At 38.1% G+C, this 56,152-nt stretch carries 68 protein-coding genes, 1 tRNA gene, 1 pseudogene and 1 other annotated feature (2 of these 71 only partly in view); of the genes and pseudogenes, 29 read left to right on the forward strand and 41 right to left on the reverse strand.

The features are described from left to right. The 3 genes from K3T81_RS04280 to K3T81_RS04290 form a co-directional block, all read left to right on the forward strand. Positions 1–457 carry the 3' portion of an SDR family NAD(P)-dependent oxidoreductase gene (locus tag K3T81_RS04280; RefSeq protein WP_238018496.1) on the forward strand. The gene continues 281 nt to the left of window position 1, outside the view, so 457 of the gene's 738 nt are visible here — the last part of the coding sequence; the start codon falls outside the window, past its left edge; it ends in the stop codon at positions 455–457. Between the two features lie 415 nt (positions 458–872). Then, on the forward strand, positions 873–1,388 hold the full coding sequence (locus K3T81_RS04285) for a hypothetical protein (protein ID WP_238018497.1): 516 nt from the start codon (positions 873–875) through the stop codon (positions 1,386–1,388). A 105-nt stretch (positions 1,389–1,493) separates the two neighbouring features. Then, a complete protein-coding gene (locus K3T81_RS04290; protein WP_238018498.1) occupies positions 1,494–2,309 on the forward strand; it encodes a TraX family protein in 816 nt (271 codons plus the stop codon). Positions 2,310–2,387: 78 nt separating this feature from the next. Here the strand turns inward: K3T81_RS04290 and K3T81_RS04295 are convergent, their stop codons facing one another. The 3 genes from K3T81_RS04295 to K3T81_RS04305 are packed head-to-tail and all read right to left on the reverse strand — an operon-like array spanning position 2,388 to position 4,490. Then, positions 2,388–2,870 (reverse strand): GNAT family N-acetyltransferase, encoded by a 483-nt coding sequence (locus tag K3T81_RS04295; RefSeq protein WP_238018499.1) that lies wholly within the window; start codon positions 2,868–2,870, stop codon positions 2,388–2,390. A gap of 7 nt (positions 2,871–2,877) precedes the next feature. Then, on the reverse strand, positions 2,878–4,140 hold the full coding sequence (locus K3T81_RS04300) for an NAD(P)-binding domain-containing protein (protein WP_238018501.1): 1,263 nt from the start codon (positions 4,138–4,140) through the stop codon (positions 2,878–2,880). A gap of 17 nt (positions 4,141–4,157) precedes the next feature. Further along, complete coding sequence (locus tag K3T81_RS04305; protein WP_238018503.1) at positions 4,158–4,490, reverse strand: ArsR/SmtB family transcription factor; 333 nt, start codon at positions 4,488–4,490, stop codon at positions 4,158–4,160. A gap of 541 nt (positions 4,491–5,031) precedes the next feature. Here K3T81_RS04305 and K3T81_RS04310 point away from each other — a divergent pair. After that, positions 5,032–5,181 (forward strand): hypothetical protein, encoded by a 150-nt coding sequence (locus K3T81_RS04310; protein ID WP_238018505.1) that lies wholly within the window; start codon positions 5,032–5,034, stop codon positions 5,179–5,181. Positions 5,182–5,243: 62 nt separating this feature from the next. Next, positions 5,244–5,471: pseudogene (locus tag K3T81_RS04315) on the forward strand (GNAT family N-acetyltransferase); the annotation flags it as partial. A gap of 13 nt (positions 5,472–5,484) precedes the next feature. On the opposite strand, the gene K3T81_RS19575 reads toward K3T81_RS04315, so the two are convergent. Next, positions 5,485–5,955: a DnaA N-terminal domain-containing protein gene (locus K3T81_RS19575; RefSeq protein ID WP_238018507.1), complete on the reverse strand. Its 471-nt coding sequence runs from the start codon at positions 5,953–5,955 to the stop codon at positions 5,485–5,487. 86 nt (positions 5,956–6,041) lie between these two features. Continuing rightward, a tRNA-Val gene (locus K3T81_RS04325) sits at positions 6,042–6,114 on the reverse strand. 204 nt (positions 6,115–6,318) lie between these two features. Between K3T81_RS04325 and K3T81_RS04330 the strand changes: the two genes are divergently transcribed. Beyond that, complete coding sequence (locus K3T81_RS04330) at positions 6,319–6,957, forward strand: hypothetical protein (RefSeq protein ID WP_238018509.1); 639 nt, start codon at positions 6,319–6,321, stop codon at positions 6,955–6,957. A 44-nt stretch (positions 6,958–7,001) separates the two neighbouring features. Here K3T81_RS04330 and K3T81_RS04335 read toward each other — a convergent pair whose 3' ends face one another. Beyond that, positions 7,002–7,253 carry a spore coat protein gene (locus tag K3T81_RS04335; RefSeq protein ID WP_036573835.1) on the reverse strand — a complete coding sequence of 84 codons (252 nt, stop codon included), beginning with the start codon at positions 7,251–7,253 and terminating at the stop codon, positions 7,002–7,004. A gap of 13 nt (positions 7,254–7,266) precedes the next feature. After that, a complete protein-coding gene (locus tag K3T81_RS04340; protein ID WP_036573837.1) occupies positions 7,267–7,455 on the reverse strand; it encodes a hypothetical protein in 189 nt (62 codons plus the stop codon). A gap of 188 nt (positions 7,456–7,643) precedes the next feature. Between K3T81_RS04340 and K3T81_RS04345 the strand changes: the two genes are divergently transcribed. The 6 genes from K3T81_RS04345 to K3T81_RS04370 all read left to right on the forward strand — a co-directional run bounded on the left by K3T81_RS04345 (position 7,644) and on the right by K3T81_RS04370 (position 13,929). After that, on the forward strand, positions 7,644–9,374 hold the full coding sequence (locus K3T81_RS04345) for an ABC transporter ATP-binding protein (RefSeq protein WP_238018511.1): 1,731 nt from the start codon (positions 7,644–7,646) through the stop codon (positions 9,372–9,374). Beyond that, complete coding sequence (locus K3T81_RS04350; protein WP_238018513.1) at positions 9,364–11,184, forward strand: ABC transporter ATP-binding protein; 1,821 nt, start codon at positions 9,364–9,366, stop codon at positions 11,182–11,184. The genes K3T81_RS04345 and K3T81_RS04350 overlap by 11 nt, the downstream gene beginning before the upstream one ends. A gap of 124 nt (positions 11,185–11,308) precedes the next feature. Then, the gene (locus tag K3T81_RS04355) at positions 11,309–12,034 is read left to right on the forward strand and encodes an alpha/beta hydrolase (RefSeq protein WP_238018515.1); all 726 of its coding nucleotides are present in this window, start codon (positions 11,309–11,311) and stop codon (positions 12,032–12,034) included. A 128-nt stretch (positions 12,035–12,162) separates the two neighbouring features. Next, positions 12,163–12,681 (forward strand): YjcG family protein, encoded by a 519-nt coding sequence (locus K3T81_RS04360; protein WP_106896332.1) that lies wholly within the window; start codon positions 12,163–12,165, stop codon positions 12,679–12,681. After that, entirely contained in the window at positions 12,678–13,100 is a 423-nt protein-coding gene (locus K3T81_RS04365; protein ID WP_238018516.1) for a GNAT family N-acetyltransferase, read from the forward strand. Before K3T81_RS04360 ends, K3T81_RS04365 begins: the two co-directional genes overlap by 4 nt. A gap of 124 nt (positions 13,101–13,224) precedes the next feature. Continuing rightward, positions 13,225–13,929 carry a YetF domain-containing protein gene (locus K3T81_RS04370; RefSeq protein ID WP_238018517.1) on the forward strand — a complete coding sequence of 235 codons (705 nt, stop codon included), beginning with the start codon at positions 13,225–13,227 and terminating at the stop codon, positions 13,927–13,929. Positions 13,930–14,122: 193 nt separating this feature from the next. Here the strand turns inward: K3T81_RS04370 and K3T81_RS04375 are convergent, their stop codons facing one another. The 3 genes from K3T81_RS04375 to K3T81_RS04385 form a co-directional block, all read right to left on the reverse strand. Continuing rightward, entirely contained in the window at positions 14,123–14,377 is a 255-nt protein-coding gene (locus tag K3T81_RS04375) for a hypothetical protein (RefSeq protein ID WP_238018518.1), read from the reverse strand. A 91-nt stretch (positions 14,378–14,468) separates the two neighbouring features. After that, the gene (locus tag K3T81_RS04380) at positions 14,469–14,675 is read right to left on the reverse strand and encodes a hypothetical protein (RefSeq protein ID WP_238018519.1); all 207 of its coding nucleotides are present in this window, start codon (positions 14,673–14,675) and stop codon (positions 14,469–14,471) included. Between the two features lie 179 nt (positions 14,676–14,854). Next, entirely contained in the window at positions 14,855–15,073 is a 219-nt protein-coding gene (locus tag K3T81_RS04385) for a hypothetical protein (RefSeq protein ID WP_106896327.1), read from the reverse strand. A gap of 192 nt (positions 15,074–15,265) precedes the next feature. Here K3T81_RS04385 and K3T81_RS04390 point away from each other — a divergent pair, with 192 nt between their 5' ends. Beyond that, the gene (locus K3T81_RS04390) at positions 15,266–15,724 is read left to right on the forward strand and encodes a CotY/CotZ family spore coat protein (protein ID WP_106896326.1); all 459 of its coding nucleotides are present in this window, start codon (positions 15,266–15,268) and stop codon (positions 15,722–15,724) included. 41 nt (positions 15,725–15,765) lie between these two features. On the opposite strand, the gene K3T81_RS04395 is transcribed toward K3T81_RS04390, so the two are convergent. Together K3T81_RS04395 and mgtE are read right to left on the reverse strand one after the other, a co-directional pair. After that, on the reverse strand, positions 15,766–16,356 hold the full coding sequence (locus K3T81_RS04395) for a CotO family spore coat protein (protein ID WP_238018520.1): 591 nt from the start codon (positions 16,354–16,356) through the stop codon (positions 15,766–15,768). A gap of 122 nt (positions 16,357–16,478) precedes the next feature. Continuing rightward, on the reverse strand, positions 16,479–17,861 hold the full coding sequence (mgtE, locus tag K3T81_RS04400) for a magnesium transporter (RefSeq protein WP_238018521.1): 1,383 nt from the start codon (positions 17,859–17,861) through the stop codon (positions 16,479–16,481). Positions 17,862–18,282: 421 nt separating this feature from the next. Between mgtE and prpE the strand changes: the two genes are divergently transcribed. Further along, positions 18,283–19,023 carry a bis(5'-nucleosyl)-tetraphosphatase PrpE gene (prpE, locus tag K3T81_RS04405; protein ID WP_238018522.1) on the forward strand — a complete coding sequence of 247 codons (741 nt, stop codon included), beginning with the start codon at positions 18,283–18,285 and terminating at the stop codon, positions 19,021–19,023. Between the two features lie 36 nt (positions 19,024–19,059). On the opposite strand, the gene K3T81_RS04410 is transcribed toward prpE, so the two are convergent. The 3 genes from K3T81_RS04410 to yjbM all read right to left on the reverse strand — a co-directional run bounded on the left by K3T81_RS04410 (position 19,060) and on the right by yjbM (position 21,511). After that, on the reverse strand, positions 19,060–19,932 hold the full coding sequence (locus tag K3T81_RS04410) for an RluA family pseudouridine synthase (protein ID WP_238018523.1): 873 nt from the start codon (positions 19,930–19,932) through the stop codon (positions 19,060–19,062). A gap of 134 nt (positions 19,933–20,066) precedes the next feature. Continuing rightward, positions 20,067–20,870: an NAD kinase gene (locus K3T81_RS04415; protein WP_106896321.1), complete on the reverse strand. Its 804-nt coding sequence runs from the start codon at positions 20,868–20,870 to the stop codon at positions 20,067–20,069. Positions 20,871–20,902: 32 nt separating this feature from the next. Beyond that, positions 20,903–21,511 carry a GTP diphosphokinase gene (yjbM, locus tag K3T81_RS04420; protein WP_106896320.1) on the reverse strand — a complete coding sequence of 203 codons (609 nt, stop codon included), beginning with the start codon at positions 21,509–21,511 and terminating at the stop codon, positions 20,903–20,905. A 183-nt stretch (positions 21,512–21,694) separates the two neighbouring features. On the opposite strand from yjbM, the gene K3T81_RS04425 reads away from it, so the two are divergent. The 3 genes from K3T81_RS04425 to K3T81_RS04435 all read left to right on the forward strand — a co-directional run bounded on the left by K3T81_RS04425 (position 21,695) and on the right by K3T81_RS04435 (position 23,708). Beyond that, entirely contained in the window at positions 21,695–22,273 is a 579-nt protein-coding gene (locus K3T81_RS04425; RefSeq protein WP_238018525.1) for a CYTH domain-containing protein, read from the forward strand. 140 nt (positions 22,274–22,413) lie between these two features. After that, on the forward strand, positions 22,414–22,794 hold the full coding sequence (locus K3T81_RS04430) for a globin domain-containing protein (protein WP_036573874.1): 381 nt from the start codon (positions 22,414–22,416) through the stop codon (positions 22,792–22,794). 17 nt (positions 22,795–22,811) lie between these two features. After that, positions 22,812–23,708, forward strand: coding sequence for a ClpXP adapter SpxH family protein (locus K3T81_RS04435; protein WP_106896318.1), 897 nt, complete (start codon positions 22,812–22,814; stop codon positions 23,706–23,708). Between the two features lie 568 nt (positions 23,709–24,276). Here K3T81_RS04435 and pepF read toward each other — a convergent pair. From pepF to spxA, 4 genes are all read right to left on the reverse strand, one after another. After that, entirely contained in the window at positions 24,277–26,094 is a 1,818-nt protein-coding gene (gene pepF, locus K3T81_RS04440) for an oligoendopeptidase F (RefSeq protein WP_238018526.1), read from the reverse strand. A gap of 135 nt (positions 26,095–26,229) precedes the next feature. Beyond that, positions 26,230–27,405, reverse strand: coding sequence for a competence protein CoiA (locus tag K3T81_RS04445; protein ID WP_238018528.1), 1,176 nt, complete (start codon positions 27,403–27,405; stop codon positions 26,230–26,232). Positions 27,406–27,544: 139 nt separating this feature from the next. After that, a complete protein-coding gene (mecA, locus tag K3T81_RS04450; RefSeq protein ID WP_106896315.1) occupies positions 27,545–28,252 on the reverse strand; it encodes an adaptor protein MecA in 708 nt (235 codons plus the stop codon). Positions 28,253–28,628: 376 nt separating this feature from the next. After that, the gene (gene spxA, locus K3T81_RS04455) at positions 28,629–29,024 is read right to left on the reverse strand and encodes a transcriptional regulator SpxA (RefSeq protein ID WP_036573885.1); all 396 of its coding nucleotides are present in this window, start codon (positions 29,022–29,024) and stop codon (positions 28,629–28,631) included. A gap of 396 nt (positions 29,025–29,420) precedes the next feature. On the opposite strand from spxA, the gene K3T81_RS04460 reads away from it, so the two are divergent. Both K3T81_RS04460 and K3T81_RS04465 read left to right on the forward strand, forming a co-directional pair. Next, a complete protein-coding gene (locus tag K3T81_RS04460; RefSeq protein ID WP_036573887.1) occupies positions 29,421–29,762 on the forward strand; it encodes a P-II family nitrogen regulator in 342 nt (113 codons plus the stop codon). Between the two features lie 28 nt (positions 29,763–29,790). Then, complete coding sequence (locus K3T81_RS04465) at positions 29,791–31,161, forward strand: ammonium transporter (RefSeq protein WP_106896314.1); 1,371 nt, start codon at positions 29,791–29,793, stop codon at positions 31,159–31,161. 166 nt (positions 31,162–31,327) lie between these two features. Here K3T81_RS04465 and K3T81_RS04470 read toward each other — a convergent pair whose 3' ends face one another. The 9 genes from K3T81_RS04470 to K3T81_RS04510 form a co-directional block, all read right to left on the reverse strand. After that, positions 31,328–31,921 carry a GNAT family N-acetyltransferase gene (locus K3T81_RS04470; RefSeq protein ID WP_036573890.1) on the reverse strand — a complete coding sequence of 198 codons (594 nt, stop codon included), beginning with the start codon at positions 31,919–31,921 and terminating at the stop codon, positions 31,328–31,330. Positions 31,922–32,076: 155 nt separating this feature from the next. Next, positions 32,077–33,282: a putative glycoside hydrolase gene (locus K3T81_RS04475; RefSeq protein ID WP_036573893.1), complete on the reverse strand. Its 1,206-nt coding sequence runs from the start codon at positions 33,280–33,282 to the stop codon at positions 32,077–32,079. A 254-nt stretch (positions 33,283–33,536) separates the two neighbouring features. Then, complete coding sequence (locus K3T81_RS04480; protein WP_238018530.1) at positions 33,537–34,322, reverse strand: sulfite exporter TauE/SafE family protein; 786 nt, start codon at positions 34,320–34,322, stop codon at positions 33,537–33,539. A 48-nt stretch (positions 34,323–34,370) separates the two neighbouring features. Beyond that, entirely contained in the window at positions 34,371–34,598 is a 228-nt protein-coding gene (locus K3T81_RS04485; protein ID WP_238018531.1) for a sulfurtransferase TusA family protein, read from the reverse strand. An 18-nt stretch (positions 34,599–34,616) separates the two neighbouring features. Next, on the reverse strand, positions 34,617–35,747 hold the full coding sequence (locus K3T81_RS04490; RefSeq protein WP_238018532.1) for an MBL fold metallo-hydrolase: 1,131 nt from the start codon (positions 35,745–35,747) through the stop codon (positions 34,617–34,619). An 11-nt stretch (positions 35,748–35,758) separates the two neighbouring features. Beyond that, positions 35,759–36,331 carry a sulfurtransferase TusA family protein gene (locus K3T81_RS04495; protein ID WP_238018533.1) on the reverse strand — a complete coding sequence of 191 codons (573 nt, stop codon included), beginning with the start codon at positions 36,329–36,331 and terminating at the stop codon, positions 35,759–35,761. 14 nt (positions 36,332–36,345) lie between these two features. Then, positions 36,346–36,645 (reverse strand): rhodanese-like domain-containing protein, encoded by a 300-nt coding sequence (locus K3T81_RS04500; protein WP_153004850.1) that lies wholly within the window; start codon positions 36,643–36,645, stop codon positions 36,346–36,348. Positions 36,646–36,742: 97 nt separating this feature from the next. Then, positions 36,743–37,222 carry a DsrE/DsrF/DrsH-like family protein gene (locus K3T81_RS04505; protein ID WP_036573905.1) on the reverse strand — a complete coding sequence of 160 codons (480 nt, stop codon included), beginning with the start codon at positions 37,220–37,222 and terminating at the stop codon, positions 36,743–36,745. Between the two features lie 130 nt (positions 37,223–37,352). After that, the gene (locus tag K3T81_RS04510; RefSeq protein WP_036573907.1) at positions 37,353–37,613 is read right to left on the reverse strand and encodes a metal-sensitive transcriptional regulator; all 261 of its coding nucleotides are present in this window, start codon (positions 37,611–37,613) and stop codon (positions 37,353–37,355) included. 401 nt (positions 37,614–38,014) lie between these two features. Here K3T81_RS04510 and K3T81_RS04515 point away from each other — a divergent pair, with 401 nt between their 5' ends. Then, complete coding sequence (locus K3T81_RS04515; RefSeq protein ID WP_238018534.1) at positions 38,015–40,063, forward strand: catalase; 2,049 nt, start codon at positions 38,015–38,017, stop codon at positions 40,061–40,063. A gap of 221 nt (positions 40,064–40,284) precedes the next feature. On the opposite strand, the gene K3T81_RS04520 is transcribed toward K3T81_RS04515, so the two are convergent. Next, entirely contained in the window at positions 40,285–41,094 is an 810-nt protein-coding gene (locus K3T81_RS04520) for a cupin domain-containing protein (protein WP_238018535.1), read from the reverse strand. A 260-nt stretch (positions 41,095–41,354) separates the two neighbouring features. Continuing rightward, positions 41,355–41,529, forward strand: a binding site (T-box leader). Positions 41,530–41,582: 53 nt separating this feature from the next. Between K3T81_RS04520 and trpS the strand changes: the two genes are divergently transcribed. Beyond that, positions 41,583–42,578: a tryptophan--tRNA ligase gene (trpS, locus tag K3T81_RS04525; protein ID WP_106896306.1), complete on the forward strand. Its 996-nt coding sequence runs from the start codon at positions 41,583–41,585 to the stop codon at positions 42,576–42,578. Between the two features lie 47 nt (positions 42,579–42,625). Here trpS and K3T81_RS04530 read toward each other — a convergent pair whose 3' ends face one another. The 6 genes from K3T81_RS04530 to K3T81_RS04555 all read right to left on the reverse strand — a co-directional run bounded on the left by K3T81_RS04530 (position 42,626) and on the right by K3T81_RS04555 (position 48,099). Next, on the reverse strand, positions 42,626–43,387 hold the full coding sequence (locus K3T81_RS04530; protein WP_036573917.1) for a YjbA family protein: 762 nt from the start codon (positions 43,385–43,387) through the stop codon (positions 42,626–42,628). Positions 43,388–43,467: 80 nt separating this feature from the next. Further along, a complete protein-coding gene (locus tag K3T81_RS04535; protein WP_106896305.1) occupies positions 43,468–43,674 on the reverse strand; it encodes a YuzI family membrane protein in 207 nt (68 codons plus the stop codon). A gap of 301 nt (positions 43,675–43,975) precedes the next feature. After that, positions 43,976–45,214, reverse strand: a complete 1,239-nt coding sequence (gene fabF / locus K3T81_RS04540) for a beta-ketoacyl-ACP synthase II (protein WP_238018536.1) — start codon at positions 45,212–45,214, stop codon at positions 43,976–43,978. A gap of 48 nt (positions 45,215–45,262) precedes the next feature. Further along, a complete protein-coding gene (locus tag K3T81_RS04545) occupies positions 45,263–46,201 on the reverse strand; it encodes a beta-ketoacyl-ACP synthase III (protein ID WP_238018537.1) in 939 nt (312 codons plus the stop codon). A gap of 229 nt (positions 46,202–46,430) precedes the next feature. Further along, positions 46,431–47,390 carry a BMP family ABC transporter substrate-binding protein gene (locus tag K3T81_RS04550; RefSeq protein WP_238018538.1) on the reverse strand — a complete coding sequence of 320 codons (960 nt, stop codon included), beginning with the start codon at positions 47,388–47,390 and terminating at the stop codon, positions 46,431–46,433. Positions 47,391–47,475: 85 nt separating this feature from the next. Then, the gene (locus tag K3T81_RS04555) at positions 47,476–48,099 is read right to left on the reverse strand and encodes a hypothetical protein (protein WP_106896301.1); all 624 of its coding nucleotides are present in this window, start codon (positions 48,097–48,099) and stop codon (positions 47,476–47,478) included. 115 nt (positions 48,100–48,214) lie between these two features. On the opposite strand from K3T81_RS04555, the gene K3T81_RS04560 reads away from it, so the two are divergent. Next, positions 48,215–48,391: a YjzD family protein gene (locus K3T81_RS04560; protein WP_081779360.1), complete on the forward strand. Its 177-nt coding sequence runs from the start codon at positions 48,215–48,217 to the stop codon at positions 48,389–48,391. Between the two features lie 66 nt (positions 48,392–48,457). Here K3T81_RS04560 and K3T81_RS04565 read toward each other — a convergent pair whose 3' ends face one another. Beyond that, on the reverse strand, positions 48,458–48,811 hold the full coding sequence (locus tag K3T81_RS04565) for a hypothetical protein (RefSeq protein WP_106896300.1): 354 nt from the start codon (positions 48,809–48,811) through the stop codon (positions 48,458–48,460). Between the two features lie 368 nt (positions 48,812–49,179). On the opposite strand from K3T81_RS04565, the gene K3T81_RS04570 reads away from it, so the two are divergent. After that, complete coding sequence (locus K3T81_RS04570; RefSeq protein ID WP_159033226.1) at positions 49,180–49,992, forward strand: undecaprenyl-diphosphate phosphatase; 813 nt, start codon at positions 49,180–49,182, stop codon at positions 49,990–49,992. Between the two features lie 44 nt (positions 49,993–50,036). Here the strand turns inward: K3T81_RS04570 and K3T81_RS04575 are convergent, their stop codons facing one another. The 3 genes from K3T81_RS04575 to K3T81_RS04585 form a co-directional block, all read right to left on the reverse strand. Continuing rightward, positions 50,037–50,195 (reverse strand): hypothetical protein, encoded by a 159-nt coding sequence (locus K3T81_RS04575; RefSeq protein ID WP_199848532.1) that lies wholly within the window; start codon positions 50,193–50,195, stop codon positions 50,037–50,039. Between the two features lie 128 nt (positions 50,196–50,323). Beyond that, positions 50,324–50,635, reverse strand: coding sequence for a metal-sulfur cluster assembly factor (locus tag K3T81_RS04580; RefSeq protein ID WP_036573941.1), 312 nt, complete (start codon positions 50,633–50,635; stop codon positions 50,324–50,326). 169 nt (positions 50,636–50,804) lie between these two features. Continuing rightward, a complete protein-coding gene (locus tag K3T81_RS04585) occupies positions 50,805–51,566 on the reverse strand; it encodes an alpha/beta fold hydrolase (RefSeq protein WP_238018540.1) in 762 nt (253 codons plus the stop codon). A gap of 136 nt (positions 51,567–51,702) precedes the next feature. Here K3T81_RS04585 and K3T81_RS04590 point away from each other — a divergent pair, with 136 nt between their 5' ends. From K3T81_RS04590 to K3T81_RS04605, 4 genes are all read left to right on the forward strand, one after another. Further along, positions 51,703–52,536, forward strand: coding sequence for a Cof-type HAD-IIB family hydrolase (locus K3T81_RS04590; protein WP_106896297.1), 834 nt, complete (start codon positions 51,703–51,705; stop codon positions 52,534–52,536). A 121-nt stretch (positions 52,537–52,657) separates the two neighbouring features. Beyond that, the gene (locus tag K3T81_RS04595; protein WP_182858816.1) at positions 52,658–52,807 is read left to right on the forward strand and encodes a hypothetical protein; all 150 of its coding nucleotides are present in this window, start codon (positions 52,658–52,660) and stop codon (positions 52,805–52,807) included. Between the two features lies 1 nt (position 52,808). After that, positions 52,809–53,006, forward strand: a complete 198-nt coding sequence (locus tag K3T81_RS04600) for a DUF3813 family protein (protein WP_036573951.1) — start codon at positions 52,809–52,811, stop codon at positions 53,004–53,006. A 204-nt stretch (positions 53,007–53,210) separates the two neighbouring features. Further along, entirely contained in the window at positions 53,211–53,474 is a 264-nt protein-coding gene (locus K3T81_RS04605; protein ID WP_238018542.1) for a NifU N-terminal domain-containing protein, read from the forward strand. Between the two features lie 100 nt (positions 53,475–53,574). On the opposite strand, the gene K3T81_RS04610 is transcribed toward K3T81_RS04605, so the two are convergent. Both K3T81_RS04610 and K3T81_RS04615 read right to left on the reverse strand, forming a co-directional pair. Then, complete coding sequence (locus K3T81_RS04610; RefSeq protein ID WP_238018544.1) at positions 53,575–53,994, reverse strand: putative periplasmic lipoprotein; 420 nt, start codon at positions 53,992–53,994, stop codon at positions 53,575–53,577. Positions 53,995–54,009: 15 nt separating this feature from the next. Further along, complete coding sequence (locus K3T81_RS04615; RefSeq protein ID WP_036573959.1) at positions 54,010–54,852, reverse strand: YitT family protein; 843 nt, start codon at positions 54,850–54,852, stop codon at positions 54,010–54,012. Between the two features lie 125 nt (positions 54,853–54,977). Between K3T81_RS04615 and K3T81_RS04620 the strand changes: the two genes are divergently transcribed. Further along, positions 54,978–55,844 (forward strand): DegV family protein, encoded by an 867-nt coding sequence (locus tag K3T81_RS04620; RefSeq protein WP_106896295.1) that lies wholly within the window; start codon positions 54,978–54,980, stop codon positions 55,842–55,844. A gap of 244 nt (positions 55,845–56,088) precedes the next feature. Next, on the forward strand, positions 56,089–56,152 hold the beginning of the coding sequence (yppF, locus tag K3T81_RS04625) for a YppF family protein (RefSeq protein WP_106896294.1). Its footprint extends 131 nt past the window's final position; the window shows 64 of its 195 coding nt (coding positions 1–64); its start codon is at positions 56,089–56,091; the stop codon falls past the right edge of the window.

Raw genomic sequence — 56,152 nt, forward strand, 5'->3', positions numbered from 1 at the left:
TCGTGTACACTCGTCTCATGATTTAGATTACAGTGAATGGAGAAATACAGTAAACGTTGACTTGGACGGTGTATTTTTAGTAGCGCGTGAAGCAATCCGCGAAATGCTTGAAAGTGGTGGCGGTACCATTGTAAATACTGCTTCTATGTATGGCTGGGTCGGTTCACCAGGAAGTGCAGCATACAACGCTGCAAAAGCTGGGGTTATTAATCTAACACGCTCTCTAGCTCTTGAGTATGCAGAGAAGAATATTCGTATTAATGCCTTGTGCCCAGGCTTTATTGACACACCTATCATTCCAGAAGAAAGCAAAAAAGAACTGTCTGCGATCACACCGATGAAACGACTTGGAAAAGCAGAAGAAATGGCTAAAGCTGTGTTATTCTTGGCAAGTGATGATTCATCATATATGACAGGTAACAGCCTTACTGTTGATGGTGGGTATACAGCACAATAAGTAGGTCCTTATCCTAATAAATTGAAGTTGATAATCAGTGGGGCTCTCTCCGCTGATTTTTTTGTACCAATTAGGCGCATATTTACCCAGTATTTAATAAATAGAACACAAGCTAATAATACAAAAGGTAGTCAGGTTGCGTTTATTGGTAGTCTTGCTCTTGAGGATAACAATCGAAACCCTATTGATATCTCGGACGATAATCTTCTATTTTGACCAGCGACTATAGTAAACTAACTCTGCTCAGCAAAAGAGTGGAGTTTTTAATTAATAGAAATGGTTGACCATGTATGCATGGTTTTAAAACATAACACTTTTACGAAATCTTCACTCCAAATTTACAATAATTTAAAACTACAGAAAAATTTACATGATAAGATTAAGATTATACTGAACTTATTAGGGAGGAAGAAAAATGAAAAAATTATCAGCAGTATTTATAGCAGTATTTATGGTTCTTACTTCATTTAGTACAGTTTCAGCAGATACTAGCTATGAAGTAAAACATGGGGAGAATGAACAAAAATCAACAACCGAGAATATCGGAGTTTCAACCGAAGAACCAGTAAGTGAAGATCCCGAAGCCGGCGGTTTTTCGACATTTGGACTATATGAACCTGGTTCTTCTCACAATGTAGTGAGAAGCGGTAGAATGACTTTTGCTGGTAAGGCAGATGTTTCATATTTATATACCAATAAAAATTTTACTGGATCTAGTTCTTATAAGTTACAGATTAAAAACTTTCATGGTTCCAACCAATTGAAAGTTGACCTTTATAAAAAAGGAACTTTATGGAGTAGTAAAGTAATAACGTATTATGTTAATGCAGGATCAACGAGATACGCTTATCCTAGTGGCTTAGATCATGAAGAAGACTACTTTTTAAGATTCGATTCCCCTAGTAATTTTGAAGGTTATGTGCAAAGATAATAAACCACCCTTTATCTCTGAACAAGGTTAATAATATGATAAAAAAACGCCATCTTATATTGGCGTTTTATTTTATCATTCTATAAGGTATAAAGGAGACTTATAATGACCAATACCAAACTAAAAATTGTTGCACTTATTGCGATGCTTATCGACCATATCGGTTATTTTATCCCGGACACACCTGAATGGTTCCGATGGATAGGAAGAATTGCTGCTCCTGTTTTCATTTACTGTATAGTAATTGGTTACAAAAATACATCGAATAGGAAAAAATATTTTCTTCGATTATATGTTTTTACTGTTGGCATGGCTTTCCTCAACCTGGCAATAAATCAAAAATTATACTCCCTTTTTAAACTAGGTTCTATTCCAAACCATGATTATTACATTATGAATAATTTCTTTGCTCCATTATTTTTCATCGTATTTCTTATTTTTTTAATAGAAAATAGAAGGATAGGGTCTATCTTTTTACTATTTTTGTGGCAATTCTTTTCTACTTTTGCATTTTATTTTATTGTTGAAGAATACAAACTGTTCGTTCCAGCGGACGTAAATCCAACTTATCAATTTCTGGGTTCATTATTTGGAAATGTTTTGTTTATGGAAGGAAGTATACTCTTTATTATATTAGGAGTAATTTTTTACTTATCAGACGGTGATAGAGTAAAGAGTGCAGTTGGTTACACTATGTTCTGTCTAATTATTCTTATTGTTATCCAAAAAGTAAAAGTTGTAAGGATAACAATTCTTTCTGTATTAATCCCATTTGGGGATTACCAATGGATGATGATTTTTGCATTACCACTACTATTACTATATAACGGTAAAAAGGGCATGGGCCTAAAATACTTTTTTTATATTTTCTACCCCGTACATATTATTATACTTTACTTTATTGGACTATGGTTGAGGTAGAAAAAGGCAGGGTAAGTTATGGAAGATTCTTTAATTCTCTTCCATAACTTACTTCCATTAATCCAAGCCTAAAATAATTCATAATTTCTTTTCAAGCAATAGTACATCTTTCCATTCCCCATGTAACTGTGCAATTTCCTCTCTCCTGCCAACTACACGAAAACCAAACTTTTGATGCAGAGCCAAGCTTGCAATGTTTTCAGGGAAAATCCCTGCTTGCATTGTCCATACTCCCTCTTTTTGACAAATTTTTAGTAGAGATTCAATTAATGCAGAACCAATTCCTCTTCCTTGAAAGTCAGGATCTACGTATATACCTAATTCAACCACACCCTTATATACTTGACGTGAAGAGTAAGGGGTTAGTGCTACCCATCCTGCCACATTAGCCTCTATTTCAGCAACTAGCCTACCGTACGTTAATTTACTCTTGTTCCATTCTTCCCAGTTAGGAACCTTGGTTTCAAAGGTGGCTATTCCACCTTCAATCCCCATTTTGTAAATGTCCCTTACACGTCCCCAATCGCTTCTATGCATCTCGCGCACTTGAATGGATGACATAGCCTTATCACCCACAGCAATTTTGCTGCTTGTTAGGAATACTATTCGTCTTACAAACGCCTGTTTCCGGTAATTTTAATCTCACCTGTTTTGCTGCTTGAACATCTCCAGCAATGGAAGCGACGATGGATCTAACCTGTTCGTATCCTGTTGTCATTAAGAATGTTGGTGCCCTACCATAGGATTTTACGCCCGCTATATAGAAATTAGCTTCTGGGTGTCTTAACTGTTCTTCCCCATGAGGACGTACTGTTCCACAACTATGCAGGTTTGGATCAATTAAAGGTGCTAATGCCGGAGTACTTTCAACTACCGAATCAACCGCATATCTTATTTCACGAAGAAAACTAAAATCAGGTCGTGCACCTGAATTAACGATGAGTTCATCAACGGAGACCTCTTCTCCTTCTCTACTGGTAATTGTATAGCGAGAGCCACTATGATTAATTTCCTCTACATGAAAGGGAGCTAATACTTCCACAATTCCTTGTTGTACAAGCTTGCGTACGCTTGTCCCTAAAGCGCCGCGTGCTTCAAGCTTATCTTGAGTCTCTCCTCCAAATGCAGATATAGGAGATTCTCTTCTTAAAATCCAAGATATTTTTGTAGATGAATAAGTTTCTTTCAACTCCGCGAGATTCATTAGGGAGTTTAAAGCGGAATGGCCAGCACCGATTACGACCGTATGCTTATTTTTAAAAATTTCTGGTTCTTGCTGTACTGCTGGAATATTTGTATGGACTAATTCTCTTAGAGCAGAATCAAGCCATAGTCCATCAGCATATGGTGGATTAGGATTCTGCCAAGACCCACTAGCATCTATAATGGCTGATGCTTTTATTTTGTTTAAAGAAGCTCCATTTTTAAAATGAACGACAAAGGGCCTATCGTTTCGTCCATCAGATTTTAATTTATCAGCACCATCTTTTGTAATAGAAATAACTTCTGCATTGTATTGCGTATTATCTTTTATCACTTGTAATTCCGATAATGGTTGAAGATATTCCTCTACTAACTCTTTACCCGTTGGCAACTTATCTTTATTCGGATGTTGCCAGCCAGCTTTTTGCAATAACTGTATTGCTGCTTGATTCGTATTGTACTCCCAAGGAGAAAATAGTTTAACATATCCCCATTCTAGGATGTTACTGCCAACGGTTTCACCTTTTTCCAAAATCTTAAAAGGTATATTATATTCAACTAAGTGGGCAGCGGCTGCTAAACCGACAGGACCGGCACCAATAATTACTACTGGTAATTGTTTACTCATAATACGCACCCCTTTTTTTAATTTGAACAGCTATTTTCACTATTTTTTGCTGGCCCTCTGAATAAGCAACAAAGCTCCTCTGATAGTATATGGTTCAACATTGACGGGTTCAGCCCATAATAATTCCATGTCCCCTTCTTCTCTCTCGTGATCAACTCAGCATCTAGAAGAATTTTCAAATGGTAGGAAAGCTTCGACTGTGCCATATCGAAAGCATCGGTTAAGTCGCAAACACAACTGGATTCATCTGGTGATTCAGCCAGCAATTGAAGCAATTCTAACCGCTTCGTATCAGCTAAAGCTTTAAAGATCGCTTGATAATCCCTTAGCTTAAGATCTTTCGTTTCCATGTTCTCAACTCCTTACATCAAATTATTTTGATTTATATTCATATCATATATCAAAATAATTTGATTTAAAAGTGATATGCTTCCCTTTATAAAGATCGAAAAATGGCAAAAAAAGAAGCCTCCTTTAAGAGGCCAAGAAATTAATATTTTAGTAGTGTCTATTACAAAAACTATGATACTTTTTCTTTTGGCAAGAACAAATAGCTGTGCTGTGAAACCATGGATGATCATAATAACTATTTCTTAGAAAGTTGTCATCATTATTTCCTTGCTTTTTGTGACACCCACATTCATGACTCTGATGCTTTTGACAGGAACTGCAACTACTCATAATAAATCACCCTCCCTTCTTTCTAACACTATATGAAAATAGATAGAAAAAGATTGGACAGGTCTCATAGTTAATAATACATTTTGACACCTACTAAACCATTATTAATTGAAGCTTTAAAAACAAACTATTGTTTCACGGCAACAGCCATTCCAGACATATAAACTTCGAATACAATACCTTATAAATAGTAAGGGAGAGAAATTTATTATGTGGAGAAAAGTAGACAAACGAAGACTTATAAATCAGGATAAGCATGCTTCAAAAGCTAACAGGAATATTGATTCCGAAATTGAAAACTATGTAGAGAATGAAAATGACAACAAGTCAAAAGACAAAAAAGAAAATGATAAAAAATAGAACCCTCGTTAACAAACTTTAAGCCCACACATTCTCGAGTGAGGGCTTTTTATTTTTAATAAGCTATTATTGCACTGATAAACTATTTATTTGAAACTGTAAAAGTTCACCGTATTCAAGCGAGTCTAGATGCACGGAATATAGCCTCAGAAAAATTATGTAAAAGGGTGGGAATGAGAAAAGAAGCTCACTTTATAAAAGACTTTTGGAATAAAGATGAGTGGACCGATAGTATTGTATTTGGAGTGCTAAAATCTGACTATGTAAAACTCAATTCGAGTTATACATAGAGAGTGAGATAATTTATAAATCCTCACTCTCTGTTGTAACAATTATCTCTAAATCTTGCCCTATCACCTCAATCAACGTTGTAGCGATAAGGTTTAGATATTGACTCTTTATCCAATCCCGCTGAAATATATTTACACAGTAAATGGTGAGTGTTTTTTCTGAAAAGCTCGCTTTGGTGTGGGCAAACCAAACCTCAAAGGAATCAGAGGAGATATTACTAGATATCAATTCTAATATTTTTCCCCATCTATGAGCATCTTCCATTTTATTTTCTTCAGTATTGTCAGATGTAGGAGAAACTAAGATGGTAAGGCCTGCTTCACCATAATCCCACATTTTCACCCATGGATACGTCCCTTCAGGTAAAATAAAGGTTCTTTCTTCTAATGGATTTATTGGTTTATTATCAGCAGTAGTATGAGAAAAGGTAGTAGCATGTATTTTTACTAATCTATTCGTATCGTTAAAATACTTAAACTTCACTATCTATCTCCTCCTACTTCATTTGTTTAATATGTATTTTTATATAGAAAAAACGTTAATCTTGGATTAACGTTTTTTTCAAGTAGTGATTCCGATTGGGCTCGAACCAACGACCTCTACCCTGTCAAGGTAGCGCTCTCCCAGCTGAGCTACGGAATCGTGTATTTGCAGTAAATCTACTATATAAAATATCTTTCTATCTGTCAATACTAAGCATAGCGCAGCATGATAGTTTTCGTGCAACCCAATCTAGCCCAATATTTTATGCTTTTTCTAAATAAGAGTTCTGATACATAGAGGACTTCCCTGCCTTCACCCAGAATGGTAATAATATGCCAATTATAAAATGAAGGAGTACTATATATGTCAAATAACAAGAAAGAATCTTTTAAAGAAATAAATGTCGAACGATTAAATATTGTAGATCCTGCTGGCAAGGTCAAAATGTCGCTTTTCAACCAAGATAACATTCCACCAGTTCTTATGGATGGAGAAGATATTCTCCCCGGGCACAGACAAAAAGATCCTATCTCAGGCATAATGTTTTATAATCAAAATGAAGATGAGTGTGGTGGACTTATCTATGGAAATGGTAAGGATGAGAATGATAATGAAACGGTTTCTGCCTCTCTAACCTTTGATCAATTTAAACAAGATCAGGTAGTACAAATGAGGTATGTCGAAGAGAATGAAGAACGACATTATGGTTTTTCTATTTTTGACCGCTCTTCTACTCCACTCCCTGAACTAATTAAGGAATATGAAAATATTCAAACGGGGGATAACAATACAGATGATCAGCAAGAAAAGTTGGCGGAATTATTTAAGGGTAATGCTGAGCGGGCTTTTATGGGAAAAAATAAAAATGGAGATGTTACCGTACATTTAAATGACAAAAGTGGAAAGCAACGTATTCGTATGGTGATTGATGAACATGATGTGCCAAAGTTAGAATTCTTGGATGCACAAGGAGAGGTGACTTACAAACTCCCGCCTGAATAATGAAAAACAGGACAGCATCCCCTGCTGTCCCGCTCCCTTCCCTACTATTGTTGGGTGAGTTGGCTTTTGATTTGCTGTACGACTTGAGGATTTGCTGGTGCTGCTGGTTGGTAGTACCCTTTTTGACTTGCGTAATTATATAGATTGCGTTGGCGCTGCTCGTCCTGATTACGTAATTGAATTAGTGTTTGGCGCAATTGTTCATTGTCTGATTCACTAATATACCCTGCATAGCCTGTAAGACTAGCATTTAATCCTGCCAAATAATCATTTACGATATCTTTTTCTGAAAGCATGTAAAATTCCTCCCTATCCTAAAAATGTCATTAGCTTTTGCTGTGCTGCTTTTGCATCCTGTGCATCTTGTTGCAAGATGGAAACTAGCTGTGGGTCCGTACAATTTTGTGCATAAGCTTCAAGCTTATTTGCGATCATGCCATGCCCACCGATTATGTGACGCAGATTTTCCAATTCGAGTTCTGTTAATTGGTTATTCATTGTGATTGCCCCTTTCTTGGAAATACACATCTATCTTTCCCAGCGTTGAAAAGCCTATGCATAAAAAGTCCCTCTCTTGAGTTGTTCATTTTTATTTCGAAACACGAATTAAATGAGTGGATAAAAACATACTTTCCTATTATAATAGGAAGAATATTGGATTATTTAATGACAGGTGGAGAGTCAACATGAGAACAGTCTTTTCTTTTATTAAACCGTATAAGCTGGCAGCCGTTGCAGCGTTATTGCTAATGCTTATAGAATTGGCTGCTGAATTGCTGCTACCGCTATTTTTAGGAAAAATGATTAATGACGGGGTGGTTAACCAGGATATCGATAATATTGTGATGTGGGGCAGTATTATGATCGGTCTATCCTTAATCGGCTTTGTTAGCGGTATTATTAACTCCTTCTATTCCTCCCATGTCAGTTGGGGATTTGCCCATGACATAAGGGAAAGGTTATTTGCTAAAATACAGGAATTTTCTTTTGCTAATTTAAACAAGTACCCCACTTCTGGACTTGTCACCCGATTTACAAATGATGTGCGTCAGGTACAGAATACGGTGTTTATGATTTTACGCATTATTTCAAAAGCACCACTGATTGTCATTGGGGGTGTGACACTGGCATTTATCGTGGATGCCAAGTTATCCCTTGTTTTCCTTGTTACGGTTCCGCTACTAATTGGATTTATTTTATGGATACTGAAGATTGCGAGTGGTCTTTTCGATAAAGTACAGAAAAGCGTAGACAAAGTAAACCGGGTCATGCAAGAAAATTTAGCTGGCATGCGGTTAATCAAGGCATTTTTTCGGAGAAAACATGAAGAAGAACGTTTCACTACGGCAAACAAAGAACTTGCTGATCGTACTCGTTTTACTTTCCGATTTGTGGAGTCATCCATGCCGGTATTGTTATTTGTAATGAATTTAAGCCTCATATTCATTATTTGGTTTGGAAACGCTCAGGCCATTGCTGGAGATACTTCTGTCGGAAATGTCGTGGCAATTGTTAACTACGCACTCCGTGTTTCTATGGCCATTTCCATGTTTACCTTTATTATCATGGCATTTTCTAGGATGAAGGCATCTGCTGAACGTCTAAGTGAGGTATTAAATTTGGAAGTGGATTTAAAGGATTCCGATACGGTAAACCATGGTGTCCATGTAAGTAAAGGCTCTGTAGCATTTCAGGATGTCTCCTTTGCATACCCTGATACGGAAGAAACAGTTGTAAAACAAATGACATTTGAAGTTTCTGCAGGGGAGAAACTCGCTGTTATTGGTTCCACAGGATCAGGGAAAACCTCTTTATTCCAGCTCATCCCAAGGCTTTATGACCCAACAGGCGGGACCGTCCTTGTGGATGACAAGCAGCTTACCGATTATTCGCTTGATGAACTGCGCGGTAGCATTGGGTATGTGCCGCAAAGTCCACTTCTATTTACTGGTTCGGTGAAAGATAACATTGCTTGGGGAAAAGATCAGGCTACGACCGAAGAAATCGTGCAGGCAGCAAAGGATGCTCAAATTCATGACACTATCCTTGATCTGGATAATCAGTATGAGACCCGCGTTGGGCAAAAGGGTGTCAATCTTTCAGGTGGACAGAAGCAACGGATTTCCATTGCGCGTGCATTGATTCGCAAACCAAAAATTTTAATGCTTGATGACAGTACAAGTGCCCTAGATTTAGCAACAGAATCTCGTTTACTTGATGCAATCGATACGTACCAATGCACCATGCTAATCATTACCCAAAAGATTTCTACTGCTATGCGTGCTGATCGTATTTTGTTAATGGACGAAGGCAAGTTGCTTGCTACTGGAAAACATAAAGAACTGCTCGCAACCTCTGAACTATATCAAAAAATTGTGGAATCCCAGTTTGGAAAGGAGTACGCATATGCGAAATAATTCATTAAAGCAGCCTTTTCAATATGAAAAAATTCCTGTTGATACGATAAAGGAAGATAAAGCACGGAAAGCGAAGGATGCGCGCGGGACGCTTAAACGGATATGGTCTTACCTCGCCAGAGAAAAATTCAAGCTTTTCCTAGTGATATTAATGGTTGTGGCCAGTTCTGGCCTCAGCCTACTTGGCCCTTATATGATTGGAATGGCAGTTGACGACTTTATTGTCACAAAAGAAAGTGCAGGACTTGCCACTTTGCTAATCTGGCTCGTTGTTATATTCCTGTTCCACTCCTTATCCATTTTTCTACAAAACTTTTGGATGGTAGATATCGCACAGAACACCGTTTATTCGTTGCGTTCCGATTTATTTTATCAATTTCATCGCCTGCCAATTTCGTATTTTGATAAAAGGCAGCATGGCGAATTAATGAGTCGTGTTACCAATGATATTGATAATGTGAACAATACCCTGAACCAGTCGGTCATCCAGATTTTTTCCAGTGTATTGACCCTATTTGGAACCGTTGGCGTAATGCTTTATTTAAGCCCATTATTAACGTTCGTGACCATGTCGATTATCCCTGCCATGTTTTTCAGCATTCGCTGGATTACAAGAAGAACAGGGCCGCTCTATAAATTACAACAAAAAAATCTAGGTGAAGTGAATGGCTATGTGGAGGAAATCGTTTCGGGTCAGCATATTGTAAAAAGCTTCTCTCAAGAAGAACGCGTCATCAGAGAATTTGAAGAGCGCAATCAGAAACTAAATCATTCTGGATTTTGGGCATTAACCATTGCCGGCTTTATTCCAAAGGTAATGAATTCACTTAATGCCTTGAGCATGGCTCTTATTGCCCTTGTTGGAGGAATACTTGCAATCAATGGGCTTATAACCGTTGGGATCATCGTTATTTTCACAGAATATGCAAGGCAGTTTACCCGGCCTTTAAATGAACTATCCAATCAGTTTAATATTCTGCTATCCGCCATCGCTGGAGCAGAACGAGTATTTCAAGTTATAGACGAAAAACAAGAGGAAAGTGATGAAAAAAGTGCAATAAAGCTATCAGAGACGGAAGGAAAAATTGTGTTTGATCATGTTTCTTTCGGTTACGAAGACAGTAAAATTCTAAACGATATTAGCTTTGAAGCTGCACCTGGTGAAACAGTTGCCCTCGTTGGGCATACCGGCGCTGGTAAGACGACTATCGTCAATTTAATTTCCCGCTTCTATAATTATGATGAAGGTGAAATTCGGCTTGACGGAAATGCATTAAAAGATATTCAGCGCTCTAGTCTACGCCAGCATATGGGCTTTGTCTTACAAGATTCCTTCCTCTTCCATGCTACCATTAGGGAAAACATCCGCTATGGTCGCCTTGAAGCAACGGATGAGGAAGTAGTGCAAGCCGCAAAAGATGCGAATGCACATGAGTTCATTGAGAAATTGCCTGATGGCTATGATACGATGCTCGACCAGGTGGGTAGTGGAATTAGCCAAGGACAAAAACAATTACTCACCATCGCCCGAGCATTGCTGGCAGAACCATCCATTCTGATATTGGATGAAGCGACAAGTAATATCGACACCATTACAGAATTAAAGATACAAGAGGCCCTTAAACGATTGATGGAAGGCAGAACGAGCTTTGTTATTGCCCACCGCTTGAATACTATTCAGGAAGCAGATAAGATCATAATGCTGGAACACGGGGAAATTCTCGAACAAGGCAGCCATGAATCTTTACTTGAACTTGAAGGAAGTTATTACAATCTTTATAAAGGCCAGTTACTCGAGAAGGCAAACTGAACCTTTTATAATACGAACCCATTGGTTTACAATAAGAAATACTAGGGAATCAGAAACCGAAATGCTCGAGTATGACTTCCTTAAAGAGAAAAGTATCCGACTTTTAAATATTGGGGGGTTCAAATTGGGAAGAAAAGGCTCCATGACAGAAAAGCAAATCGAAAGTAGCTATTTAAATGAAACGATGATTTTAAAACTCTATCAGCCAGAATCATTCTCACCATTATACAAATATAATATCTGTATCATGCAGGATGGAAATGATTATTACCAAATGGGGCGGATTGCTACCCTTAGTGATCGTCTTCATGCTTCTCATGAAATAAGTAATACCATCTTTGTCGGAATCCATTACAAAGACAAATATGATCGCAGAGAAAAATATCATCCAAATGGAGAACAGAACAAGGCATATTTTAAATTTTTGGTACATGAAGTCGTTCCTCTGCTAGATGACTTGCTCCCGACTTACCATATGGGTCAATCACGAGCACTTATAGGAGATTCATTAGCAGGTACACTTGCCCTCATGACCGCATTAAAATATCCACATACATTTGGCAAAGTCGTTATGCAGTCACCCTATGTAGATGAAACGGTCTTGCAGGCAGTTGAGGAAGCCACATCCATTCATGGGATTGATGTCTATCATACGATTGGTACAGCGGAAACGGCAGTTGATACAACAGATGGGCAAACCCTTGACTTTATTGAACCGAATCGAAAGTTACATGAGCTATTAACTGCAAAAGGACTTAGCTATGTGTATCATGAGCTAGAAGATGGAGAGCATACTTGGAAATACTGGCAACAGGATATGAAACGTTTACTTACTACTATGTTCGCATAACCTTAAACGATTTTGCTGAAAAATATAAAAATAATTACCTTGTTCCTTTTAATTTTGTTATAATATAAGGTACACTAAGCTGGTTCTTAAAAAGATACAGTCGTCAAAATATAGAGGAGGTTTTCATAATGAAATATGGAATAGCTATTTTCCCATCAAAAGCTGTACAAGATGAAGCAAATTCATACAGAATGCGTTATGACCCACATTATGCATTAATTCCACCGCATATTACGCTAAAGGAAGCCTTTGATGCTGACGAACAAACTGTCCATGAGTTTGTGACAGAGTTGAAGCATATTGCAAATGATACGGAACCATTTACAGTAAACATTCGAAAAGTAAGTACTTTTGCGCCTGTGACAAATACGATTTATTTAAAAGTAGAACCAAAGCAGGAATTGATCGATTTGTTTGAGAAAATGAACCGCGGTAACCTTCCAGGTAATCAGGAATTTGCCTTTGTTCCCCATATTACGATTGCCCAGAAGCTATCCACTGAAGAATATTCCGATGTATACGGTAGCCTAAAGATGAAAAACTTTGACTTAGAGGATAAAGTAGATCGTTTCCAGCTTCTTTACCAACTGGATAATGGTTCATGGACTGTCCACGACTCCTTTGTATTCGGAAAGGAAAAAGTTTGAATATAAACGTTGTAGAAACAGACGAACAATTAAAAGAAGCTTATCATGTACGTATGACGGTTTTTGTAAAAGAACAAAAGGTGTCACCGGAGGAAGAACTGGATGAACATGATAAAACGGCAACACATCTTGTAGGCTATGAAAATGATCAAGCAATCGCCGCTAGTCGACTGCGCTTCGTAGAGGAATACGGAAAACTAGAACGAATTTGTATACTAAAGGAACACCGTGGTAAAGCATTTGGTTCGCAAATGATTGCTGCCATGGAAGACATCATCTTATCCAAGGGATGTAAAAAGGCTAAACTTAATGCGCAAACCCAAGCACTCCCCTTTTATGAGCGCCTAGGGTACAAAACGATTTCCGGAGAATTTATGGATGCCGGAATCCCACATGTAACAATGGTAAAAGACTTGTAAAACACCTCCCTGTGGGGTGTTTTTTTCTCTTTCTCTATAACCTTTATCTAACAGATTGCTATATGAATAAGACCCCCTTTTTCGGGTAGGCTAAGGCTTAAATGCCTATAAGGGGGCAGCACCTTTGAATGATTATCTCTCTATGTTATTTGAAACACTGTTCGGGTTTGCAGCATTATTTTTACTTACGAAGGTATTGGGTAAAACACAAATTAGCCAATTAACACCTTTTGACTTTATTTCAGCCCTGATCCTTGGCGAACTTGTTGGGAATGCATTGTTTGATAAAGAGGCCGGTATTCCAGAGATTGCGTTTGTTATCATCTTATGGGGCGTGCTGTTGTATCTGACAGAAATTATCACGCAAAAGTGGAAAAGGACCCGTGCTTTCATGGAAGGTAGTCCTGATATTATTATTTATAAGGGTAAGCTTATCCGGGATACAATGAAGAAAAGTAAGCTTGACCTAAATCAACTCCAACATTTGTTACGCGAGAAAGATGTGTTTTCTATACAGGATGTAGAATACGCTATATTAGAAACAAACGGCAAAGTCTCTGTATTAAAAAAGGCTGCCAATCAAACACCAACAAAACATGATTTGAAAGTAGCAACACACGATGTCCACCTTGCCACGACACTTATTAATGATGGTGAAATTATTTTTGATAACCTGAAGGAAAAAAATCTCACAGAGGAATGGTTAATCGAAGAATTGCATAAACAAGACTATTCAAGCCCGAAGGAAGTATTCTACGCAGAATACATAAAGGATAAGCAACTATTCCTACTTCCATTTACAAACCGAGGACATAAGCGATTTAAATGAGAATGCAATAAAAATGCTTTAGTTAAAGAAAAATCCGAACTAGGATGTTTTTTCATCTAGTTCGGATTTTTCTGATGCTTGAAGAAGTGGCATTCTAATTAGCGTAGGAAATATTCTTAATCATTTGCCTTTTGACTGATTACATGTGATATTTCCCGTTCCACGAGACTCTCTTCGTTGAATATATAAAAGATTAAACACCTGCACTAAAATTCTTACCTTTACCGGTAATTTGCTCAAAAAACTTATTAGCATGTATATCTTTTTTTGAAGGAGATTGCTGTACTTGGCCATTTAGACGTTCATATTCTTTTTCGATACGTTGATGCTGTTCTTCTAAAATTACTTTGAAAGGTCTTTCAATATAGTGTGGATTTGGTTTTGTTTCCGTAATCCGGTTTTGGTAATCATTGTATTGGTAATGAGAGATTGGAAGAATATAGCCCATATAAGCGCCTCCTTTATAGATAATAAATTTGAGAAGTAAGCTATCTTAGTGGTTAGTTATTTATATATACCCTTTTATCTAAGAAGTATTCCTACAATTTCTCCATTGTCTTCTCTAATTCTTTTGCAAATTTCTCTACATCACTGATTTTAGATAAATACCCTTTCTCCCAAGCTTCAGCTTCCTTACTAAATTGGTTAAATTTAGACTCTGGTTGCTTTAGCCATTTTTCATTTTTTTCGAGATGTTTTTCAATATCCCGAATGTGTTGAAGCCACCTGGGTTCAGGTCCTTTCATCAAGAGCCCTCCTTTGTCATTAGAAAAACTTGCATTCGCTCACTCATTAGCGAAGGTTTACGTTTTTCTTATACTTGGGACTTCAAAATTCCAACGACGTCGTCATTTCTTCCTAGATAGAATTTCATGCATTCCGAACATAAAATAAAAAGCAGCTACAAAATAGCTGCCAGTTTCATTTAGAACCAACCGAAAGGATCTCTTCTTTCTTCTTTCTTCTCATCTGTTTTATTCTCAACGTCTTCCCTATATTCATGGTGTACATCTTCAGCTGCTTCTTCTTGAGTTCGGCCACCAAAAAATGGGTTACGATGATGCTGTCTCGTTGGTTCTATATAAACGTTATCCGCCTTTATAACAAGGTCTTTCACATGAATGACTTGTTTTCTCTCAGACACTAGCTTCCACTCCTTTTTCATGTATGTTCGTTATTAGTCTATGTTACAAAATTAGGCTGGTGTAGACATTCGCCCGTTTATACGGATAAATATCTAGATTATTTAGGGTGGATGCCCACACCATCTATGCGAAAACACATACTCTAGTAAAGACAAATGAGTCAATTTCATTTTTGAAGGGAGTAATAATTCATGGGTTGTGGAAAAGATTTTGAAACAGGAAACTGTGTTTGCGATATTCTTAGTGAAATAGTTGAGGCACAGAATGACGTCATTGAAAATTGTTGTGACACGAGCTGCGAACAGTCCATCACGGACTTACTGGGGGAAACAGATAACGGCAATGGTTTAGATACAGTTCCGGTAATCCTTTACTGTAAAGGAGACTGCAAACCATTCCAAGGGTACGGTGCACATCCAAGCAATATCGGATACGTTGTAAGCACCTTCTACTTTAGAGTGAAGAAAATCACCGATGATTGCTGTGCGGTTCTTGAGCTGTTAAGAGATCCTGGTGATGAAAATCCTTGTCCGAAGAATCCAGTGGACCAAGAAACAAAACCACTACGCGCGACTGGTATTTGTATGACTGTAGACCTTAACTGCTTCTGTCACGTAACATGTCTTCCTGCAGTTAATGCACTTAACTAAGGAAACGAAAAAGGCTCGAGGATTATATCCTCGAGCTTTTTTTAAAATCCTAATAATTTTATATGTTTGATGTCATCTAGGTTGATCTTTGTACTTTGTTTCCTGTTGCCTACTCTTATATATACATAGTTGTCCTCAGACCCGGTAATGACACCCCGGTAGGATCTTTCTCCTGTTCTAATTTCACAACGCATTTGTGGAGCATAGCTGGGTGTTGACACGAAGTACGCCACCTTCTCATCAATTGTCATATCTTTAAACTTCGGGCGTTCACTTTTTTCTGTTTCTGTTTCTGTTTCTGTTTCTGTTTCAGGATTTTTAGATTCCTCAATTAGCTCAGGAATTTTTTCCTCATGTTTTTGTTCCACACTTTCGTTAACTTCTGACTCAACCTTTTTCCATTTTTCCTGATGTAGTGCCTGTTCTTCTAAAAAACTGCGACGTCTAGCATGCGTATTGATTGGCCCTACAACCTCTTTTTTCTTTTGCTCAACCGGTTCTGGCTCTGCTGCTAGATGCTCCTTCTTTTCTGCATTTGTATAAGAGGTATATTGCATGGGAGCTTTTGGGTTACTTTCTTTTGGTTGGTGAATGTAAAGCAAGGGGTCTTTCGCAAATCGTTTCTTTGCCATTCGTGATCACTCCTTCCTTTCTCATTATATGAACCCATTTTTATAAATGTGTGAAAGAATTTTAATGGAATAATTGCCTAAACATACAAAAAAGCACTCTGTAGAAGAGTACTTTTTGTCTTTTAAGTTAACAATCCCATAAAGGCTGTTGCCATTCCAAAATAAATGAGGATGGAGATGATATCATTAATTGTTGTAATAAATGGACCAGATGCTACGGCTGGATCAATATTAAAGCGATCCATAATAATCGGGACAAGTGAACCAGCTAGTGTTGCCACAATCAAGGTGGCAAGAATAGAAATCCCGACCAGCAATCCGAGGAAAATATCTCCCTTCCAGAGATAGATAACCAATGTGATGACAATTCCGCAGACTGCTCCAGTAATTAATCCCGTTACTGCCTCTCGCAATATCAACTTGGTCTTGCCCTGCTTGCCGTAATCGCCTGTTGCCAGACCACGTACTGCTACAGCCAATGCCTGTGTACCAGTATTTCCAGCCATCCCGGCAATTAACGGAATAAAGATTGCTAGAACAGCAACTTGTTCGAGCGTTTGCTCAAACCTTCCAATGAGACTGGCAGTAAACATCCCTAAGAAGAGCAGAATGACTAGCCAAGGAAGCCTTTTTCGGGCTGTGACAAGGGCACTGTCAGCATGTCTTGTGGCTTCCGTTACACCAGCAAGGCGAGAATAATCCTCACTAGCTTCCTCTTCCATAACGTCCAAGATATCATCGACCGTAATAATTCCTAGTAGGTGTTCTTGAAAATCTACAACCGGAACTGCAAGAAAATCATAGTCACGAATCATTTGAGCAACTTCTTCTTGGTCCTTTGCAACGGAAACAGCAACAATCTTTTCATTCATCATTTCTTCCACTAATGTTTCCTCAGACGCAACTATTAAGTCCCGAAGTGAAAGGACACCGACTAATCGCTTATCTTCATCAACCACATATAAATAATAGATCGTCTCCGCATCAGGGGCTTCTTCTTTCAATAGTTTCATGGTCTGATCAGCAGTATAATGCTTGTATGTGGAGACAAACTCTGTCGTCATAATACTACCAGCGGTTTTTTCTTCATAATGAAGCAACTGTTTGATTTCATCAGCTGCCTCTTTATCCATAATTGTCAGTAGGCTTGCAACCTGGTCTTTGTCCAGTTCATTTAATATATCAACCGCATTATCTGCCGACATTTCAGAAAGCATCATGGATGACATTCTTGGGTCCATTTCGGCCACGATAAAGGTGGTATCTTCTAGATCGACATTTTCCATAACTTCCCCAAGCTCTTCTGGAGACAAATAAGTATAAATTTGCATACGGCATGCTTTTTCCTGCTCCATAAAGAACTTCGCTTGATCATATGGATGCATATCCAGAAATTCATCTCGAAATTCTTCTATTTCTTCATGCTCTAATGCATGCTGTAACTTTTTCCAGTGTGCTTCATACTGTACTTCGTATTCTTCGTCATAGCGATTATTGGATTCCATTGAGAAACATTCCTTCCGCTTGAAAAAGCAAGCTAACCTTTTTCTAAAAGCTTACTTATTCTTGGCAATTCTACATTCAACACTGACTTTCTATTCTATTTTGTGATAATAAAAGTCTAATATTTATTTTCCCTGTAAAGTAGCATTAAAACAATTTGGTTTCTAACTAAATAATGGATATAATAAAGTGAAACTTCAATAGTGGGAGGTTTCATTCTTCCCCACTGATTGTTAGTTGAACGAATCAGGGTATTAGCGTCCGTTTACTCCCACTGTTTCACTTCATGTTTTGAAGTTGGGAGTCTTACGGACGGTTACACCGGTATAAATGACAATTTCATTTTAGATTAGTTAGCAGGGACGCGATTTATGATAATCCAATTTTTACAGGAAAGCAAGAAAAATTATAAGGATGGGTATAATGGAAAAAGTAGATATTATCGGAGACGTGCATGGCTGTTATGAAGAACTACATAACTTGTTTGAAGAGCTTGGCTATCAAAAAGAAAAGGAATATAGCCATCCCGATGAAAGGATTCCTATATTCCTAGGCGATATTACTGACCGTGGTCCTCAATCGTTAAAGGTCATCGAGCTTGTCTACCACCTTGTTATTATACAGAAAAAAGCTCGTTATGTACCAGGAAATCATTGCAATAAGCTCTATCGTTTTTTTCTCGGTAATAAAGTCCAGCAGCGTCATGGTTTGGAGACAACTGTAGAAGAATACAACCAGCTTTCTAGAAAAGAACAAGCAGAAGTTAGACAAAAATTTATGACATTATACGAAAACGCCCCATTATATCTGCAGCTTCCTAAGATGAAAGCTATCGTTGCTCACGCTGGCATAAAAGAGGAATATATTGGTCGCTCGGATAAAAAGGTCAAAACCTTCATACTTTACGGGGATATTACCGGTGACTTTACAGAGGATGGAAGGCCTGTAAGAAAAGACTGGGCAAAAGAATACGAGGGCGCAGACTGGATCGTTTATGGACACACACCTGTCATGTCACCAAGAATCGTCCACCGCACGATTAATATTGATACAGGTTGTGTATTTGGCAATGCATTAAGTGCCTTTCGACTACCTGAAAAAGAAGTTGTGAATGTTCCATCAAAACAGCCTTTAATGAAAGAGAAATTTACTTATTTTGATTAATTAATTTAGCATAGTTCCTCTTAAGTTAGCTTCTCTTTACAAAAGCTGTTTCAAGTCTTGTGGCAGTTCCTGTTGAAAATGTATGTCCTCATTCGTTATAGGATGTTTAAAGCTAAGTGCATAACAGTGCAAAGCCTGTCTCCCGATCCATTTGTCATCTCCCCCATATAAGGTGTCGCCTACTAACGGGTGACCAACATAACTGAAATGAACACGGATCTGATGTGTGCGTCCTGTTTCCAACTGAATTCTTACCAGTGAATAGTGGTCGAATTCCTTATCTATTTCATAGTGAGTAATGGCCTGTTTCCCATCCTCCCGTACTGTTCGTTCAATAATAGAGCCTTCTTTACGTTCAATTGGTGCATTAATTACACCCTTTTTGTCTGAAGGGATTCCTTCAATGACTGCCTGGTATTGCCGTTTCACTTTTCCATCCTTTTGGAAAGCTGATAACCGGGAGTGACTGTAACTATTTTTAGCCACTAGCATTAGCCCTGAGGTATCCCTGTCCAAACGTGTCACAATATGAACCGTGTTCGTGACGTCATGGTTTTTGTAATGGCCAAGTAATGCATTAGCTACTGTTCCTGTAGGCTGTTGTAATGACGGGATAGAGAGCATTCCAGCAGCTTTGTTCAAGACGAGCACAGCATCGTCTTCGTATACGATGGATAACGGTGTATCTTCGGGTTCCATATAAGCTCCAATTTTTTCTTGGGGAAATTCTACTACAAGCTTGTCTCCTTCTTTTAATTCATACCTTACATTCTGGTTTGTACCGTTAACGAGGATGTTTCCTCCATTAAATTTAATAGATTTAATCATTCGCCTCGAAAACCCGTGTTCTCGCTGTAAGTATGTTCGAATAAGTAATCCTTCATGTATTTTTCTAATAATCCATTCCATTTTAATGCTTCTCCTTCATTGCAAGAAATCTTTGTGTAAGATTGTACTTATTTACTTTATAGTTGCTATTAAATATCAAATTAAATCACTATTTATGCGTGAAAGCAAATGTTATGAGCCAAGGTTTCATGACCCTAGCTATTTTCTTCTGCTACAAAGGAGTCGCGTACTCTGTTCCAAAATGGAAATTGACGAAATCTTGCGAAGCGGATACGTTCTTCAGCTACCCGACACTGAATGGATTCTACATTAGTGTAATTTGTTGTAAAATGGTCGATTGCAATTAGAAAACTACGATCAACGGTTGGTCGTAGAATGCATGGATGGTGTTTCGGCAGGATTAACGGTGAACCAATCGTACGGAAAACACGGTTATTAATAGATGCCATTTCTGTTAACTGGATCGCATCGAGTGATGGGTGAATAATAGCACCACCAAGTGCTTTGTTATAAGCCGTACTTCCAGAAGGTGTAGAAATACAAAGGCCATCCCCTCGGAAGGTCTCAAACCGCTCTCCCTTTATTTCTACATCAAATACAACGGATCCGTCTGCTGTTTTAATCGTCGCCTCATTAAGTGCAAGAAAAGTATCTTTGCTTTCGCCTGTCTTCGAGCGTATCGTCACTTCTAATAATGGATATTCCACAATCTGAAAAGGAGTTTTAGCAATCTCGATAATCAATTTTTCCACTTCTTCAGGGACCCAATCTGCGTAAAACCCTAAGTGTCCTGTGTGTATTCCAATAAACGAAGTTTTACTCAATCGATGAATATACCGGTGGAATGCTTCAAGAAACGTGCCATCCCCTCCAATAGAGATAACCAACTCAGGTTCTTCCTTATCATATTCTAAATCAAAATCAGTCAAATACTGTTTCATCGTCGCCTTCAGTTTATTTGAACGATCATCGCCCTTTGATACGATAACAAACTTCATGTATTCATCCTCCTAATTGAAATCAGGCTTTATTATTTCCGGTGGAACATTCTCTGGGCTTCCTGCACTTCACTTTTAATTTTAGACATTTCTTCATCTAGCTTAAACGCCGCTTCTGCTGCACGTTGTAATCTTTCTTTTACCTCAGTTGGTATCCTGCCTTTATACTTATAATTTAGAGAATGCTCATTTGTTGCCCAGAAGTTCATGGCTAATGTTCTAATTTGAATTTCTGCCATAAGAATTTTCCTACCATCAATAGTTTCTACAGGATATTCGATTATTAGATGATAGGATCTGTATCCACTATTCTTTTTCTCTGAGACATAATCCTTCTCTTCTATAATCGAAAGGTCATCGCGGCTTCGGAGCATCTCTACAATGGTATATATGTCATCAACAAACTGACAGACTACTCGTAACCCTGCAATATCCTGTATTTTTTGTTCAATATCAGTCATTTTAATCTGTCTACTTTCAGCTTTTTCCAAGATACTTGGAACAGGTTTAACTCTACCTGTAATAAATTCTATTGGTGAATGCCTTGATTCATATTCAAACTGTTTTCGTATTCCTTTAAGTTTTACTTTTAATTCCTCTACTACCTGTATATAAGGTGCAAGCAACGCTCCCCAATTCACAATTAACACCACCTGATTTTCTTCTAAAACGCGCAATAAAGCCGTTTAGCTCTATGTACGAATCGTCAGGATATAATTCCCATCCTATTGTACCATAATCTAACACAATGGCTAATCTTTGCATATTTGCTTCGCATTAGCCATAATCAATACTAACCAATTTAAAATAATGGAGAGAATAATGTGACACAGGAAATTGAGATTGAATATAAAAATATACTAACAAAAAAAGAATTCGAGTTACTATTAAATATGCTTCCTTTTTCAATAGAAGGTAAAACACAAACAAATTACTATTTTGAAACAAAGGATTTTCGTTTAAAAGAGAATGGAGCAGCACTGCGAATTAGAGAGAAGCAAGGAGCTTACCAACTTACTTTAAAGGAACCAAATGAGAAGGGATTACTAGAGACGCATGACACCTTGTCCGAAGAGGAAGTGGATAAGTGGTTGAGTGGAAAGCCAATAGAAAAAGAGCATACGCAAAAACAGCTAGATAAATGGAATATTACACCATCTACGCTAACGTACTTTGGTGCCTTGACAACAGTTCGACGAGAAATTCCGTATCGAGATGTTTTACTCGTACTTGATTATAGTACGTATAACGGGCAGGCCGATTATGAACTAGAGCTTGAAGCACCGTCAGAGGAAGTTGGCAGATCCGTGTTTCAGTCGCTACTTAAACAATTTGCTATACCTGAGCGTAAAACACCTAATAAAATACAGAGATTCTTTCAATCCTTGGATACAAAAGAATAGCTTAAAGGCTTCATACAATCAGATTATTTGCCCGCAATCCCTTCCGTTGCTACAATATATACAAACTTTAAATCAAAAGCACTAACACATCTTTTATAGGGATGGTCTAGAAGCTTTTATAATAGCAAGGGGAATTTTCGATGAGAGAGACTGGAACAATGTTTGAGGCAATTGGTGGTTATGAGACCATTGAACGACTCGTCAATGCGTTTTATAAGCGTGTCGCCGTTAATACGGAACTTATCCCTATATTCCCGGAAGATCTGACAGAAACAGCAAGAAAACAAACATTATTTTTAACTCAGTTTTTTGGTGGGCCTTCATTATATTTGGAGGAACGTGGGCATCCTATGCTTAGAAGAAGGCACTTACCCTTTAAAATAACTCCCAAAAGACGTGATGCCTGGTTAGAATGCATGGCGCAAGCATTAGTCGAAGCTGAAATAGAGGAACCATATCGCACAGCTATATATGAAAAATTAACGATGACTGCTAACCACATGATGAACACACCAGAATAACAGAAAGGAGAATCGATGTGAGCTGGAATCAAACAGAGCTAAGCTCAACACATGCCAACACATCGGGAAATTACAGCTTTTTTGATGTTCTGCAAAAACCAATTGAGATGTATGTTTTCGTTGACCCTCTTTGTCCAGAATGCTGGGCGCTGGAGCCCTATATAAAAAAGCTTTCTATTGAATACGGTCGTTTTTTCACTGTTCGTCCTATCGTAAGTGGCCATATCAACACGTTAAATAGAGATCAATTTGATAAACCGAAACGACTAAGAGATATATGGGAAAAAACTGCGAAACGAACAGGAATGAGCTGTGACGGGGATTTATGGATCGATAACCCGGTCACATCGCCTTGGCTTGCTTCCATTGCTATTAAAGCAGCGGAACTGCAAGGAAAAAAGGCTGGAAGACAATTTCTACGTAAAATCCAAGAAGAAGCATTTTTAAATAAACAGAACATTTCAGATGAATCGGTACTCCTGAAATGTGCAGAAAGAGCGAATTTAGATACAGCAGAATTCCAAAGTGACTTATACTCCTCTTCTGCAAAGAAAGCATTTCAATGTGACCTTAAGTTAACCCAAGAAATGGAAGTTGACTATATCCCAACGATCGTTTTCTTTAATCAAATGGTAGAAGAACAAGGTATTAAGGTTTCTGGGCTCTATCCTTATGAAATTTATGTACGTGTATTACAAGAAATTTTACGCATTCATCCTATTCCATCAGAGAAGCCATCACTTGAAGATTTTCTAGCACACTATAATATCGTTGGTAGCAAGGAAATCTCTGTTGTATATGACTGGAGTCAAGCACAAACAGAAAAAGAAATGAAAAAACTGCAGTTGAAACAAATTGTAGAAAGAATTCCTGTTAAGTACGGTTCTTTTTGGAAATATATTGGTAAACGATAAAGACTTAAGCCTTTTAGAAGGCTTATTTTTTTATGTATGATTAGATCCTCTCTCCTTCCCTTTTATACAGGATGGGGGGGCTTTATAAAAATAGAGGATATACGGGGCAGCGTATATCCTCTATATCTCTCTTTGTATAAATAAACAAAGGGGGATGGGAGAAAGTTTCATGATTCAAACAAAGGGGTTTTGTTTGTTCTCATCTTACAAACTAACTATACCAAGTTTGCTCTTATGTTTCAATAAGTATGTTCACATTTTCACAGAAGTGTCACACTTCTAAATTACGTCTAAAAAACATAAGCATTATCATATGCAAACAAAATAAAAATGTGATAGGAGGACCTTCTGTGCAAGGCTTATTTCCCTTTTTTTTCCTTGTCCTGACCGTGTTCGCGTTCTTTTTAAACATCCTCGGTTTAATGGACGTCATCCCACTTTACCTTACATTACCAATCTTATTTATTTGCATCTATTTAACCGTTTATTCATTCACAAATAAAAAGGTTTATCGCGGGATGAGATAGCAAAACAGGATGATCATTTGACCATCCTGTTTTTTGTTTGTTTAATTTTGTTGAGATAATAGTTCTTCCATTTCATTCAGCTTTTCTTCAAAGACATCTAGCGCATCTAAAATAGGTTGTTTAGATGTCATATCCACCCCTGCCTGTTTTAAGACTTCGATTGGGTAATCACTACTTCCAGCTTTCAAGAAGTTAAGATAGCGATCCACTGACCCGTCTTCTTTAGCAAGGATTTTGTTGGCAAGTGCTGTAGCTGCAGAATAGCCTGTAGCATATTGGTACACATAATAATTGTAGTAGAAATGCGGAATACGGGCCCACTCAAGTCCGATCTCCTCGTCAGATACAACTGCATCTCCAAAATATTTTCTATTTAGCTCATAATAAAGCTCTGTTAGTCTCTCAGCTGTCAACGCTTCCCCATTTTGCATCCGCACATGGATATCATGCTCAAATTCTGCAAACATTGTTTGACGGAAAACTGTTCCACGGAATCCTTCCAGAAAATGATTTAACAGGTATAGTTTTTCCTTTTCATCTTCTGTTGTTTTTAGTAAATGATCATTAAGTAATGCTTCATTACATGTAGAAGCAACTTCTGCAACAAAGATGGAATAATTACCGTAACGGTACGGTTGATTCTTTCTTGTATAATAACTATGCACAGAATGACCGAGTTCATGCGCAAGTGTAAACATATTGTTCACATTGTCCTGCCAGTTCAACAGAATATACGGATTTGTACCATAAGCTCCTGAAGAGTATGCACCGCTACGTTTACCTTTATTTTCTTCTACGTCAATCCAACGGTTCTCATAGCCTTCTTTAACAATGTTAAGGTATTCTTCTCCGAGTGGCTCTAATCCTTCTAAAACGACTTTCTGAGCCTTTTCGTATGGAATTTCCATGTCGACATCTTGCACAAGCGGTGTAAAGAGGTCATACATATGCAATTCATCCAATTTCATTACCTTTTTGCGAAGTGCAGCATAACGATGTAACAATGGTAGCTTTTCGTTTACAGCTTCCACAAGATTGTCATATACCTGCTCAGGAATATTGTTATTGTCCAATGCAGCTTCTCTTGCAGAGTTATAGTTGCGCACTTTTGCATAAAAGTTATCCTTTTTAACGTTACCATTTAATGTGGAGGCGAAAGTGTTTTTAAACTCACCATACTTTCCGTACATTGCTTTAAATGCTTCTTCACGGACGCGTTGATCTTTAGATTCAAGAAAACTAATATAGCGACCATGGGTTAGCTCGACTTCCTCCCCTGATTCATTTTTAATACGAGGGAATGTCAAATCAGCATTATTTAGCATACCAAATGTCTGAGAAGCACTAGACATCGGCTCTGAAGCCTCAGCTAGCAATGCCTCTTCCTTTTGACTTAGAACATGAGGACGTTGTCTTGTAATCTCATCAAGTGTTTTCTTATAAGCCTGCAAACCTTGATTTTCCTTGAGAAAAGCCTCGACCTTTCCTTCTTCCATAGCCAAAATTTCTGGTACAACAAAGCTCATCTCACTTGAAGCTTGTGTCAATACATTTTCCGCTTTTGCGTTTAAACCCTGATACCATGAGTTAGTTGTATCCTCATCGTAACGCATATGCGCATATGTATAAAGCTTACCAAGACGTTGAGATAATTTGTCCTGTAGCTGTAGCATGTTGTACAAACTGTCAGCAGAATCAGATAATTTACCCTGGAACTCTGCTATTTGTGGAATATCCTTTTGTAGTTGCGCCAATTCTTCGTCCCATGCCTGATCGGTTTCAAAAATGTCTTCCAGTTTCCAGGTCAAATATACAGGAAGTTCATTACGTTTTGGTAACTCTTTTGTCGATTTAGCCACTAATATTCCTCCTTTTTTCTCTTTAACTAGTTCTTACAATTCAATGTAGGAGCCCTGATTATAAACCCACTATAATTAGTATATCGAATTCAAGCGGAATAATGCTCGTATTTTGCTTAGGGTCCCGAAATTATTTCACCAAATTTTACTTAAGAATTGTAGAGTCAATTCATTATCCGCCTTGATAGCGTCTTCCACAGAGGAAAAATAGGATATGGGGCTGAGCTTCTGGTATTGGTTAGAAGTCATTTCGCAAAAGTATCCGAGCTGACAAAGGAGCTGCATATACTCTGCAATGGGATTTGAGAAGTGTTTTATGAGCGGAAAGATACCTCGAGGATGTTGGACCTGTCTTAGCACAGCATTGAGTCTATTAAGAGAAATTGTTCCACCGATCGGTAAAGGAGACAGTACCTCGATCACGAGCTTACTCTGCCATTTCCAAAGAGGCTGCCTCATAAAATGCTGAGAAGGCACTGGGATGTGGACGATAGTGGGTAGAAAATCACGATGTAGGCCTTTTTCATAGAGCCATTTATGCCATTTCGACTCTGAACCGAACTGCCTTATTGGACTTATCCTGAAACGCGCTTTCTCTTTTTTCCATAACCTCCACAGTGTTTGTCTCTCGAAGTTACGAAAATGAAATAGTTCAGGAAACTGTATGGCCTGAAGCATACGAATTTGAATTAATCCAAAAGCAAGGCCGTTACCTATACTATATATGTCCATTAAGTTGATAAGTTGAATTGTATGTGGACAAAAGAAGTAAATAATCGGTGGGGTTGCCGCGGTAAATTGGTGTATAAATAGCTGTAGGAAAGCATCCAGTTTAAAACCGTTTGTTGATTTTCGTTTTAGTAGCTGCTCCCCCATAATCCAAATTGGGGTAATTCCTGCTTGTTTATAGCCGTTATTACGTTTAATGATAACTTCTGGCGGAATTCGAGCACATTGAAATTCAATCGCAATCATTTTATTGCCGGCCGTCAATAAAATATCCGGACGTTGCTGAATTTCTGGTAAATAGGCTTCTAATTTCACTTGTAACTGTTGGGCCTTCAACCATTGATATAGCAGAAGTTTTCCTTGTTCATGATAGGCACTTTCTCCATTCTCTGAAGTAATACAGGCATCAGCATGATGGTGGGCAAAATGGGGTATTAATTTTTTACCGGCCTTTGCGATTACCCTGCTTCCACATACAGGACAAGTAAATGTCTGCTTCTCTAATTTAAGTTGCTTGAGCTCAGCCGATGTCAGGATGGCAAGTGTGATGAGCTCTCCCCCACTTGATTTAGCCTGAAGCATCCGATAAATCACCTCCTCACCATCCTTCATTCGACATTAACGGAGTAATTCCTTCTTTAAATAATAGAAATATTCACTACTGCCATAAGGATGCTAATGAAAGTACGTAACAAAAAAAGACACTCTAATTACAGAGTGTCTATGCTTTGGCTGGAAAATACTTACGTACTTGCTCAAACGTTTTTTCTTCAAATATTCTCTTACCGTATTCTTCAAGGAGATGGATTGTTAGTTCCGAATCTTTTCCAAATTCGAATACCTGACTGATAATATCCTCCTGTGCATTCTCATCTAATAAATCTTGTGAGAATTCAAGATAGAGATAGTAGTCATTATCAAAGTGATAAAGCGTTTCTTCAGCACTTCCTTCAAAGTTCTCAAAATAGTGACTTAGTTGTATAACATCTTCAAAGTCCTTGAATTTGACGATAATCCATAGGTTAGCTGCTTCTAGCTCTTCATTGCCTTCTTCTTCAGTTGTTTCGTCGTCTAGTTCATTCGTTTTACCAAACTTTTCTTCAAGCATGTTTTCAATGTTTTTATTTACTGAGAAACCGGAAGTATTGCCATCTTCTTCAGAAAGCTGAATGCTTTCCCCATTTTTAGATATATTCGCATTCGTTACAATAATTTCAAGGCCTTTTTCCAATGCTTGGACTTGAATCCATAATGGACCTTCCACATTGAAACCTTCTTTATAATTTACCTCATCCATCATCTGCCAAAAGAGCTGTTCACTGCGCTCACGGTTATACCAAATTTCTTCTCTTTCGAAACCACGGTCTTCAATGTCCATGTAAGAAATATAAAATTTCACCGTATTCTCATTAATTCTTTCTATTTCCATCGATAGTTCTCTCCCTTCTGGTCATAGTTTATAGGTGGAAGAGATAGCTTCACCTTAATCTATATAAATAAACCCTGTATTTCTATTACCCAAAATAGCCTGTCTCTAACCATTAGCTAATTAGCATATTCTCCTTATATGGAAGGATGATTTCCTACTCTCATTGTATGATACTACATAAGTATTTGGAAATTAATATGCCTATATATTATAAATAGTTAGTAACATATTCTAAACTATTTCCCCTAATTTGTCACGATGAATTTTTTGACAATATTATAACGTTTTCAAAATAGCACCAAAAAACCTGCACACCATGAAAAACGCGGATCATTTAAAATGAACCGCGTTTTTATTATTCATTTTTATTTTACGATTAGTTTACCATGCGTTGCGCTTCACGTAACTGGAATGTGCGCACTGTTCTTGGTAAGAATCTGCGAATCTCATCTTCGTTATACCCAACTTGCAGACGCTTTTCATCTAAGATTATTGGTCTTCTCAATAATCCAGGGTTTTTCTGGATCAAATTAAACAGATCCTTCATTGGTAATTGATCAATATTAACGTCCAATTTTTGAAAGACTTTTGACCGTGTTGATATGATCTCATCAGTTCCATCTTCCGTCATACGTAAAATTTCCTTGATTTCATCCAGTGATAATGGCTCGGAAAATATGTTACGTTCCGTAAACGGGATATCATGTTCTTCTAACCATGCTTTTGCTTTTCTGCAAGATGTACAACTTGGTGAGGTATAAAGTGTTACCATATAAAACTTCACTCCTCATTCTAAAGTGGGTTGAATTCATTTCATAACATTGAACAACTTATTAAATTAAAATAAGTTTAATTAACCCTTTATGTAAATTATACTACATTTGTCAAGCGAAAGGTAGAGGGTATACGAGAAAATAGGGTTTTTTTATAAAATGTTCATGAAATGTTTTTAATTCGTTACTTGTAAGGTACCCCAAAACATTTTCAAATAAACCACTTACATGAAAAAATTCTCAATTCGCTTATAAACCGTGTAAACGATTACTTTTAAATATTCAAAAAACTTATGGAAAAGTACTTGCATTTTGCCTTGTTTCCTTTTATGATAATTAACATAACTTGCTGTGTTAGGTTTCCTAACATCAATAAAAGAAAGGGTGTGTTAAGGATGAAAAAGATCGAAACAATTATCCGACCTGAAAAGTTCCAACCATTGCGTAATGCATTGTCGTCTATTGGAATTGGCGGATTGACCGTTACAGAAGCAGCTGGAACCGGAAAACAAAAAGGGCAAACTGGTGTGTTTAGAGGGACCACTTTCCAAATACAATTACTACCGAAAATCAAGGTAGAAATGATTGTAGAGGACAATCAGCTTGATGAAATTGTATCCATTATTCTCGAGACCTGCAGTACTGGTAATATCGGCGACGGGAAAATCTTTGTTTCTTCTGTCGAAGAAGTAATTCGAATTCGCACTGGAGAACGTGGCAACGAAGCTGTTATTTAGTTCCATATCTTAAAAAGGAGGACGAATCATGTTAAAGAAAAGTTTGTTATTATCACTATTCCTATTCTTAGTTGCATCACCTGTCTATGCCGCACCAACTACCGAATCCTTGCAAATTTCAGTTGACCTAGTGTGGGTTATGTTCGCAGCATTCTTAGTGTTTTTCATGCATGCTGGATTTGCAATGGTCGAGTCAGGGTTTACTCGTGCAAAAAATTCACTTAATATTCTGATGAAAAACTTTTTAACTATAAGTCTAGCATCCATATTATTCTTTGTGGTCGGCTATGGGCTTATGTTTGGAACAACTGCCGGTTCTATAATTGGTATTGATGGCTTTCTATTAAGCGGCGTGGAAGATATTGGATTCTTCGTATTCCAGGCTATGTTTGTTGCAACATGTGCAACAATAATTTCCGGGGCTGTTGCCGAACGTATGAAGCTAGGAAGTTACATTTTATTTGTCATAGCAATGACAAGCGCTATCTACCCGGTTGTTGGACATTGGATCTGGCAGGGTGATGGTTGGTTAACAAATCTAGGCTTCAGTGATTTTGCTGGCTCTACAGTAGTACATTTAACAGGGGCAGTCGGTGCGTTAACTGTCGTATTATTCCTTGGACCACGTATTGGAAAGTATACAGGCAAGAAAGTGAATGTCATACCAGGTCACAACATTCCATTAGGTGCACTGGGTGTGTTTATACTTTGGCTTGGGTGGTTTGGCTTTAATGGTGGGAGCACACTTGCCGCAGATCCAACGCTCGTTCCAATGGTAATCGGCACAACACTTCTTTCCACTTCTGCAGCTTTAGTATCCACTGCTGCTTATACAAAATTCCGTTTTAAACGTGTTGATGCTTCCCTATCATTAAATGGTGTACTCGCCGGGTTAGTTGGTATCACTGCAGGTACAGCAGAGATTTCCCTTGCAGGATCTATTCTGGTCGGATTAATTTCCGGGGTGGTACTTGTAGAAGGGATACGTTTCCTAGATACGAAGCTACGAATTGACGACCCAGTTGGCGCTATTACCGTTCATGGAATCTGTGGAGTTTGGGGTACACTTGCGGTCGGACTCTTCTCCACCTCTACAGGACTTTTTTATGGCAATGGTTTCTCCCAGTTAGGTATACAGTTAATCGGAGTGCTTGCGGTTATTGCCTGGACCATGTTAACTGTAGGAGCATTCACTTTCATCCTTACCCGCTTCTCTTCTATTCGTGTATCGGAAGAAGAAGAAATTGCAGGACTTGATTTTGCAGAACACGGTTCTAACGCATATGAATTAAAAGAAACATTACTAACAGACGAGGCTTTGCCATTAAAGAATGGACTTGGCTTAGCTGATCGGCTTAACAATCTATCAGTGGGGCGTACGGAAAAAAAATCATCATAAAAAAAAGATTAGATGAATTGTAGCTTACACGTAAAGTGGGCACTTAAAAAAAGTATTGAAAAAAGGGAATACAAAGGCCGAACAATCATTCGAATCTTTATGGAGAATCGAATGCTGTTCGGCCTTTGCTCATTTTATTTTATTTGGACCTAAACATATTTAGGCTTTATGCTTTTTCAGTTGTTCCTAGACCTTTTAAAATATCGTCCCGGGCATTGTCTTCATCATAGCTCAATACTTCATCCACCGGCTGATATGCACGGCCGTAGATTTCTTCATCTTTATACGTATGAATATCTTCATACATTTTCTTCATCTGTTCAAAAATAACTTCTTCTGTTTCATTGTTTGGAGACCAGAATAATATCTCCATTGGGGTTTCCTCATTTGTCGCTAATGAACGACGGTTATACCCTATTGATTGCGCATGAGTAAAGCCTTCCCTATGATAGAAATGCAGACGCTTTTCTGTATCTGTATCCTCATAATCTACAGGTTCAACTTCTAAGATAATCGGCTTGTTTTTCTTCTTTAGCTTATCAATTAACTTATGGCCAATTCCTTGACCACGCGTTGCTGCAGATACCCATAGATAATCGATAAAGAGAAACGAATCAAACTCTGCATACATTAAAACATGCTTGGGGCTTTCGTCTTTGTAGTAGACATCCCCCTTTTCTTTTAAAAGCATCTCCATATGCTTTTTTGATTTCATCTCTTCTACCGGAAAATACTTATTTAACTTTTCATACCAATTCATTGATCTACTCCTTATTTTTAGTAGTCCTCTCTAGTATAACGAATAATCTTGCTTTTGTTAAATCGTTACCAAAAAATGTACGTCTGCATATTTTGTCCGTTTGTTTTTAAGCCATACGAAAAGCAGCTCTCTGTCAGGGAGAGAGCTGCTTAACCTTATTCTTTATATCCTATTTTATAATCAACGTTTTCTGTATAACTGTTACCTGAATTCCAAAGCAAGAATTCATTAATGCCACTTTCATGTAATGCCTTTATTTGTGCCTCAACCTCTGCTTTGCCATATTGCTTCGTTGGACCGCTGTATAGCCATGGCGCTTCAAAATCTTGGATCCATGGTCGTGATACTGGTGGCTCTTCCAATGCACCTAGTACTTCATTCTCTACTTTGGCATACTCCTTCACAAGCTTATACGGTTCTTTATCTGGAACTTCAATACCAAAATAAGAAGTCCAATGGCTTGGATAAATCATAGAGGAGATGACATCCACGTTGTCAGAAATTTTGGAGAAGTTTTGCCCAATGCCTGGTGCTTCTTCAATCGTTGCAGCATAACCGAAAATATCAACAGCCACATCAACATCATAATTGGACATTTCTTCCTTTGCATAAGCAACAAAGTCTGTCACTGCTTGTACACGTTTCTTGATATTATTCATATCAGATTCCGCATAATCCCCCATGGAGTATTCTAATTCATCATCTCTACTTTCAAAGCCTTCCGGAAAACGAACATAGTCAAATTGGATTTCTTGGAAGCCCATCTCTGCAGCCATTTTCGCGATGCCTACATTATACTCCCATACTTCTTTTTGAAAAGGACTTACAAATGCTTCCCCTTTTCCGTTAACCCAGACCTTGCCGTTTTCCTTAAAGGAAAGTTCAGGTCTTTCTTTTGCTAGAACCGAATCTTTAAACACTACAACTCTCGCGATAGGGTATATCCCCTTCTCTTCTAGGGTTTTCATCATTGCTTCAGGATCATCAATGAAATTCTTCGCGATGTCTTCATATGGAGAACCTTCTTCTGGCTTGAACGTAAGATTTCCATTATCTTCTTTTACATCAATAACCATTGCATTAAGGTCTGTGCTTTCAATCATGTCCACTAAAGATTCAAAACGACTTCCGCCTGCTGAATTTCCTGTAACATAAAGACCGCGAACCGCATCAGGGTATTCAAATTCGTAACCTGAATCATATGTAAATCGCTTCATGTTATCAATTGCTAAGGGCTTAATGCTCGTTTGCCGTTCCTTATGAGAGCTTACCGTCTCTTCTGCAGCTACAGTGTCTATGGAGAGCACACTTGGCAGTAGAAGCGTCATCATCGTTGTCATTGTTAGTAGTTTTTTCCCCATCCTATCAATCTCCCATTTTTATATTTAAATCTAGTATAAAGGATTACCTGTTAAAATTGGAAGGATTATACTAGAATTTGTCGAAAAGTCGGTTGGTAACTATTACCCTTAATGGGAGATACAATAACCTGTTTAGGAATTTTTCTACTTGATAACGAGGAATAGTTTGACCCTTTTGTGAATAGCCAAATACTCAAACGGGTTCTGTATAATAGCCATCAATAAAACCAACCTCAGGAGAGATTGGTTTTATGTTAACTAACAATGTCTAGCCAAATTTTAATTGCAGTTCCAAAAATTAAGATTGCCAAAATCCATTGTAAAATTTTTGTATTCACTTTTTTCCCGAAATGCGCCCCTAAAGGTGAGGCGATTAAACTTGCAATAATCATGATCAAGGCAGGTATAAACATTACTTGTCCAGTCATTAGTTTACCGGTTGTCGCGCCTATCGAAGAAATAAACGTTATAGCCAAAGATGTTGCAATGGTCATTCTTGTAGGGATCTTTAAAACCAGAAGCATAATTGGCACTAAAATAAATGCTCCTGCTGCCCCTACAATCCCTGCCCCAATACCGACTAAAAAGGCTAGAAATGACGCCACCCATTTATTAAAGGTTACCTGTTCCAACGGAATATCGTCGATTCCCTTTTTCGGCATGAACATCATAATTGCAGCAATGGTCGCTAGCAATCCATAAACAAGATTTACTCCGACATTCGTCATAAACTGCGATCCGTATCCACCAATAAAACTTCCAAGTAAAATACTTATTCCCATATATATAATTAGTGTTTTGTTTAAATATCCTCCCTTACGGTATGCCCAAACACCACCTATTGTTGCAAATAAGACTTGAACTGCACTAATCCCAGCAACTTCATGTGCAGTGAAAGTCGTCAAACCAACCAGGGATGGGAGATATAATAGCATTGGATATTTAATAATTGATCCACCGATTCCTACCATTCCTGAAACAAAGGAACCGATAAAGCCAATCAGAAAGATAGTTACGATAAAAATAAAACTATATTCCATAATGCAGTCCCTCCTTATAGGAGGGGACCCATACTAATGAGTCTCCTTCTATCCTTTTTTAATCCAAAATTTTAATACATTATCTTCTTCAGTGTCTTTTAACAGTTCATGGCCACCAGATTTTGCCCATGCGGTGAGGTCACTTTTGGCCCCTTTATCAGTTGCATGAACCTCTAGTATTTCCCCTGAGTTAAGTTCTTCCATTGTTTTTTTCGTTTTTACAATCGGCATTGGACATGCTAATCCTTTTGCATCTAATACTTTCTTTACTTCCATTCTTTTCTCCTCCTTGTATTAACCTTCAACCGCACAACGGTTCGGTCCTATTTCCATTTCTTTTTGTTCTTCGTGTTCTGGAGTTATTTGACCCAGGTTTGTTTGACGAATATCCTGATAAGCATTCGGTTGTGGTGGAAGGTTTTCAGTTACCATTTTTCGGAATACTCCTTCATCCTCAACCTGTAAACCTGAATTTTTACTATATAGATCTCCTAAACGAGCAGACACTTTACCGCCTTCTCCTAATTCTTCTGCAAATGAATAGTGGGCTGGTAGCACAACTAAATCATCGGAAAGTTCCTTGTAGCGATTATAAAGTGTGTTACGAAGATCACCTACCCAGTCTTCTGCCAAACCAGCTAAGTCTGGACGACCAATTGATTTCACAAATAGAATATCACCTGTTAATAAATACGTATCATCAATAATAAATGACGTACTACCAATCGTATGACCTGGTGAGTATACTGGATGGACTTTTACTGCTGTATTTCCTACAATAATGTCATTTCCTTCTTCTAATGGCGTATAATCAAACGTCACCTCAGTAGCATCTTTGGGTGGCAGGTGATACTTTCCATCTACTTTACTTGCAAGGCTAAGGCCACCAGAAATATGGTCGGCGTGTAAGTGTGTATCTATCAAATGTTTAATTTGAATACCCTGTTTTTCTGCAAAATTTTCATATACATCTGTCATTCGTGCTGTATCGATGATAGCTGCTTCTCCGTTTGATTCAATGAAATAAGATAGACAGCCTTTTCCTAGACGTACAAATTGATACAACGAACCACCATCGGTTAAATCACCAATTTTCACTGGCTCCAGATGCTCACTCCATGCTTTCATACCACCTTCTAGGCTGTAAGCATTTATAAAACCAGCTTCTTCTAGTAAGTCTGCAACCATCTCTGAGGAGCCACCTTTTGCACAAACAACAATTATTTCCTTATCCTTCTCTAACCTACTCGAAACTGGTTCGACATCATCTAATAGATTGAAGTACGGCTCGTTAATGACCTCTACCTTACCACCTTCAATTTTCCAATTATCAAATTCATCTGTATTGCGTACATCTAAAATTAACGTTTTCTCATGATTAATTACTTTTTTCGCTAGAGTTTTAGTTGAAATTGTTTTAGCCATACATTTCCCTCCTAGTTATTTTTGTTTGTTGGACCTTCCCAGTTAGACATACCAGGTACAATGTTTTTCACATTTTTATAGCCGTTTGCTTTCAACTTTTGTGCAGCTAAATCACTTCGACTTCCTGTTCGGCAAATAATGTGTAGTTCTTCATTTTGGTCAATCTCTGAAAGTCTTTCTTCTAGTTCCCCGAGGGGTATATTTTTAGCACCAGGTATATGACCAAAGGCAAACTCTGCTGGTTCGCGGACATCCACAATAGCAAGCGACTCTCCAGCATCTATTTTATTACGAAGTATTCGCAAGTCCATGATAGCTTCGTGCTTAGTATCTTCTTTTGTTTCTTCCTCACTTGCTTTTCTTAAATAGTGCTTCAATACTTCTCCATCTATTACTGTTCCCAAATACTGGTGCCCTGTACTATCTGCCCACGCTTTTATATCAGCTGTAGAACCTTTATCAGTTGCTTGCACCTCAATTACCTGACCTGGTTCCAAATTAGTAATTGCTTTCTTCGTTCTAACAATCGGCATCGGACATGCCAAACCTTTTGCATTTAAAATTTCATTTGCAGTTATATTCATATAATCTCCTCCTCTTATTTCTCTACTCCGTCTTCCCAAGCAAGCATGCCACCTACCATATTGGTAACGTCATAACCTTGATCACTTAAGAATGCACATGCCTTCCCACTTCTTCCACCAGATCGACAAACAATAAAATGTTGTTTATCTTTATCTATTTCATTTACTCGCTCAGGTATTTGTCCTAAAGCTATATGAAGAGCGCCAGGAATTTTACCTTGAGCAACCTCATCTACTTCTCTCACATCGATTATGCTCAATGTTTCTTCTTCCTTTAACTTCTTTGCTAGTTCTTTTGCAGTGATTTCTTTCATTACTATTTATCCCTCCATTTTTCTCAGTTCTATACTTTCTTACAACTACTCTTTTATACCCTCGCATACACCCAGGGTATTATTGTTTACAAAAAAATTATATAAATAAATTTACATTGCCCTGTTCAGCATCACCAATATATGCTGCGACTCCAGCATAATCAATACCATCCAACAATTCTTCCTGTTGCAAACCAAGTAAATCCATTGTCATTGTACAAGCAATCATTTTCACATTTTGTTCCTGTGCCATTTCCACTAATTGAGGTAATGTCATAGCATTGTGTTTCTTCATTACGTGCTTAATCATTTTAGGGCCCATTCCTAAGTAGTTCATTTTAGAAAGCCCCATTTTATCAGCACCTCTCGGCATCATTTTACCGAACATCTTCTCCAAAAATCCTTTCTTTAATGGAATTTGGTTTTCTTTACGAAGTGCGTTCAGTCCCCAGAAAGTATGAAAAATAGTAACCTCATGATCATACGCAGCAGCGCCATTAGCAATTATATAAGCTGCCATTGCTTTATCATAATCACCACTAAATAATACGATTGTTGTTTTCTTTTTATCTGACATATCCTTCTCTCCTTTTGTTATATACATATACACGTAGGGGTATATGTATTGTTTAAAAAAAATAGAGTTATATAACCATAACCCTATTTTTAGGTTAAAGACTTAGAAATAATTTGTCAATCCTAACAAGTTATCGGCTTCTTACTAGTAAATTGACAGCCTCTTTGATCAGATCTTCTGAACTTTCTCCTTTATCCTTTTCCTCACGGATACATTGCTCAAGATTTGTGCTAACAATTAATGCAGCTGTACGGTCTAAAGCACTTCTTACTGCTGTCATTTGCGTCACAACATCACGACAGTCTTTTTCTTCTTCAATCATTTTTAATAGTCCTCTAACTTGTCCTTCAATACGCTTCATTCTGTTTTTAACTTTTGTATCATATTCCATTTGTTTTCACTCCTTCCTCTTTTGATTTCTATTAGACATTAAACCTGACATGTCTCTCTTTAATCATAAAGATAATTGTATGTCTTTATAAATAGTGATGTTTAGTAAAAGGTATCTTTAGCTTTCTTTGTGATATCCTGTCACCATATTATACCCGTGCAGGTATTTTGTCAACCATTTTTATTTTGAGTGATAACTTACACTGATAAGTGATTACTGCAATTAATATTTTGATTAAATAACTCACATATCCCTTTCAATGCCTAATAGTTTATTTTGTAAAAGCGGTATTAGACATCTATAAGATATTTTTGCTAATACTATACATTCATCTTAACTCTTAACCTCAACTGGAATAATCAAGAAAATGGTTCATATCTTTACTCTGTAGGAGGGATTTTATGACCAATGAGCGAAATCTAGACAAGAATAAGAAAAAGGACCAACTTGATGATTACAAGGTAACGGATCAAGGAAAAGCACTGACTACAAATCAAGGGTTAAAGATGTCTGAAGATGAATTTTCTTTAAAAGCAGGAGAACGCGGGCCAACCTTGATGGAAGATTTTCACTTTCGAGAAAAACTCACCCACTTTGACCATGAGCGCATTCCAGAAAGAGTTGTTCATGCACGGGGCTTTGCTGCGCATGGGGATTTTGAATTATATGAAAACATGAGCAAATATACAAGAGCAAAGTTTTTACAAAACACTTCGATTAAGACGCCTGTTTTTGTACGTTTTTCTACGGTAAATGGGTCAAGAGGATCTGCTGATACGGTTCGGGATGCAAGAGGGTTTGCCACCAAATTTTTCACCGAAGAAGGTAATTACGATCTGGTCGCCAATAATATTCCGGTGTTTTTCATTCAAGATGCCATTAAATTCCCTGATCTCGTCCATGCCTTCAAACCCGAGCCTGATAATGACATACCCCAAGCTTCCACTGCACACGATACTTTTTGGGATTTTGTTGCTAACAACCAGGAAAGTGCTCATATGATTATGTGGATTATGTCCGACCGTGCTATCCCAAGAAGTTTCCGTATGATGGAAGGATTCGGTGTACACACTTTCCGCCTTGTCAATGCGCAAGGGAAAGCCTACTTTGTTAAGTTTCATTGGAAGCCAAAGCTTGGAGTACACTCGTTGCTCTGGGACGAGTCTCATAAATTGACTGGAATTGATCCAGATTTCCATCGTAATGATTTATGGAATGCTATTAATAACGGTAAATATCCTGAATTTGAATTAGGTGTACAAATTATTAATGAAGAAGATGAACTTAATATGGAATTTGATATCTTGGATGCTACGAAGATTTGGCCAGAAGAAATTATTCCAGTAAAAATCATTGGAAAAATGACATTAAATAAAAATGTCGATAACTTCTTTGCAGAAACAGAACAGGTTGCCTTCCATCCAGGAAATGTAGTTCCTGGAATTGACTTTACGAACGATCCGCTCCTCCAGGGGAGATTATTTTCATATACTGATACACAGCTCATCCGACTCGGCGGTCCGAACTTTCATGAAATTCCGATTAACAGACCCGTTGTACCTTTTCATAATAACCAACGGGAAGGATACCATAGGCAAACTATTAATGTGGGAAAAGTTAGCTATCATAGAAATTCGCTTGCAGGAAATACACCTAGCCCAGTTAGCCCTTCAGAAGGGGGGTATGAACATTATCAAGAAAAAGTGGAAGGTCGAAAAATCCGAGCAAGAAGTAGTAGTTTTACTGACCATTTCTCACAGGCCACATTATTTTGGAATAGCATGACACCAGTAGAGAAAATGCATATTACCGACGCTTTTAGCTTTGAACTTGGGAAAGTGAAAAGTGAATCGGTGAAACAGCAGTCCGTCAATATGTTCGCAAATGTAAATCTAGAGCTTGCAGTCACAATCGCAAAAAGAATTGGAGTGAATCCTCCAACTTCGGAAGGATCTGACGTAACTGCTACCTCTCCGGCGTTAAGTCAGCAAAATACAATATTTAAGCCAGACACCAGAAAAGTTGCAGTCATACTGGCGAAGGGGTTTAATGGTCCTGAAGTAAAATATGTATTAAAACAATTAAAGGATGCAGACTTGACTGTGGAAATAATCAGCGAAAATCAAGGTAATGTGTTGGGAACAAACGACGTTATTTTAAAAGCTGACCACACTTTTCAAACAGCAAAGTCCGTCATGTATGATTCTGTATATATTGTAAATGGTAGTCAGACGAGCAAGAGATTTAATAAAGATGCTGTATACTTTATTGATGAAGCATTCTCACATTATAAACCAATCGGCGCTTCCCACGAAGGAATACAGTATTTAACAGTCAACCATTTTGACGGCAAACCTGGTGTTGTTGTAGCAGATGAAATTAGCAATTTCCCAGAAGCGTTTATATACGCTATTGGTCATCATCGTTTTTGGAACAGAAAGATTGTTTAGCTGTAATATCAAATCCCTATCTATCCAGTTAAAAAGGTATGGTTCTAAATGCTAACTGCGTGGGTGGGCTCGATTGGCAAGAACCAATGTAGGAAATAGTGAAAAGAACAAGTATCACAAGTTAAACAGCAGAACCCCTCAACAAATTTGAGGGGTTCAACTAACATGATATTAACTTTCAGAAATTAAAATTGCCCGGTTTTCATTGGATACGCTTTGGCTTACATATTTTTACTTTGCTGAAGAAGCTTTGATTCTCCTGTACGCTCCCATTCTTCTACCATTTCATATGCTCTTTCAGGAGAGTAACCTTTTCCAACAAGAACACCCATAAGAATAAATTCTTGAAGAATATGTGTAGCATTTATCCCTCTCTTGACGTCCTCTAATCCCTCTCTCACTAAAAACTCTGTGTGCTGTACCCATTCATCTGGTGTTCTACCAAAATAATTTGGACTGGCCGAATTATTTCCTTCTTCCGCGGCCATAGCATCAGCTTTCGTTTGATGAACCGTTCCAAATGGATGTTCTGGAGGCGCATAAATGGTATATAACTTTAATGGTTTACTTCCAGTGTTAGTCAAATTATGCCACGTACCAGCTGGAACCATAATAGCATAATCTTCAGAGACCCTTCTTTCAAAGTTCAAATTATTTTCAGAGTCCCCCATTTGAACAAGCCCCTGCCCCTCTTCAATACGTAGAAATTGATCAACATTTGGATGGACTTCTAGACCAATGCTCTCCCCAACATCTATACTCATTAATACGACTTGCAAATGATTTCCGGTCCATATTGCCGTGCGAAAGGTTCGGTTCCTTTCCGCTGCTTCCTCTATATTTATTACGAATGGCTGTTTCCCTTGATCTGTAAGCCTCATATTTTCCGCCCTGTCTTCTATTTGCATTGGCTGATAATAACCCTCCATATCAGTTGCTTGTGGGTAACCCCAGTAAACAGGTTGTTGGCGATTATATGGCATTGGAACATTTACATAGTAATTCGGGTACATGTAAGGTGAATAATACATATTTCTCACTCCTTAATTATTATCACAAGTATCATATGCATAATGCCTAAAAGAGGAACTTTCGCTTTAAAATTATGAAAGACAATTAATTTAAAATGTCTATAAAACTTCTTTATAAATGCGATTTCCGTTTATGGTCTACTAAAATAGATAGGAAAAATATCTTAAGAAATATTCTTTACATAGAATTGATGAAGAGCTTTTATGAAGTTCCCTTCTTGCATTCCAACACCAAACTATATATAATTAAGAAAACAATATCTATGGCTATGACAAAGGCGTAGTACAATTACCCACTGATTTTTAGAGAGCTTGTGGCTGGTGGAAACAAGCATCAAGGTGAATTGGAATTGGACTTTCGAGCTAACTAACAGTTAAAGTGATTCTGCATATGCAGAATAATAAGGGTGGCACCGCGGTTCATTCGTCCCTATTTCAGAGGGATTAATGGGCTTTTTTTAATGACTTTTTTCAAAGGAGATAGAACCATGAAAACTATTTTTTCCGGCATTCAGCCAAGTGGTACTTTAACATTAGGTAACTATCTAGGAGCGATTCAGCAGTTTGTTCAACTTCAAGAGGATCATCACTGTTATTTCTGTATTGTGGATGAGCATGCAATAACCGTACCTCAGGAACGCTTAACATTGCGGAATAATATCCGCTCCCTAGCAGCACTATATTTAGCTTCTGGGATTGATCACAATAAAGCTACACTGTTTGTTCAATCTGAGGTCCCTGCCCATACACAGCTGGGATGGATGCTACAATCTATCAGTTACATGGGAGAACTAGAGCGTATGACTCAATTTAAGGATAAGTCTACTGGAAAAGAAGCTGTCTCATCTGGACTACTCACCTATCCTTCCTTAATGGCAGCAGATATACTGCTGTACAACACAGATATCGTCCCTGTTGGCGATGACCAGAAACAACATTTAGAGTTGACTAGAAATCTGGCTCAACGTTTTAACAATCGTTTTAATGATATCTTTACTGTCCCAGAAGTTCGCATTCCAAAAGTTGGAGCAAGGATTATGTCACTACAAGAGCCGACGAAGAAAATGAGTAAATCCGACTCGAACGAAAAAGGTTTCATCTCTATGCTGGATACACCAAAGAAAATAGAGAAGAAAATCAAAAGTGCAGTAACGGATTCGGAAGGTATTGTGAAGTTTGATAAAGAAAACAAGCCAGGTGTGTCGAACTTGCTAACGATACATGCTATCTGCTCAGGTAAAAGCATTGCCGAATTGGAAGAAGCATATGCTGGAAAGGGATATGGAGATTTCAAACAAGGTGTCGCGGATGCAGTAATCGCTCTGTTGCAGCCTATTCAAGAACGGTACGAGGAATTGCTTCAATCCGAGGAGTTGGATACCATTTTAGATGAAGGTGCCGAAAAAGCATCTTTCCATGCTAATAAGATGGTTGCCAAAGCTAAAAAAGCAATGGGATTAGGCCGTGTGAATAAAAAGAAATAACAAAAACACAAAAGCCAATTGATAATAGGTTATCAATTGGCTTTTTACTATTTCTGCTTTGAAATATTCTCTGTTTGGCCGTTCTCCACTTCCCAAATTTTCTCAAGGAAAGGTTGGCCTTTAATCAACTTCCCACAGAGATCTTCATGGGCGTTACTCCACCCTTTTTTTACTCCTGTATACAATGCGCCCCACACTTCATCTTCATCCATAAAGCGAATGTATGGGTATTTCTTGGGATCCCATTCCGTTAGCCAATAACGCAATTCTTCTAAATTGTTTGTGGTGCGAAGCTGATCAAGCCCCATCATCAATAAATGCTTCAATTGCCGCTCTTTTCTCGTCAATCCAAAGACAAGGTCTGGGGACATCGAAAGCATATGGTATTCCTTTTGGTATGCCTTTGAATCAAACTTGTAGGATTGTGGCTTCGTGTTTTTGATCATATCGTAGACAAGCTGTTCCTGTCGTGGAATCAGTCTACTTTTACGAATCGGAATTTCATAGCCAATAGTATCAAAAACCAGGATGTCTGCTCCATCCGAAACAATACAGGCATAGTCCAATACATTACGCTCCTGCCCTTTACGCACATATGCTCTTTTGTAGATGGAATCCAGCAAAGGACGCGGCAAGTCGTGCATATCATTCTCAATATAATGAAACAGTTCTTTTGTTATGTAAAGTAATGGAACCTGATCAAGCAGCTCAATTCCGTCATTTTTCCGCCATTCATGAAAATAACACACATTATAGCCATTCTCTTCGCCTTCAAACCAATTTACCCAAACATCGTGCATATACAACATAAACAACCCTCACTTCTAAAACTGAACTTAGAATACATTATGACCATCATAAAGAAATTTATTCTAAGCCATTGCAAGATTTAAGGGGTGTTTGGGTAACGGTATACAACAAAAGCCATTAAGACTATTCCTAACGGTAGAAAGTAACACTCCATTCTGCCCGAAATAAAGATAAAGTACTCTAACCATGTGATGCCAGCAGGTAAAAAGTTTAAGTACGCTATAATCGTAACCCCACCACTTACCGCTAAACCAAATCCTATTAAAAAAACAAAAATATAGCCCATCTTATCCCCCACCAATACTTGTCCAAGCTTTTATATATGTATATGCTTGTCCATGGGAAACCATGATTTCTTATTATGCAATTGATTGGAGGCGCTGGGACACGAAAGATCGCTCTCTTGCGATGTTCACTCTTTCTTGGCTGATGTTAGTTCCCCCTAGGCCGATGTTCACTTCTTCTTGGCTGATGTTAGTACACTCTCCGACTATGCACTTCTTCTCGACAAAGATTCCTACTTCAGTACTTTACACCTTCCCTCAGAAACAAAAAAACTGACTGATAAGTTCAGTCAGTTTTTCGGATTATTGATATTTTTTAAATACAAGTGCTACGTTATGACCGCCGAATCCTAAAGAGTTACTCATAACTACATCCACATTTTGTTTCCTTGCTTCGTTGGGTACGTAATCCAGGTCACAGTCTGGATCAGGGGTCTCATAATTAATTGTTGCAGGTACGATGCTGTCCGTTATGGATTTGATTGAAATTAATGCTTCAATCCCACCAGCTGCACCTAGTAGGTGCCCAGTCATCGATTTTGTTGAAGAAACCGCAACATGCTTAGAATGATCCCCTAACACTGTTTTAATTGCTTCCGTTTCAAATTTATCATTTAATGCAGTACTTGTACCATGTGCATTAATATAATCTACCTGGTTTGGAGATAGCCCAGCATCGTCAAGAGCCATTTGCATCGCTCTTGCAGCTCCTTCGCCATGTTCGGCAGGTGCTGTAATATGGTAAGCATCTCCTGTTGCGCCATATCCAACAATTTCTCCATAGATGTGGGCACCACGTTCCAATGCTGTTTCAAGTGATTCCAGAATCATAATTCCAGAGCCTTCCCCCATTACAAAGCCATCACGTTCTTTGTCAAATGGACGGCTAGCTTTTTTCGGATCTTCGTTTAAGGACAATGCTTTTGCAGAAGAGAACCCAGCAAATGACATATTGGTGATCGGCGCTTCTGTGCCTCCAGCAATAATGTAATCAACGTCCCCACGCTGAACAGCCTTAAATGCGTCACCAATTGAATTGGCTCCTGAAGCACAAGCTGTAACACTACAAGAGTTAATTCCTTTCGCCCCAAGTTGAATGGATACTTGTCCTGCAGCCATATCTGGGATCATCATTGGCACGAAAAATGGACTTACACGTTTTGGTCCTTTTTCAATAAACTTGGAGTGCTGATCTTCCCATGTCGACATGCCACCAATACCAGAACCAATCCAAACCCCTACACGGTGTGCATTGTCTTCATTAATCTCCAATTTGGCATCTTCTACAGCCATCTTGGATGCAGCAACTGCGTACTGAGTGAATGGATCCATCTTTCGAGCATCCTTCTTATCCATGTATGCTGTTGGGTCAAAATCTTTTACCTCTGCTGCAACCTTTGCTTGAAAGTTATCTATATTTACTTTTGTAGCAAGACCAATGCCAGATTTTCCTGCAACGATATTTTCCCACATTGTATCAACAGTGTTTCCTAATGGTGAAATTGCACCAAGTCCAGTAATAACTACTCTTTTTTGTTCCATTGGATAAACCTCCTATACATAACGGTGTCAGTTTTTGTTAACACCTATTTATTTTCCCCAGCGTATAGCAACAGCGCCCCATGTTAATCCACCGCCGAAGCCTACTAAAACTACGATATCATTATCTTTAATTTTACCGTCTTTTGCAGCTTCTGATAAGGCCATTGGAATAGATGCAGCTGAATTATTTCCGTATTTTTTAATGGTCGTTGCCATTCTATCTTCCGAGATTTCTAAACGTTCGCGAGCAGCTTCCATAATACGGATGTTTGCTTGATGTGGAATGAGATAATCGACATCTTCTTTTTTTAGGCCTGCTTTATCAATTACATTCACTGTTGATTCAGGCATTTGACGTACGGCAAATTTATATACCTCTCTGCCGTTCATCACTAACATATCTTGTTCGTTTTGATAGAGCTCCTTGCCACCTGCTCCATTTGATCCCAATTCAAAGGAAAGTATCCCTTTACCTTCTGAAACTTCACCAATAACGGCAGCTCCTGCGCCGTCTCCGAGTAAAACACAAGTACTACGATCTTCCCAATTCGTAATTTTGGACAGTTTCTCTGCTCCAATTACTAGTATCTTTTTATAAGCGTTTGTTTCAATAAATTGCTTAGCAGTAATCATACCATACATGAATCCAGAACATGCAGCACTTACATCTAGAGCAGCAGCATTTTTCGCTCCTAGTCTTTCCTGGATCATACACGATACTGAAGGGAAAGGAGTATCAGGTGTTACTGTCGCTGTTAGAATAAGATCAATCTCATCCGCCGTTACATCAGCTTCTTCCAATGCTTGCTTTGCTGCATAATAAGCCATGTCAGAAGTATCAATATCATCTTCAGCAAATCGTCTTTCTTCTATCCCAGTTCTTGTTCTAATCCATTCGTCTGTAGTATCCACCAACTTCTCCATGTCTTTATTTGTTACAACTTTGGTTGGTAGATAATGACCTGTACCTAATACACCAACACCCATATATACAACTCCTTAAAATGTAGTTTTATTATCAATTCTTATGACTTGGTACTAATTTTAATGCATTTTTCTCCTTCTTGCAAGTTTACTGCAGCGAAAAAAAGATGAAATAAACGCCAAGAAGCTTCGTATGAAGCAATTTCCAAGCGAAGTTTCCAAGTAATAGAAAAAGTAAAGAAAGGGAATCTGAACGGTAAAAAAACAACCATAATTATTAGTCTGTTTATGTTTATTGTTCATTAGGTAGAAATTCAGTTTCTTTATATTCTCCCACTACCTCAGTTAAGTATTCTTGGTAGTCTTCCGGCACATTTGAACTAAATGGTCCTAGTGAAATCACGTCATCCTGAAAGTCATATGTTTGAATAGAACCTTCTAATTCGCCCTCTTCATATAAATCAGCTGCAAGCATATATAGCTTGTCCACATGCTGAATCGTACTGGTGAGAACGTGCTGACCTCCAATTTCTGATTGGTCTGTTACATAGCCAATGGCAAACAAGTCATCACGAGCTGCCTTCTCCACAATTTCTTTACTAAAAGCATCTCCTGTAGGATAAACTACATCGACACCAGTTTGAATCACCTGTTCATAAATTTCTTCTGCTGTCTCGGTGTCATTCCAATCGTTTACGAAATTCATATTAATTTCCGCTCGAGGGTTCTCATATTTCACACCTTCATAAAACCCTTCGATTTCCGGCTGCCATTCATGAGCAGCAATAATTCCCACATTGTCATTTGAGGTCATTTTGCCAGCCACCATGCCCCCAAAAAATCCCATCGCATGGGAATCAAAGTTTAGACTTGTAACATTATCACTAACATAACCACCATTGAAATAAACAAAATGTACATCTGGGTAGCTTTCCGCAATATCTACAAAGTACTTCCCGTAAATACTACTGTGGCCAAATATTAGATTTACTCCGTCTTGAACAAACTCCTCTACAGTATTTACTATCTGCTGTTCTGTTGTAATATCTTCTTTATAGAACACATCTACGTCATAAGTGTTTCCAATCTCCAACAGACCTGCGTATCCTTTGCTCCCCCATGCCTGATCATTAATCGAACCATCCAAGAGCATCCCGACATTTTGTATTTCTTGTTCGTTTGAACTGCATCCAGCTAGAGTGAAAACTAGCCCTATAAATAGCACAAGTCTGAATATAAGTCCTCTAGTCATGGGCGCACTCCTATCATAATTAAAGTCTTTACTCGTTTATATTACATGAATCTTTTTTAAAACGTCCATTTATTCTTCCAAAAATTTAAAGATTGCCATATAGATTATCATATTGAATTTTATTTTCTTGATAATGCTGTAACACTTTTTCTACTTTTTGCTCAATAGGTATATTGTCCCGAAGATAGATAGAATTTTCAAGTTTAAGCTTCGGATTTTCTTCAGAACGGAATGACCGAACATAGAGATCCTCCCGGCTTGCAATCCCTTTGGTATTCCAATCCACCAATTCCCCGATAAAATCTTTTATATAGATTGATTCCTTTTGAAATAAGATAGAATCAAAACGAACATAAGAGTTGTTCCAATACATTCCGTCTTTATCCATTTGCATCCACTCTCCAAATAATATTGGCACGTGAATACAGGTATGTCTTTTACCCTGGTTTTTCGAACTATCTTTGCATAATACATAGGTATGTACCGTGTTAGCAGTTAATTTATCGTTATAGTCGCCCAATATATATGCAATTTTATACTTCTTTTCCGGATTAAAAGGGCCATAGGAACTATTCCTTCCAAAAAATAAAGTAAGCTCATCTGAATCTTGTTCATTCTCTTGCCCGTGAACCTCAAAACCGAGTTCTAAAAGATGTTCTACCATGTGATAACCTAACCAATGATTGCTTGGAGACACTAAATACGTCACAAAAAAACCTCCTTAAGGAAAGCGAATGATAAAGAAATAGCTTTTCATTTAAGCCTCTATTTGATAAAATATATACAAAATGTACGAACTATGCATAAAAAATGAGGTGTTAACAATGCGTTACATATGGACAATCGTTTGGGCTTTACTAATTAGTGGAGTGCTATCCTATGTTCTATCCAGTATGGGTGGCGGACAATTTGATTTAACGAGCACCGTTGTATTTGCTGCTATTTTGTCAGTATTTGTATTTCTACTTGGCGAAGTTGCTTTAAAGGCAGATAAAAAATAATTAACAATATTGGAAAGAGTAACCCTTGCCTCATGCAGAATGGGCAAGGGTTTATTTATTTACATTTTAATACCATGGAAGAATACTTAATGCCGTTAGTGCTGCCAATGGCAGGACAAGCCTTCTAAAACGTGGTCTTCCGTATCCGTAACCCGGTCCATACCCATACCCAGGATATCCGCCATAGCCAAAACCATGCCCATAGCCAAATTGGCGGTAGTCATCTGATGATCCATGGTGTTGATAGGTAGGCATTTGTTGTTGTTCATTTGATTCCAGCGGTACAGCAAAGTATACATACTCGTCATCTAGACCAGTAATAATTCCATCTACATTTGTACCGTCAACCATTTCGGCAAGCACATAAGCATGCATATGTTTTTTACATAAGTCGTATATATGGTGTTGATTATGATTCATTTTAACAACCTCCTCACAATCTAGACTATTCAATAGCCCTTGGGTATGTGACTAGGTTAGAACAAAAGCGAAGAGCCCCGTATAAAAGCATAGCAACTGGGACGGAGCAACCGAGATAAAGGAATCAAGGTGAGCTTGCGAACCAATGATAACTTATTGCAGGGCGCTACGAGAAGTTGCCCAGCTTTTGGGGTGAGCTAGAAGAACAAAAGTGAAGAGCCCTTTGTTAGGTTAGCCAACTAAGAACTATTCGTGTTGCATCAAAATCGGCATGCCCCGGATCCTCCGGGCATACGTAGCAACTCGACTAATGCAACTGAGATAAGAACTTTAAAGTAAAAAGTATTTCCAAGGAGGAAATGAAAAACATGACTGAACTGTGGACATTAATAAAATATTTAATATTAGGGTTATTTCAAGGATTTACGGAGCCAATTCCCATTTCATCCAGTGGGCACATTGTTATTTTAAAAAATTTATTTGACCTAGAGATTAAAGGATTATCCTTTGAGATTCTCGTCAATTTCGGTTCGCTTATTGCTGTACTATTAATTTTTCGTCACGATATAATTCGACTTGTTAAGAATGGGGTTATCTACATAACCAAGCGTGATGAAAAGGCAAAAGGTGACTTTCAGTTCATCCTCTTCCTGATCATTGCAACGATTCCAACAGGTATCCTAGGACTACTTTTTGAAGATATCATTAGCGAAACGCTTAGTAAGCCAATTGTTGTAGGTTATACGTTACTACTTACTGGTGCTGCTTTATGGGTTATCCGTAATCTGCGAGGACGGAAAAATGATGGTGATATACGGGTCAAAGATGCGCTTATCGTAGGGTTTGCGCAGGCTGTTGCATTAGTTCCAGGGATTAGCCGCTCTGGCGCGACGATTGTAGCAGCAATGCTAGTAGGTATGAAGCAAGAAACAGCACTTCGCTTTTCTTTCTTGCTTTATATTCCTGTAAGCTTAGGTATTACGATGTTATCCTTCACAGATATCATCACTGACCCTAACTTTGATGCAATGGCAATACCATACCTAATTGCGTTTATGGCTTCTATCGTAGCTTCCTTTTACGCGCTAAAATGGTTTATTAACGTAATGGCTAAAGGTAATTTAAAATATTTTGCTTTTTATTGCTTTATTGTTGGTATCTTGGTCATTTTATTTATCTAAACAAAGAACCTGCACCTCCCCTTTCGGGAGAGATGCAGGTTTTTTTATCGATTTCTTTTATTTCTTTTCCCATTGAGGTTCAGAAATTCCGTATCTTCGGAGAACTCGACGTCTTTTCGATTTCGTTCAGGCTCTGTATCATACTTTAGGGCATTTCGCTGTCTACCCTTGTCTTTATTTTTATTTTTATTTTCTTCTGACATGCTATAACCTCCTAGAAGCGTTATGAGTTATAGTATGCCCATAGAGACTTCTATTATCAAACATAGAAATACCCCATATAAGTCACTAAGATAGCGGCCTTATTATGGGGTATATTACTTGAATAGGATCAATCAGGGATTCCCAATGCAATTTTAGCATAGCGGGACATTCTTTCTTTGCCCCAAGGTGGGTTCCATACAATATTGACATTAATGTCTTTCACTTCTGGAATGTCGGATAATGCCGCACGCACATCCTGCTCGATGTGTCCGGCAAGAGGACAACCCATTGCTGTAAGTGTCATTGTTACGGTAGCAAGTCCTTCTTCATTAAGCTCTACATCATATATTAAACCAAGGTTAACAATATCAATACCCAGCTCAGGGTCAATAACATTTTCCAAGGCACCCATCATATTTTCTTTTAATGCTTCGTCCATACCCTTACCTCCTTCTAAAGTTCTATCTATATTTAAACATACTTTTGTAAATTTTTAAATCATAAAGAAAAGCATATAATACCGTTACTAAGTGAAGCCGGCTCGACCAACCTACACTTTAAACTATATTCTCCGACCCGGACAGCACCATGTCTTTGCTATCTTACATTTAAACATGCTTATGTAGCCATTTCACTGCTTCCAAAGTAGCATAGCGGCTAACTTTATGGCCTCGATTTTCTTCTCTTACAAAGTGGATATCCTCTTGATTCACATACTGTTCCTTAACGTCCTGATAAAAATTGTAGGAATGACCAAAAGGCACTGCAGGATCGTTAACACCATGCCAAAAGAATAATGGACGTTGGTTTAATTTCTCTGGCTGTTTGGATAAGTCGTATTGCTCAAGCTGTTGATAAAGCTGGTTAATGGTTTCATCCGTAACAGGTAGATTACCTTTTTCCTTTAATCCTTCAATAAGGGTCCTGGCGAAAATACTTAGCTTGGGTGAACCCATTAATACAGCTGCCGTTTTGATCCAAGGATACTGGGTTAATGCAGCTGACGTGGTAATTCCCCCCATGCTTGTTCCAGCAATTCCAATTCGGCCATTTAAAATAAGATTCCTCTCATCCAAAACATCCTTGATCATACCTAATTCTTTAACATTTTTCATTACGATATCCCAAAAAGACACCATTCTTTGCATAGAATTAACACCTTGCTCACGACTACCATGGTACATACTCTCAGGCAAGATTACACGGTAACCTTTTTCTGCAAGCATATAGGCTATGGGAAGATTATGTTCCTTGGCGCTTGTGAATCCATGAAAAAAGACGACCGTTGGCAAGGCTTCCGTTTTTTTTGCTGTGTCTGCTATAATTAGGGAAGGTATTTCATTAAGCTTTTCTTCAATTATTCCGATCATCTTACCATGTCTCCTTAAGTTGTTTAATTATTATTTATTTTACGCCCACAAATACGACGATGCAACTAATGAACTCAGCTAACCCTTTACAGAAAAGAAAATCACTTATAAACTAATGACAGATGAGGTGAAATAATTGGAAAATAAAAGACATTTAATAGCATTGGATTTAGATGGAACCCTACTTACAGACAAAAAAGAAATTAGCTCTCAGACAAAACAAACCGTATTAACTGCGATGGAAGAAGGCCATATTGTGGTGATTTCCACTGGAAGACCACACCGTGCAAGTATTTCCTACTACCATGAACTAGGGCTTGATACCCCAATGGTTAATTTTAATGGAGCTTTGATTCACCATCCTACAGACTCAAAATGGGATGCTTTGCATAGCCCTATGCCTATCCGAACCGCACATAAAATTATCGAAGCCTGTTATGATCTGGATGTACATAATATATTGGCAGAGGTAAAAGACGATGTATATCTTGATAGCTATAACAAAGATATTATCGATATTTTCCAATCGTCAAAGAATGATTCCCCTTTTACAATTGGAAACCTTCAACAAAATTTAACAGAGGATCCTACCTCCTTGCTGATCCATCCTAAGGAAACTCATATCAAAGAACTTAGAAGTCATTTAGATGATTACCATGCAGAGTTAATTGAACACCGTAAATGGGGAGCTCCATGGAATATCATTGAGATTGTAAAAAAAGGTATGAATAAATCAGTTGGGCTACAAAAAATAGCGCATTATTATGATATTCCACAAGACAGAGTGATTGCTTTTGGGGATGAAGATAATGACCTGGAAATGATTGAATATGCTGGAGTAGGCGTCGCAATGGGTAATGCCATTGATGAACTTAAAAACATCGCCAACCATGTAACAACAACAAATGAAAACGAAGGAATCGGCGATTTCTTGCAGAACTATTTAAAGCTTGAGGTAAAACCGGTTTAAATTTCCTTCTATATTAATTGCCATAAGAACCATACTACTTAGTGAACGTTATATACAACGTTCACTTTTTTACTTCCTGAACAAGCTATGTATTACAATGTTTTTCTTAGGAGGAGTTACCATGGGAAAACGGAGTAAATCAAAGCGATTCAGCCATCAGAGCGCTGATTCTGTAAAAAAACATGCTGAACGATTTCCGTACCGATCTACTTTTTCCGATGCGGAAAGAAAGCAAGAAGAAGCAGACAATCACACTGTAGGAGGGTTTTAAATTGGAAAACAACCTATTTCAACAAGCTAAAGATGCTGTTGCCAATATGATGAACATGCAAGGTAATTCTACAACTGCTCAAGATCAACAGGCTGCACAAAATGCTATCCAAGCTGCATATAATGAAGCGAGTCCTGAGGAAAAGCAGCAACTTCAGCAATTGGAGAACCAATTAAAACAGCATAATCAATTACAGTAACCTCTGTTTTTTGTGAAGGTAATCCCCGATTCATTTGTTGATGAAAAGGATTTACTTTAAGCAAACTTCCCACCGGGACACGGGATACTTCACCTCACAGCATTAGGCAGACTGCCTTCCACTAGGGCAGTCTGCTTTCTTCTTTTTTATCTGGGCAGTTTCTGCTAAAATATAGCTAAGTATGATGATTAAGGAGGAATTTTGATGAGTATACGTGCAGAGGCAACACCCAATCCCAATGCATTAAAATTTACGACGGATAAATTAATTTTTGAAGGAACGAACAGTATTTCCGTAATGCCTGGTAATAAAAGTGAACATGCAATTCTTAACGACTTAATGGAGCTTGAAGGGGTCGACAATGTTTTCGGCTATCAAAACTTTATTACAGTAAACAAGAAGTTTGATGCAGAGTGGGACACCTTAACACCAGAAGTTACAAAAGTAATTGAAAAACATGGTTATTAATTATTAATATACATAAAGAGGCCAGTGTCCGCACTGACCTCTTTTTTACGTTTTAGTACCAACATACATCCTGTCTATTGAAACACTCAACAGATCTTTTTTACTTCGATTTCAGATCTATTGGTACATAATTCGGGTTAACTTCTTCCCCTGACTGGTCTTTCCCGTAAAATTTGACTATAGGGGCCTGATCACCTGATACTGCATCCTCTGGCACTTGCAAAAATAATTCAAAAGGACTCACCCCATGGGGGTTTGATTCTAATTCAACTTTTGCTTCACTAATCAGGACCATATCCCCTTGCTTCAACTGATAATATAAATCACTACCTGCAAGTGCGGCTTCTCCCGTTATCGTTGCTTGCAGCGCATCATCTACTTCCACCTCTACATTACGAATACTAACGGAAGCATCAGCACCCTGGCCTCCTTCGTTATTCTCGGCACTCTCATTCGTCGGCTGTTCATTACTGCAACCTACTAGTAGAAGGACTAGTGCAATTATGATACTTTTTTTCATCTCGATTACTCCTGTCTAATCTTTTCTGAAGAAACCAAAGATTCCTGTGGTTTGTACAATATTAGTAAACGCATTTGGATCTACTTCGTTAATAATCCGTTCAAGGTCATATAATTCATATCTAGTTACCACAAGATACATCATGCTTTTATCTGATTTCGTATAGGCGCCTTTTGCAGGTAGAATCGTAATTCCACGAACCATGGTTTTATGAATTTCCCTTTGCAATTCATCCGCCTTATGCGTAATGATCATAGCTGTTACTTTTTCGTGACGTGTATGGATTGCATCAATCACTCGTGTCGTAACATATAATGTTAAAAGCGTATAAAGCGCGTTTTCTGGTTCGTATAAAATACCTGCCAGTGCAATAATGACCGCATTAAGTGCTAGGAAGTATGTGCCAATAGGTCGATCCTTCATTCGGGAAAGAACCATTGCAACAATATCCATACCCCCAGTGGACGCACCAACTTTTAATGTCATCCCTACACCCGTACCAGCGATCACACCACCAAATACAGCATTTAAAATAATATCTTCAGAAAATCCGATAATCGGTATGAATTCTAGAAATACAGAGGTGAATAGTACGGATATCACGCTATAAACTGTAAAACCTTTCCCAACTTTAAACCAACCTAGTATGGCAACTGGTACGTTAAAGAGTAATAGCAGAATACCTGTACTTACACCAATATTAAGAAAATCATTAAACACACTGGAAACAAGCTGTGCAGCTCCAGTAAATCCGCTAGCATAAACATTTGCTCCAATTAAGAAGAAATTTAGGGAAATGGCATTTAACAAAGCCCCACAAATCACAATAATAATACGTCTTGCTTCAAAAATAAACATGCCTAACCTCCTTCAAGCTTATTACCTTCGTGGAAGGGATAACGTTTTCGTTGTAACTTTGTTTTGACTATCATGATGACTAGCTATAAACTAGAAGAAATAATGATAGAAATGCAGGTGATACAATGTTGGTAAAAATTCTTGCTGATTCAGCAACAGATTTGTCAATGAACCATTATAACGAATTTGACATTGAAATGGTACCATTAACTGTTCATTTGGATGAGAAAGAATACAAAGACAATGTTGAAATTCAGCCAAAAACTGTTTATGACGCCATGCGCCAAGGAAAAAGCCCAAAAACTTCTCAGGTTTCTCCAGAGACATTCCATAATTTATTTACGACCTATGCTGAGAAAAACGAGCCACTGGTATATTTGGCATTCTCCTCAGAGCTTTCAGGTACATATCAAACAGCCAAAATGATGCTACAAGAAGTAAAGGAAACCTATCCTGATGCCCCCATCGATGTGGTGGACACAAAATGCGCTTCTATTGGTTACGGCCTTGTAGTTCTCTATGCTGCCAAGGCTGCCAAAAATGGGGCCAGCGCAGAAGACATTATTCAATCTGCACAATACCATGCAACCCATATGGAACATATTTTTACTGTAGATGACCTGGAATATTTATACCGCGGCGGACGGGTTAGTAAAACTGCTGCATTTGTCGGTTCCCTATTAAAAATCAAACCAATCCTTCATGTTGAAAATGGAAAACTTGTACCATTAGAAAAAATCAGGGGATCGAAAAAGCTGTTTAACCGCATGCTCGATATTATGGAGGCACGCGGAACAGACTTTACGAATCAACTTATCGGCATAAGCCATGGTGATGACCTCGAAAGAGCTGAACAACTTTCCAGCCTAATTCAAGAAAGATTTGGAACAGTCAAAGAAGACATTGTGATCGAAATGGTTGGGTCCGTAATAGGCGCTCATTCAGGTCCAGGAACGATCGCACTATTCTTTTTAAATTCTTCTCCTAAATGATAATGAAGGTCTGATTCGGTCAGGCCTTTTTTATTTTCACCTTCTTCCCCTAGCTTCCTACTTCCATTTAGAAAAAATGTGGCTATCTATAATAACAACATAGCCTAAAATATTTATATAATACTTGCATAACAAACTTCTGCTTATTTACCGTAAAGCCAGTTCGTCAACATTTCCACATGAAAACCTCCTATTCCTCATATAGTGTAAAACAGAGTGGACAACAATACGGAGGAGTGACAAAATGCTGATGAATACATTGGTCGCTAGCTATAAAACTGATCGAAGCCATGCACCTGATTCCATTC

This window comes from Oceanobacillus jordanicus (assembly GCF_022095695.1).
GTDB lineage: Bacteria > Bacillota > Bacilli > Bacillales > Amphibacillaceae > Oceanobacillus_B > Oceanobacillus_B jordanicus.

Excerpts from the sequence above, each read along its gene's own strand:
- K3T81_RS04285 (WP_238018497.1), top strand. The coding sequence starts at position 873 with ATGAAAAAATTATCAGCAGTATTTATAGCAGTATTTATGGTTCTTACT.
- K3T81_RS04290 (WP_238018498.1), top strand. The coding sequence starts at position 1,494 with ATGACCAATACCAAACTAAAAATTGTTGCACTTATTGCGATGCTTATC.
- K3T81_RS04295 (WP_238018499.1), bottom strand. The coding sequence starts at position 2,870 with ATGTCATCCATTCAAGTGCGCGAGATGCATAGAAGCGATTGGGGACGT.
- K3T81_RS04300 (WP_238018501.1), bottom strand. The coding sequence starts at position 4,140 with ATGAGTAAACAATTACCAGTAGTAATTATTGGTGCCGGTCCTGTCGGT.
- K3T81_RS04305 (WP_238018503.1), bottom strand. The coding sequence starts at position 4,490 with ATGGAAACGAAAGATCTTAAGCTAAGGGATTATCAAGCGATCTTTAAA.
- K3T81_RS04310 (WP_238018505.1), top strand. The coding sequence starts at position 5,032 with ATGTGGAGAAAAGTAGACAAACGAAGACTTATAAATCAGGATAAGCAT.
- K3T81_RS04330 (WP_238018509.1), top strand. The coding sequence starts at position 6,319 with ATGTCAAATAACAAGAAAGAATCTTTTAAAGAAATAAATGTCGAACGA.
- K3T81_RS04335 (WP_036573835.1), bottom strand. The coding sequence starts at position 7,253 with ATGCTTTCAGAAAAAGATATCGTAAATGATTATTTGGCAGGATTAAAT.
- K3T81_RS04340 (WP_036573837.1), bottom strand. The coding sequence starts at position 7,455 with ATGAATAACCAATTAACAGAACTCGAATTGGAAAATCTGCGTCACATA.
- K3T81_RS04345 (WP_238018511.1), top strand. The coding sequence starts at position 7,644 with ATGAGAACAGTCTTTTCTTTTATTAAACCGTATAAGCTGGCAGCCGTT.
- K3T81_RS04350 (WP_238018513.1), top strand. The coding sequence starts at position 9,364 with ATGCGAAATAATTCATTAAAGCAGCCTTTTCAATATGAAAAAATTCCT.
- K3T81_RS04360 (WP_106896332.1), top strand. The coding sequence starts at position 12,163 with ATGAAATATGGAATAGCTATTTTCCCATCAAAAGCTGTACAAGATGAA.
- K3T81_RS04375 (WP_238018518.1), bottom strand. The coding sequence starts at position 14,377 with ATGGGCTATATTCTTCCAATCTCTCATTACCAATACAATGATTACCAA.
- K3T81_RS04380 (WP_238018519.1), bottom strand. The coding sequence starts at position 14,675 with ATGAAAGGACCTGAACCCAGGTGGCTTCAACACATTCGGGATATTGAA.
- K3T81_RS04390 (WP_106896326.1), top strand. The coding sequence starts at position 15,266 with ATGGGTTGTGGAAAAGATTTTGAAACAGGAAACTGTGTTTGCGATATT.
- K3T81_RS04395 (WP_238018520.1), bottom strand. The coding sequence starts at position 16,356 with ATGGCAAAGAAACGATTTGCGAAAGACCCCTTGCTTTACATTCACCAA.
- mgtE (WP_238018521.1), bottom strand. The coding sequence starts at position 17,861 with ATGGAATCCAATAATCGCTATGACGAAGAATACGAAGTACAGTATGAA.
- prpE (WP_238018522.1), top strand. The coding sequence starts at position 18,283 with ATGGAAAAAGTAGATATTATCGGAGACGTGCATGGCTGTTATGAAGAA.
- K3T81_RS04410 (WP_238018523.1), bottom strand. The coding sequence starts at position 19,932 with ATGGAATGGATTATTAGAAAAATACATGAAGGATTACTTATTCGAACA.
- K3T81_RS04415 (WP_106896321.1), bottom strand. The coding sequence starts at position 20,870 with ATGAAGTTTGTTATCGTATCAAAGGGCGATGATCGTTCAAATAAACTG.
- K3T81_RS04430 (WP_036573874.1), top strand. The coding sequence starts at position 22,414 with ATGAGAGAGACTGGAACAATGTTTGAGGCAATTGGTGGTTATGAGACC.
- K3T81_RS04445 (WP_238018528.1), bottom strand. The coding sequence starts at position 27,405 with ATGCTTCAGGCTAAATCAAGTGGGGGAGAGCTCATCACACTTGCCATC.
- mecA (WP_106896315.1), bottom strand. The coding sequence starts at position 28,252 with ATGGAAATAGAAAGAATTAATGAGAATACGGTGAAATTTTATATTTCT.
- spxA (WP_036573885.1), bottom strand. The coding sequence starts at position 29,024 with ATGGTAACACTTTATACCTCACCAAGTTGTACATCTTGCAGAAAAGCA.
- K3T81_RS04460 (WP_036573887.1), top strand. The coding sequence starts at position 29,421 with ATGAAAAAGATCGAAACAATTATCCGACCTGAAAAGTTCCAACCATTG.
- K3T81_RS04465 (WP_106896314.1), top strand. The coding sequence starts at position 29,791 with ATGTTAAAGAAAAGTTTGTTATTATCACTATTCCTATTCTTAGTTGCA.
- K3T81_RS04470 (WP_036573890.1), bottom strand. The coding sequence starts at position 31,921 with ATGAATTGGTATGAAAAGTTAAATAAGTATTTTCCGGTAGAAGAGATG.
- K3T81_RS04475 (WP_036573893.1), bottom strand. The coding sequence starts at position 33,282 with ATGGGGAAAAAACTACTAACAATGACAACGATGATGACGCTTCTACTG.
- K3T81_RS04480 (WP_238018530.1), bottom strand. The coding sequence starts at position 34,322 with ATGGAATATAGTTTTATTTTTATCGTAACTATCTTTCTGATTGGCTTT.
- K3T81_RS04485 (WP_238018531.1), bottom strand. The coding sequence starts at position 34,598 with ATGGAAGTAAAGAAAGTATTAGATGCAAAAGGATTAGCATGTCCAATG.
- K3T81_RS04490 (WP_238018532.1), bottom strand. The coding sequence starts at position 35,747 with ATGGCTAAAACAATTTCAACTAAAACTCTAGCGAAAAAAGTAATTAAT.
- K3T81_RS04495 (WP_238018533.1), bottom strand. The coding sequence starts at position 36,331 with ATGAATATAACTGCAAATGAAATTTTAAATGCAAAAGGTTTGGCATGT.
- K3T81_RS04500 (WP_153004850.1), bottom strand. The coding sequence starts at position 36,645 with ATGAAAGAAATCACTGCAAAAGAACTAGCAAAGAAGTTAAAGGAAGAA.
- K3T81_RS04505 (WP_036573905.1), bottom strand. The coding sequence starts at position 37,222 with ATGTCAGATAAAAAGAAAACAACAATCGTATTATTTAGTGGTGATTAT.
- K3T81_RS04510 (WP_036573907.1), bottom strand. The coding sequence starts at position 37,613 with ATGGAATATGATACAAAAGTTAAAAACAGAATGAAGCGTATTGAAGGA.
- K3T81_RS04515 (WP_238018534.1), top strand. The coding sequence starts at position 38,015 with ATGACCAATGAGCGAAATCTAGACAAGAATAAGAAAAAGGACCAACTT.
- K3T81_RS04520 (WP_238018535.1), bottom strand. The coding sequence starts at position 41,094 with ATGTATTATTCACCTTACATGTACCCGAATTACTATGTAAATGTTCCA.
- trpS (WP_106896306.1), top strand. The coding sequence starts at position 41,583 with ATGAAAACTATTTTTTCCGGCATTCAGCCAAGTGGTACTTTAACATTA.
- K3T81_RS04530 (WP_036573917.1), bottom strand. The coding sequence starts at position 43,387 with ATGTTGTATATGCACGATGTTTGGGTAAATTGGTTTGAAGGCGAAGAG.
- K3T81_RS04535 (WP_106896305.1), bottom strand. The coding sequence starts at position 43,674 with ATGGGCTATATTTTTGTTTTTTTAATAGGATTTGGTTTAGCGGTAAGT.
- fabF (WP_238018536.1), bottom strand. The coding sequence starts at position 45,214 with ATGGAACAAAAAAGAGTAGTTATTACTGGACTTGGTGCAATTTCACCA.
- K3T81_RS04545 (WP_238018537.1), bottom strand. The coding sequence starts at position 46,201 with ATGGGTGTTGGTGTATTAGGTACAGGTCATTATCTACCAACCAAAGTT.
- K3T81_RS04550 (WP_238018538.1), bottom strand. The coding sequence starts at position 47,390 with ATGACTAGAGGACTTATATTCAGACTTGTGCTATTTATAGGGCTAGTT.
- K3T81_RS04560 (WP_081779360.1), top strand. The coding sequence starts at position 48,215 with ATGCGTTACATATGGACAATCGTTTGGGCTTTACTAATTAGTGGAGTG.
- K3T81_RS04565 (WP_106896300.1), bottom strand. The coding sequence starts at position 48,811 with ATGAATCATAATCAACACCATATATACGACTTATGTAAAAAACATATG.
- K3T81_RS04570 (WP_159033226.1), top strand. The coding sequence starts at position 49,180 with ATGACTGAACTGTGGACATTAATAAAATATTTAATATTAGGGTTATTT.
- K3T81_RS04575 (WP_199848532.1), bottom strand. The coding sequence starts at position 50,195 with ATGTCAGAAGAAAATAAAAATAAAAATAAAGACAAGGGTAGACAGCGA.
- K3T81_RS04580 (WP_036573941.1), bottom strand. The coding sequence starts at position 50,635 with ATGGACGAAGCATTAAAAGAAAATATGATGGGTGCCTTGGAAAATGTT.
- K3T81_RS04585 (WP_238018540.1), bottom strand. The coding sequence starts at position 51,566 with ATGATCGGAATAATTGAAGAAAAGCTTAATGAAATACCTTCCCTAATT.
- K3T81_RS04595 (WP_182858816.1), top strand. The coding sequence starts at position 52,658 with ATGGGAAAACGGAGTAAATCAAAGCGATTCAGCCATCAGAGCGCTGAT.
- K3T81_RS04605 (WP_238018542.1), top strand. The coding sequence starts at position 53,211 with ATGAGTATACGTGCAGAGGCAACACCCAATCCCAATGCATTAAAATTT.
- K3T81_RS04610 (WP_238018544.1), bottom strand. The coding sequence starts at position 53,994 with ATGAAAAAAAGTATCATAATTGCACTAGTCCTTCTACTAGTAGGTTGC.
- K3T81_RS04615 (WP_036573959.1), bottom strand. The coding sequence starts at position 54,852 with ATGTTTATTTTTGAAGCAAGACGTATTATTATTGTGATTTGTGGGGCT.
- K3T81_RS04620 (WP_106896295.1), top strand. The coding sequence starts at position 54,978 with ATGTTGGTAAAAATTCTTGCTGATTCAGCAACAGATTTGTCAATGAAC.